Raw genomic sequence first — 56,998 nt, forward strand, 5'->3', positions numbered from 1 at the left:
AAGTTCTGGCTCTTCCACCGTGCCGAAATCGGCTGCCCCGTCTCCTATGCCGGAATCCGCCGTCCCGGATGGAACGGGTACGAACGGCAAAGCCGCTCCGGAGCCTGCCGGTCCAGGCGCAGCGGGAGCGGACAGCAAAAAAACGCCGACACCGGGCAAAGCCGACGAGCAGCCGGCGCCCTCCTTTTTTCCGGTAAATCCGGCGGATATTCAGTCTCTTCTGGACGACGAAGCCGACAGGCCCGGAAGAAAATCGCTCTATATTATCGACGCGGCCGGCAAGGTACTGTACCGAACAAAAGGAAGCGGAGAAAGCCGGTTCGATATCCCGCAGCTGATCGGCAGCGCCATGGATTCGGGAGGAACATTCCGGGAGAGTCGGGAAAACCGCGAGTTCACGTTCATGTACCCGATTACCCTGAACGGGGCCCAGTCGTATCTCGTAGCCAAGGCGATTCCGGAAGCTCAGATCTCTTATTACGAGCAGGATACCTCTCTTCCCCTGATCGCCGGGATCGCTACCTTCCTGGGACTCTTCTATTGGATCACCCGGCGAAAAATGCAGATTATCGAAGAAATGGCGCAGGGTCTTGTTCAAATGTCCCAAGGTAATCTCGCCCACCGGGTTCCCGAAAGAAGCCGTGACGAGCTCGGCGTGCTCGCCGGACATATGAATTCCATGGCTTTCGATCTTCAGCATTCTCTGGAAGAAGAGCGCAAATCCCAGCGGCTGAAAAACGAATTGATCACCAATGTTTCCCACGATCTCCGCACGCCGCTTACGCTCATCATCGGTTACCTCCGGCTTTTGAAGGACAAGGATTATAGAGACGAGGAGCAAGCGGCGAATTATATGCAAATCGCTTACGGGCGTGCGGAAAAACTTAAAATTCTCATTGACGAGCTGTTCGAATTCAGCCGGATGACGAACGAGGGCGTGCCGCTCGCCAAAAAATCGGTCTGCGTAAACGACCTGATCTATCAGCTTTCGGAGGAATATATCACGATCGCGGAACAGAACGGCCTCACCCTCCGCCTCGTTCTCCCGCCTTTGCGGCTGTTCGTCTCCATGGACCCGGATCAGATGATCCGCGTCTTCGAAAACCTGCTTACGAATGCGGTCAAATACAGCCCCAAACCAAGCACCATCGAGGTGATCGTCCAGGAAGAAGGCCACGACGTCAAAGTGACGGTGATCAACGAAAGTGATCTTACGGAAACAGCGGAGCTTGATCGCCTGTTTGACCGGTTTTACCGGATGGATGCCGCACGTTCCTCGGATACAGGCGGCTCCGGGCTAGGCCTTGCCATCGCCCGCAGCATCGTCGAAGCTCATGACGGCCGCATTTGGGCGGAGAGCCGCGGCAAATCGATCATGTTCCATGTGAAACTTCGCCGGTATTAAGTACCGCCTATTTCTAAAGGATCGACTTCATTGCCAGGCTCCACTGAAACACAAAGAAACCCGGAAGACCGTTGTAGACGGCTTCCGGGTTCCTTTGCTTTTATGAAAAAGGGAAATCTATGTTAGATACGATTAGTTCTGCATAATGAAATCTTTTTCAACGACCGAGTTCTCATCGTACACGCGGAGAATCTCATACTTCGTATTGCGCTGGGCAGGGATCTTGCCTGCGGCACGGATCATTTCCAGCGTGGAGGAAATGTTCACTTTATGGGTAGTCCCCGCAGCCGAAACGACATTCTCTTCGATCATGGTGCTTCCGAAGTCATTGCAGCCGTAATGCAGCGACTGGCGGCCGATTTCGGGGCCCATCGTTACCCAGGAAGACTGGAAGTTCGGAATATTGTCGAGCATGATGCGGGAAATGGCCAGCATCTTCAGATATTCTTCCGGCTTCGTTTTCTCTACGCGCAAATTCGTGTTGTCCGGCTGTACCGGCCACAGGATGAAGGCCAGGAAGCCCAGCGAATCGTAGCCGTTCTGGATGCACTTATCCTGCGCTTCTCTCACGCGGAGCAGGTGCATGGCGCGCTCTTCCATCGTCTCGCCGAAACCGTAAACCATCGTCGCCGATGTATTCATGCCCAGACGGTGAGCCGTTTCCATGGCATCCATCCAGTCGCGCCAGGAGCCTTTTTTCTTGGAAATTTTCATACGGATGCGGTCGTCCAAAATTTCCGCGCCTCCGCCAGGCAGAGAATCCAGTCCGGCGTCGCGCAGTTGACGGATCACTTCTTCCAGCGACAGGCCGTCCGACACATCTTTCATCTTCCAGATTTCCGCCGGAGAGAAAGAATGCATCGTAATATCGAAGCGCTGTTTGATCTCGCGCAGCAAATCCGTATAGTAGCTGAACGGCAAATCCGGATTCGTGCCGCCCTGCATCAGAATCTCGGTTCCGCCTACATCCAGCGTCTCCTGGATTTTGCGGAAAATATCTTCATTGGTAAGTACGTATCCTTCCGTAGAACCGGGAGCTCTATAGAATGCACAAAATCTGCAATAAACGTCACAAACGTTCGTGTAGTTGATGTTGCGGCCTACTACAAACGTGGTGATCGGTTCAGGATGGTGCTTCAGCATAATTTGGTTAGCGACATGACCCATTTTCTCGATCTGGTCGGATTCGAGCAGTGTGACACACTCCTCCAGATCAATTCGTCCGCCTGCAAGGGATTTATCCAAAATGCGGTCGATCGGATTCATGGCATTCACTCCTTTCTGACTTCCGCACACGAATTTAGGTATGAATTCGCGGCTCACGATATACTATGTGAAAAAAGTTACATGTATAAAAAAACATTATCACCATTGTAACATAACGCCCCAAATCCGGCTACGGGAAAAATAGGCCTTTCGGCTATCTTTCGTACTTGATTTCGGTAAAAAAGAAAAAGCAAGCGAAGCGGCACCCGTTTCATCCGAACGGAATATACCCACTTGCGCTTGCTTCTTTCGAGCCCTCAGACAGCCGCTTATCCCTGCAGATGAGATAAAGCCGCGTCCAGGTCCGCAATTATATCGTCGATGTCTTCCAGACCGACGGAATACCGCACGAGCCCGTCCGTAATTCCCCGCTCCAGCCGCACCTCGCGCGACATCGCGGCATGGGACATCATCGCCGGATAGGACAAGATGCTCTCGACCGCGCCCAGAGAAACGGCGACCAGCGGGATCTTGACCTCGCTTAGAAGCTTCCTGGCGCGCTCGCCCCCGTTCACGTCGAACGAGACGACGGCGCCGTAGCCGCTCGACTGCTTCTCGTGAATCTCGCGGCCCGGATGGTCCGGCAGCCCCGGATAGTACACGGCCCCGACCGCCGGATGACTGTCCAGCCATTCGGCCAGGCGGCGGGCGTTCTGCTCGGAGCCTTCCATGCGCACCTTGAGCGTCTTCATGCCGCGCATAAGCAGCCAGCTGTCCTGCGGGCCGAGCACGTTGCCTAGGCCGTTCTGGATCTGCTTCATGCGGCGGCCGAGACTCTCGTTAGCCACCACGGCCAGGCCGGCCAGCACGTCGCTGTGACCGCTCAGGAACTTCGTGGCGCTGTGCAGCACGATATCGACGCCTTGCTCGATCGGACGCTGATAGTACGGCGTCATAAAAGAGTTGTCGAGCATCGTAAGCAGCCCGTTTTCTTTCGCCCACGCGCAGATGACCGCGATATCCGTAATCTTCAGCGTCGGATTGGACGGCGTCTCCAAGAAGACCGCCTTCGTGTTCGGCTTCAGCGCCGCCTTGACCTTCTCCGGATCCGTCATATCGACGAACGTCGTCTCAATATTCATCCGGGTCAGAATCGCGGTAAGCAGCCTGTACGTTCCGCCGTACACATCCTCCGTACAAATTACATGGTCGCCGCTCGACAGCAGGAAGAAGGCCGATGAAATGGCCGCCATCCCGGAAGCGAACGCGAATCCCCGCGCTCCGCCTTCCAGCAGAGCGATATAGTCTTCCAGCGCCTGACGGGTCGGATTGCCCGAACGGGAATAATCGAACTCCGGCGGATTATCCAGCGAGAAATGGTGAAAGGTAGATGCCTGATAGATCGGAACGCTGGAAGCGCCCGTCGTTTTATCGATTTCTCCACCGAAGTGGATGATTTTCGTGCCTAGTTTTTTGTCGGTACTCACGCCTGTTTGTCTCCTTCCACCTCTGCCTGTGCCTGTTCGAGCGCCTGCGCCAGGTCGGTAATAAGATCGTCCACATGTTCGATGCCGACCGAAAAACGCAGCAGCCGGTCGTCGACGCCTACTTTTTCCCGGATTTCCAGAGGAATATCGGCGTGCGTCTGAACAGCCGGGTACGTCATAAGCGACTCCACTCCGCCCAGGCTTTCCGCGAACGCAATAAGTTTAACGTGCCTCAGAATCGGCTCCACTAAACGCGCATCCGTTACTTTAAAGGAGAAAATTCCCGTGTTGCCGGACGACTGCCTGTTCTGGATCGCATATCCCGGATGGGATTCGAGCGCCGGATAGTATACATCCGTTACAAGCGGATGCCACTGCAAATAACGGGCGATCGCCGTTGCGTTATGTTCATGCCGTTCCATGCGCAGAGCGAGCGTTTTCATCCCTCTCATGAGCAGCCAGCTGTCCTGCGGGCCGAGCACGGCGCCGATGGAATTGTGCAGGAACGCCATTTGTTCCGAAAGCTCCTGCCCCTTGGTCACGATCAGACCGGCCAGCACATCATTGTGGCCGCCCAAATATTTGCTCGCGCTGTGGATGACGATATCCGCGCCAAGCTCGATGGGACGCTGCAGATAAGGAGTGAGCAGCGTATTGTCCACGATGGAGAGAAGCTGTTTACTCTTGGCCCAGCCGCAGACGAGCTTCAAGTCCGTGACCATCATGAGCGGATTTGTCGGCGTTTCGATCAGAATCGCTTTCGTGTTCGGACGACAGGCTTCTTCCAGCGCTTCGACGTCATTGGTGTCCACATAGGAAGCGCTCACGCCGAAGCGGGACATGATCTGCTCCAGCAGGCGGTATGTACCGCCGTAAAGGTCCAGAGATACAATCAGATGGTCCCCCTGGCTGAACAGCGTGAAAATGGTCTGCAGCGCCGCCATGCCGGAGGAACAGGCAAAGCCGGCGTCTCCGGATTCCAGATCGGCAATCGCGTCCTCCAGCACACTGCGGGTCGGACTTTTCGTGCGGGCATAATCGAATCCGGTGCTTTCTCCAAGACGCGGATGGCGGAACGCCGTTGCCTGGTACACAGGGAAGCTCACCGCTCCGGTCACAGGTTCGGAAACCGAACCGATTTGGGCCAATCGACTTTCGATGTTCATGCGTGGAATCTCTCCTTTAGGTATCATTCGTTCTATACTATAGACAGGCACTAAGCGCGCTGAGTTCACGACCCGCATTAAGATCATACGGCGTTTCCTGGTAAACGTAATAGTTCAGCCAGTTGGAGAACAGGAGATTCGCATGCGCTCTCCACGTGATCATCGGCTTCTTGCTCGGATCATCGTTCGGATAATAATTTTTCGGGATCTCCACGTCCATGCCTTTATTGACGTCACGGTCGTACTCCCATTTCAGTGTCAACGGATCATACTCGGAATGTCCCGTTACGAAAATTTGCTTGCCGTCCTTCGTCGCCACGATATAGATGCCGGCTTCTTCCGATTCCGATAAAATCACGAGCCGTCCGTCCTTCTCGATGTCTTCACGGCGCACTTCCGTATGTCTCGACTGGGGAACGAAGAAAAACTCGTCGAACCCGCGGAGCAGCTTCACGTTCTCTTCCGCAATGATGTGCGGGAAAACACCGAACACTTTTTTGTCCACCGTGTACTTCGGCACGTCGAAATGATGATAAAGTCCGGCCTGGGAAGCCCAACATATATGAAGCGTCGAGGTTACGTTGTCTACGCTCCAGTCCATGATGTTCTTCAGCTCATCCCAGTAATGAACATTCTCGAAATCCATTTGCTCAACGGGTGCCCCGGTAATGATCATTCCGTCGAATCTTTCGTCTTTGATATCTTCAAACGTTTTATAAAACATCTCCAGGTGCTCGGGAGAAGTGTTTTTGGAAGTGTGGGTTTTAGGATGAAGCAGGACAAATTCGACCTGAAGAGCCGTATTGGACAGGAGGCGCAGCAACTGGGTTTCCGTCGTTTCCTTGGTCGGCATCAGATTCAGAATCGCAATCCGCAGAGGGCGGATATCTTGATGGTAGGCAACCGTCTCATCCATCGCAAAAATATTTTCTTGGTTCAGCACTTCTTTAGCCGGAAGATTATCAGGTATTTTAATCGGCATCGGTCATTCCTCCTCGAAAGAAATCAAAACAGGCCTCTCTCAAAAAGTTGAGAAAGGCCTGTTCATCCCTATGCAACATGCTCCTCTCTCATCTCCCAGAAGCCGCTATTCATACGGCTCCCGCAAGAATTAGCACCGTGCATTGCCCCTCGGGGGTTACAATGTCGGTTGCCGGGTATCATCGGGCCAGTCCCTCCACCTACTCTTGATAAGAAAGTTTATTCAGTTATCTCCTATCTTAATGGTTACCGGGCAAATGTCAAGTGCTTTTTGAAAAGTTGCACATAATAAACTTGCTAAGAGAGAAATGGATGTCTTTCACAACGTTCGCGGCTACTGGCGCATGTGTGGCGTCGCATGACGGTTGCCTCTTTGGCGCAGGCCGCATTCCGTATGAACCCTCCAAGCTGTTTGTCCGATCGTTCGCCCGCACCTCAAACCCTTCTCCCGCATAGGATAAAAAATCCCCAGACTACGGGGATTGACAGGAGAAAAGTACCAGAGTTTGATGCTTGAATCGTGGAAAATGTAGGTATATACTAGACAAGTATATTCGACACGGAATGATAAAGGGGGGAACATACGGATGGACGGGGACCGACCGAGAAGTAGACGCTTTACCCGGTACGATCAAAATCGAATAGCAGCGAACCGGGGCCGGCACTCCAGCGTCCGTAGTTTCCCTACGGACCGGAGTGCTGTGCGCCGTTTCGCATAAAGAGGTGAAACGGATGAAAACACGCCTGGTACACAAGGGCGCTTTTACGCTGGTTGAAGACATTCACGAAGCGCTGACACCACCCGAATCCGGTTTTTACTGGATCGATGCGGATGTGGACGATCTGGAGCAGCTGCAGCCGCTCTTCCATCTTCACGATCTGGCCGTAGAGGATTGTCTCAGCGAAGAAGAACAGCGGCCCAAAATCGAAATTTACGACACGCACTATTTTATTGTAATCAACAGTATCCGGTTTGATGATGAAGAAATCTTTCTTCGCGCACTCAATATTTTTCTGGGCAGGCATTTCATCATTACCGTTACGAGACAGAAAATCCAGGAGCTCCGTGCCATCAAGCCCTTTCTTTGGGATGAAGAGGTTAACAGCCCGGACCGCTTCCTGTATCATCTGGTTGACCTTGTCGTTGACAACTACGTCATTGTCGGGGACCGGATCGAAGATAAGATCGAGAAGCTTGAAGAAGATATCCTGATGCACACGAAAAAATCCCATTTGAACGAGATCGTCGGTCTCCGCGGGGAAATTTTGTGGCTGAAAAAAATGCTTGTGCCGCAGCGCGACGTTGTGGCGACACTAAACCGCAAAGAACTGAAGCTGATCGATAACCAGCTGCAAAAATATTTCGGCGACATTCACGAAAATGCCGTCAAAATCGTCGACACCTTCGATACGCTCCGCGATCTCATGGGCAACTTACGAGAAGCTTATCAGTCCAGCGTAGCGAACCGCGCGAATGAAATCATGCGTATTTTTACCGCACTGACCACGATCTTTATGCCACTGACCTTCATCACCGGTATTTTCGGAATGAACTTCACCGACATTCTCGGACTGCTGACTGTTCCTTATGCGGATTTATTCATTTTCGGATTTATGGGTGTACTCGGGCTGTGCATGTTCCTACTCTTCCGTAAAAAAGGGTGGATTTGACTATGCAGAATGACGACGTCGACCTAACAAAGCATCGGCTTCCATTGTTCTTGACCAAGAACGAAATGGAAGCCGATGCTATTTTTGTGCCGTTATTATTTTTTGGGTGTGCTGAGGCCGCCGATGTACTGGTCGTAGGCTTCGTAAATCTTGGCCGCGATCGGTGACGCCCCGTAACGGCCGTAACCGCCTTCCGGCACGACTACGGCAACAGCCAGCTTAGGATTTTGAGCGGGCGCGAAGGAAATGAACACCGCGTTATCGACAGTTCCGCCAGAAACCTGCTGCGTCGAAGTACCGGTTTTACGGGCTACCGGATATGGCAGTTTGTCGATGCCTTCCGCTCCGCTTTTCATCCCGTTAATGACCGTATCCCAGTAGGTTTTGGGAAGATCGACTTGATTCAGAATCTCCGGTTCGTAGCCTTTGACGACCTTGCCGTCGGAATCGAGAATTTCTTCCACGAACTGCGGTTTCATTCTTTTGCCGCGGCTGCCCAAGGTAGCGGCAAATTGAGTTAGCTGCAAAGTGGTGTACTTTTCGTTTTGTCCCCAGGAGGCATAAACCATGGCGGATTGATAACTACTCGTTTTGGCGGCGGCATCGATTTCTGAGAAACCTTCTATTTCTCTGGGTAACCCGCTGCCTGTCAGAACGCCCAGACCGAATTCCGCCATGTGTTTATCCCACAACTCACCCGATTTTTTTTGATACTTGTTATAGAAAGGAATTCCTATCATAGCGGACATGTAAGTATTTGAGGATACTTCAATCGCTCTTGTGGGACCCATGTATCCGTAGCTGTGGCCATCCGAGTTGCGTATCGTACTTTTATCTTTACCGAACGAAAACGATCCGGTGTCGTTATAAGTGCTTCCGGGACTTAGAAATCCTTCTTGAAGTCCTACTAACACACTAAGAGGCTTGATCGTCGATCCCAGATATACGAGGGAAGACGGATGTTTCTTCTGCTCTTTTTCCGGAAAATTGGCCGGTGAAGTCCGGATGGTTCCGTTATTGATAAAATATTCAAGCTGCTTATACGTCTCGGTAGACATTCCACCCGTCCACAAATTGGTGTCGTAGTCCGGCATGGAGGCCATAGCGACCACTTTGCCCGTATCGACTTCCATCGCTACCGCGTAACCGGAACGAGCGTATGGAGCGGCAAACTTCGCATACCCGGACGGCGGGCTGTGCAGCCATTTCAGCTGATCCATAATAGCCTGCTGGGCAGCGAGCTGCACGTTGGTATCTATAGTTAGCCGGAGATTCTTCCCTTTCTCCGGTTTTTCCAAAGTCCCGTTGCCGACAATTTTACCGGCCGCGTTTACCGGATAAATTTTCTTGCCCGGCTTTCCGCGAAGTTCATCCTGATACATCATCTCAAGCCCGTCAAAACCAACCGTTTCTCGCAGCAAATAGCCTTGGTCCTGCCTGGTCTTATAAAAATTAAGATTTGCGGTATCATCGTATTTTTTCAAGTAGCCTACGAGCTGGGCAGCTATTTTCCGCTGATCATACATGCGGATGCTTTCCTCGACAACCTCCACGCCGTGAAGCTCATCCCGGTGGGAAAGAAGGTAAGCAACCTCTTCCTTGTTTAAATTGGCTTTTATTCTTCTCGGCTCCGAATAAGGCGTTTTGGGTTTGATCTTCTGCTTGTTGATGTCAAAATCCAGATCCATCGCCTTCATAATATCTTCCATAGTCATCTTCGGCAGATTCTTGTCACCGAGATCACCCAGAATTTTCTCGAGTTTCTTGGCTGTCTCAATAATCGGATCTTGATTCTTGGTACCGCCTTCGACACGGAAATACAGCGATTCTGTTGAATTGGAAGAAGCAATCGGCACGCCGTCTTTGCTCAAGATATTGCCGCGTATAGGAGGAATAGCCGTATCTGTATTCATCCCATTCGTTTTTGCTATCTGAAGTTCAGGGCCCTTAACGAATTGAAGGTAGGAAAGTTTAACGATAAGCACACAAAACAGGGCAAAAGTAGCGAAGAAAAAAATATTGATCCGAAGTGTAAAATGAATGCGTTTGTCCGCTTCTCGTTTAGCGGGGTCCTGCTCGGTATAAGGCGATTTCATAAGCCAGCCCTCTCTCACAATCTATACGTTCAAGTGTAGCAAAACCGCCCTTTATTTACAATTGAACGGAGCCTCCAGACTGGTTACAAAAAGGTTAAGATTTAAGGAGAGGATCGGGGGCCGGCGAGTCGGAATCGCTCTCTTTCTGCTAATGCAGTGGGCTTTCTGAAACACGGGTCAAAGCCGCCTGTCTATCGTTGCCTCTTTACCGCATCACGGCTACCCGGCTTTTTGCCCACTGTCCCGTTCCTTCGCCGCTTCCTCCTTCTGCTTCCGTGTTTTGAATCTCAGCAGCCGCAGCCATTCATAGACGCCGTCGGCCGTCTGGGCATCGGGCAGCTGCTCCCCGTACAAGCCCTGGAGGATAGGTTTCAGGTAGCGGTCTCCCATCTCGGCGAACAGACGCTCCGCCTCGGCTAGCTGCTCGGACGGCACTTGGGCAAGCTCGTTCTCAATGCCCGCGAGTACATCGTAGCCATCCCGCTCCAGCTCTTCGAGCAAAGCAACCAGCTCCCGGGAAGTAAACGAGAGCTCGGTCCGGAGCTGCGCCAGACTCCCGCCGCTTGCCATCGTTTCCAAAAGTCTGCGCTTGCCCGACTGTCTCGCAGCCTCCTTCTGTACCCGGCGTTCCAGCTGCCGGTTCATCCAGGCTTCGAACTGCGAACGGTCTGTGGCGGCTGCAACCCAATCCAGCGGAAAATCCGTCTGACGCTGCTTGTCTCTCGTGATCCGCAGGACATCGCCTCCGTATTTGGAAGCCCGGTTTTGTCCGAAGCCTGGAATGTGAAGCAATTCTTCCAACGATTGCGGACAAAATGCGGCGATCATCTGCAGCATCCGGTTGGATGCCAGGATAAACGGCGAGCGGCCTTCTTTGAAAGATTGTTCGCGTCTCCACGCTCTCAGCTCTTCATAGAGGGTCTCATCGGCATGAACCTCACCGTAGTATTGAAGAAGCTGTGTCATCTCCGCCTTGGCAGATAAACCCGCCTGTTCTTCCCCGATTCCCCGGAGCAGAGGCTTAAAGCCTTCCGCCAGCTTTAGTTGAAGCCCTTTCTTAATGGCACCGACAAGTTCCTCCCAAGAAAACCCTTCATACCAGATATCCTGGATCGGCTTGCCGTTGTCGTTCACTTCATTCCACATGGCCTGCCAGACTCCCGTCTTCTCCCCCGCAAAAAATTGAGCCTGCTTAACCTTCCCTTCTTCCACTTGTTTCTCCAAAGTCGTTAAATAAATGACGTTCATACCTTTCCTCCTCTATTTTGATTGTGAATAAGGCCCGGAAACGCAAAAAGCACCTCTCCTTATGCGTAATAAAACGCAAGTGGAGAGGTGCTTCCTCTGTGCACTGAGCTATATCCCATATCCTACCATACATGAACTGATTTTACAAGAATCTCTCTTTCAACGAACAGTCTTGCTATCCGATCGGCTTTCTTTGGAAAAGGAGAGTAAAATCCCGGTCTTATCGTCCGAACGTTTGAAACGCTGCACGCTGCGGCATTCCGGATCGTCCTCCTCGAATGCCTCCAGCTCGTCCACATAAGCTTCCAGCCCCGCCCTGATTACCGCAAGGACCCATTCCTCCGGGCTCTTCCGATGCTCTTCCCGCCACGGATAAATCCCGTCCGTGACGAGCAGCAGGTGCGCCAGCCCCGAGCGGGCGATATTCCCGCTCTCCAGGTGCCGGGCCAGCGCGTCATCGCCGTTGATGACGCTGTAGCCGCCGGGCCGGTTGGCGCGCCTGCGGTTCGCCCGCAGCGCTTCCGTCACTTCCGGCGGCTGGACCCTGCGCTCCCACTCGCCGGGATATTCCCGGCGCCAGAGCGCCAGTGCGCGTTCGTCGTGGGGCTCCACGGAGTCCCGCGTCACCGCGCGCACCACGCCGTCTTCGTAGACGGCGTAAACCATGCAGTCGCCTGATTGCACCCAGGCGATGCGGTCCTCGTCCACGCGCACAACGGCGTGGACGGCGCCCCACCGGCTGCCGGTGTCTTCGGAGCGCCCCTGCAGGCGCTCCATTTCTCCGTGCAGCCGCGCGTTGGCCTCGAGCGTGGTGCGCTCGAGATCGGCCCCGCCGGCGTCCGCGAAGCGGGACGCCACAAGCGCCGACGCGATAAGGCCGGCGGTGCGGCCCAGCGCGTCCCGGTACGGCGTCAGGCCCGAGACGCCGTCGATCACGCCGAACAAGCCTTCTTCGGGCGCCAGAAGCAGCGCATCCTCGTTGCACACTCCCTGTCCCTGCCGGATAACACTTTCCACTTTGAATAAATGCGGCGACATACTGTTCCCTCTTTTCCAAACAACAAACTTTAGGATCGGTCCACTCCTCGAAGCCTGGACCTTTGTCGGGGTCTCGCCTCGTACCGGAGTCCGTTACGCCAGACCGTTGTCCGGTGTAGAATTGGTTTATAAACAAGATCGCTTTAGTGACTCATCCCCTTACACAAAAAAGGAGGCAGCCCGCCATGACCAAAGCCGCACAAGACCGCCGCGTTCAGAAAAGCGTACGTATCGTTCTTTCCATCCTTCTTCTGGGCTCCAAATCCGCCCATTTTCCCGAGAAATTATAGAGATACACCTGAGTTCTAGTTTTAAAACACTCTGCCATTCCTATCTAACAACGAAACTTCCCTGCACGGGTATATAGTGCGCCCCCGCTGTGTGATTTTGCGGCCAGCTCGAATCTGTCCCGCTTGTTCCATTCCGCTTTTCAAAAATATACCGCTCGCCCTTATCATACCGCAAAACGCTTGAACCCGGCAAAATTCTTTCCTTCAGACAACATTAAAAAACGATCTTTTTTCCCGTTTTCGTGACCGCTCTTGGACGCCGCGCCCCACTTCCGATATAATCGGGAGTATTAACCGGTAAATGGAGTGAACGTGATGTCCGAATTCGATTTTTTATATGACCATACCGAAGATACCTCGACCCGCTTTGTCTGCTTTGTAGGCTCGTCCCTGCACCGCTTCGATCTGGCGGTCACGAATACCAACCGTTTTTACGGCAAAAAAATGATCACCGACCTGCAATCCGGCAAAACCGCCATCATCGGTCCGGACGATTTGAATGAAGAAGGCTATCTCGAACACGTATATAAAATCTCCGAGGAAGAGGCCGAAGAGCTTCGCTCTTTCCTTTTCCAGATCGTGGGCACTGTCAATTTCACGGATATTTGAAGCCTCCGGGGGAGAAAATGGGAAAAGACCACCGGCAGCGCTTAATCAGGCCGCCTGATCAGGAGGATCCCCATGGGTGATGAATTTTTAAAAGAAGAAAGCCGGGGCGCCGACCTGTCTACCGTCGAGTCCCAGCGGAACGATACGATCCCCGAAGAATTTCCGGAGGGTCCTTACGGCTCGTCCGTTCTAAGCGAATCGCTCGGCAAAAGCACTCCGTGGCGGGATGACCAGCGTCCAACGAACCGGTTCCGCTACGAAAACCGCGAGCTTCATTACGGAATCGAGCGGGATTATCCCGGCGACGATCAATCGGAAGAGACACCCGGACCTTAAGACGCTCGCACCGTACGAGCTCACAGCACGCGGTGCGGCTTGACATGACGGTTGTCAATCGCACTCCGTTCAAAGCAAAAATCCCCGCACCGGGCCTCCAAGGCTTCCGGTTGACGGGGATTGTTTTTTTCAGCGGATGATCTTAAATAATCAGGCTGCTCATGGAAAACGCGACGCCTACATAGATCGCGAACAGCATGATGCCTACCGCCACATTGCCGTCCTTAAGCTGCTCGGACAACTTGACGCCCGGCGTCAGCAGGTCGAAAACGAAGTAGGTGAGAAGCAGGCAGACGTACCCGATCGCAAACCACATGGCCATATGAAAGATCGAGGAGTTCGTGTAAGCCGCAACGCCCAGAATAATGGCCGTTCCGAAAAATTGCCCGCCCAAGGCCAGACCTACCGCCTTATTGCCTTTGCGGAGTTCCTCCATGTCGTTAAACGGCGTAATCCAGTTAAAAATGACCATGCCGATAATCTGTAAAGCCACGATGACGATAAAGCTGACTAAAATATTCAAGGCGATCATTCCGCCCACCCCCTGAACTTGGACATGGCCAAATCATAATTCGAGAAATCGTGCACTTCTTCGAGGACGATTTTCACGCGTTTCTTGTCTTTAATCGCCGTATAGCGCTCATCGGAAATCGGCTGTTTCACCTTATGTCCCGATGGCATGGAGACGACGGCGAAGTCCCGGTGTTTATCCCCGTACTGCGTCTTGTAGACGCCGATGAGATCGACCTCGGTCTGAATTTCCGTTTTGAGCTGGCTCATGTCGGCCTTTGCTTCGCTTTCGGTTTTAAATGTTTTCAGAGGGGTCCATCCCGAAAGCTTGACATCGTTCTTCCCATCGGTTCCGGTCTTCATTTCGGCGGTCATAAAGCTCATGACCCAAACCGAGTCTCCCGTAGCGAAATTACCGTCGTTCGGAAGCATGTCGTTGTTCGGAAGCAGCGTCATGTCTCCCCCGATCAGATCTCCTACCTTGGCCTGCTCGACTTTATAATCCCACGGAACTACGCTGGATTCGGTTGTAGCCCCGCCGGATGCGGTGGTACCGCCCGCGCTTTTCTTGTCGGAGCACGCGCCGATTAACCCGAAAACCAGGAGAAGGACAAGCGCTGAGAAAATCCCGATCACGACCCGGCTTCGCTTCTTGCCTGATCCGTATCTGCTGTTCATCGCAGGTCTGCTCATTCCTGTTCAACTCCTATCGCCACAAAATGACTCGCATTGCCGGTAATCAAACCTCCGGCACGGCCCAGCAGGCCGCACGGCTGTCCGTTGATGACAAACATTCCGGTAAGCAGCCGGTATTCTCCACGGGTGAGTGAGATCTGAGGCAAATCCGCCCGGGCCTGATACACGTTGGTAAAAAGAGTGCTTGTATCGAAGCCGTCCTCATCCTGGATATCGATTTCGCCCGAAGCGCCGTACATCCGCACGGAGCCTCCTTCACGGCCAAACATCGATTTGGACACGTAGCTGCTTTCCAAAACCGGCTGATTGTAAGTCGGCAGCATATAACGCTCAATGATCCGGTGCTCTTCCGGCGTAAACAGAGGGGCCATCATCTCATGCAGGCCCCAAATGACGGCCTGCAGCCCCTTGGATTGCAGAATAATCGCGTGAAGGGGATTAAACAGTTGCAAATGCCCGTTCTCAATGGAGTACGCGAGAGCTTCCCCTCCGTCGTCCACACCCATCCACTCTTTCGGATAAAGGGCAAACATACTTCGGATTTCGCGGTTCTCCCCGTCTTTGAGAATGCCTTCGTCGACCCACAGATCCAGACAATCCACCGGCCGGACCTCCAGTCCGCTGTGACGGATCAGCATATCGATGGTGCCCGAATCTTCCAGATGTTTGCCGTAATCTATGCATGCGGCAGCCTCCGGCATCTCTTCCGACCAGGCGTGGCGGACGAGATCCGGCATTGCCGTATTGGGGCTGTGACCGCCGTACCGGCTGCACATCCACGGCGTGACCACGGATGCCTCCACGTATCCGGTCGGGGTATCGGCATTCAGCTCCAGAAGCTTGATATCCCCTTCCTGGGATATGCTGAAATCAAAGCGCGCATAGCGGCTGAGAAGCCCCTTCGGCCCAGGTTCCAGTACATCCAGGCCGTCCCAAAGCACCTCCGGGATGCTCAGCATGTCGTATAAATCCCGCCGGCCGATAACAAACCGGGCCCCTTTATCGAAAATGTCCCACAAGAGCCTCGACGCTTGGTTCAGCTCCTCGTAAACACCGCGGTCCATAAGCACAAGCTGGTCGATCCAGTATTGCTCCTGTTCCAGATCGGCCCATGTAAAACCCATCCGGTCCAGCTCGGCTATATAAGCCTTGCGTTCCTTATGCGGCTGCCCGAGTACCCTGAATGTCCGGCTGCCCATCAGCTTCCGCTGGAAGAGCTGCCCGACGAGCTGAATCCGCCCGACTTGCCGCCGATGCTGCCGGACGACGAGGACGAGGATTTGCTCGATGAACCGGAGGATACGGAGCCGGAAGAGCTTGAAGAGCTAGAAGATCCCGATTTCGTGCTTGTAGAGCCGCTGCCGGAAGATCCCGTGCTCGACGAGCTTTTGGTCGAAGAAGATCCTGTAGTGGACGAGCTCTTGCTTGAGTTGTTCCGGGAATTGATCGTCGATTTGCTGTTAAAAGCACCTGTTGTATTCGAAGTCTTCGGCTTAACCGTCGAGTTCGCCGTTTGTTTATTCTGAAACTTCGTCGAATCGTACGACGGCACCGAGTAAGGCTTCTTCGTGCGGTAATCGTAAGACGGACGCGAACTGGACCAGCCGCTCGAAGAGTAAGAGCCGCCGCTGTTGAAGATCAGATGATACAGCATCAGGTCGGTCCAGTTGAGGCCGTTGTTGTACACGACCGGAGCGGCTGTGCCGACTCCGGACCCCGTGCCGCCCGTACCTACGCCTGCGGAAGGGGTGGGAGTCGGGGTCGCTCCCGGTTTATCCAGCTGCTCCGGGAGCGGAATGCTCCAGTCCGCGCTCGGATCGAAATAGGTTTTGACATCCTCGTTGGACCATTCGATGATTTGCGGCTCGGCCGCTTTGCTCTCCGCGTAGACTGCCGGAACCAGCAGCAGGTTGGCCGCCAGCACGACGCCGAGCGACGTGTTCAGCACGCGAAGCGGTTTCGGGGTGCGCGTTCTGCGGGCGGCACGCGCTTCCGCCGCTTTAGCCTCCGCAGCCGCACGTGCGGCAAGCACCGCTTCGGGAGAGTCCGGTTCGGGCGCTCCGGCCGTATCCGCTGCAACCGCTTCCGCTGTGCATTCCCCCGCCGCCGCTTCAAGAGTTTCAGCCGCTTCCGTATCGTTAAGCTCGCCTGCGTTGTTGTTCAGATTGTCGTTCATTGCAAGTCCCTCCAATTCTGACTTCTCACTCGATTGCTTTATTAATGGGCAGTACCAGTACTTCCAGCTTCTGATTTTCTACGTCGAGCCTTCCTTCGATCATTTCGTACTCTTTTCCGCCCACTAACAGAAAATTGGCATGTTCCATCATTGCCAGCATCGTCGCATTCCATGTGCGCTCGTCAATCGTCTTCAATTCGCCGTTTTCCAATTTTTCGATGATCAATACGTTAGCTTCCATCGTTTTCATCCTTTCAAAATGCGGTTAGGAAATTATCATGCTATTTCTAACGTTTGAGCGGCGATTTTGTTTCATTTTATTCCGAAATGCTGTAAACAGCTCACTCCCTAACATACCAAAAACAAGAAATGGTGGGAACCCTTTTGTGACATTTTAATAAGAAGAAAGGGATGGAAAATAAAAAAGCGATCCGCCGGATGCCACCTGACGAATCGCTTTTCGCGTTTATTGAAGCACTGTTTCCAAAAAACTGCCCCGCTCCGCCGGTTTACAAGCGGCTTGCTTGCTGTTGGGTACGATAAAGACGGTAAGGCAGGCCGTAGCAGAGCATGACCCAGAATGATGCATAAAATAAGGAGTTCGTGATCGCATTCAACCGCAGGGCGGAATCTACGAAAGCGATAAGCAAGGCGGCGATGATGCGAATCTTCCGGGTCTGCGGAGTCGTTTTCGGATCGGTGATCATAAAAAACGTAAACAGCTGAAACGACGCGCCCAGCATGGGACCGAACGAGTAGTAAAAAGGTTCCCCGAAACCCCAGTGCCGGATGGATGCGAAGAGAAGATAGCCGGCGATAAAGGCGAGCACGGTATCCAGCCTTCTGGCCGCATAAGCGGCTACCATCCCCAGCACAAGAATGAAGAGCATGATGCCGAATCCGTTCGTCCACTGCTTGGGCGTGCTCACCGCGTATTGCGGAAGGAAGTACAGCAGCGTGACGATCGCGATATTGTTCGGGTTAAAAACGTGGCTGCCTCCGATCCGGATGACGAATTTGCAGACGATCGCAAGGAACGCCGCGAGCGCATACGGCCATACCAGATGCGAGCTCAGCAGCAGCCCGATGCCGATACCCGAAATGAGGGCGCTTAAAGGAAAGCGCCATTCCTTGAAAACCCATCTCGACAGAACCAGTTCCGTAAGCGTAGCGGTAAGAACGGATGCCGAGAAAGCGTCCCATTTTTGAAAAAAACCGAGAAAGAGCTGACCCGCTATCATAAAGCTGACGAGAAAAGTCAAGATGAGATAGCGCGGGTCCAGTTTATGAAGGTTCATCGGGTCATCCTTCTCCTTTCCAGAAGCAAAACGGGTCCACTCTTCCCAAATGCAGGGAAAGGCCCTCCACTGCCCGTACGGGTCCCGCTCCCGCATCCTGCGGTCCTCCCTGCACCGCGCGATAATCACGCAGCCGATGCCGGGCCTGTTCCGCGAGGCCGTATGAGTCCTGTCCCGCCGGCGCTTCGTTTCCGTAGGAGAATGCCTCCACTGCAGACAGTCTTCCGTTGTCAACGGACATGCAAGCCGCCTCCTTTAATTGGCCGGCTCCTCGATTTTGAGAATCTGGTCGCCCTGCACGTGACGCAGCTCCTGAACGCGTCCGCTCGGCCAGTGAATCGTCACCACATCGGCAAAGTCCTGCTTGCCCAGCCCCAGGTGAATGCGGGGATCGCTCTGGCCGCCGTGGCTGTTGCCCGCATCGCGTTCCACGACGGTTTTCACGCCGGCGACCTCGAAGGTCACTTTGGCCCCGACGGCATCGCGGCTGCTCGGCGCGCGTCCCACGAGCTGCAGCTTGAGCCAGTGGTTCCCGTTCGTAACACTGCTCTGGTACACCTTGGCCGGAGCCCCTTGGTTGGCGAACACCAGATCCAGCGCTCCGCGGTTAAACAGGTCGACAGCGGCTACGCCGCGCCCGTCATCGGTAAACGTAATCCCGACGTCTTGGGATACATCCTGAAATTTGCTGCCGTTGTTCCAGAACAGCGGCTTCCGCTCGTAGCCCGACATGCTCTTGTCGGCGAATTTCGGCCAGTTCTTCACATCTTCGACGATATAGCCCGGTGTGGTCGCCAAAGTCCCCATATCGAACCAGTAATCTTTCTTTTTGTTCGCGGAAATAAATCCGTTCGTAACCATCAGGCTCAAGTTGCCGCTGTTGTCCGCATCGAAGAAGCGGGCGCCCCAGGACCATCCGGACTGCTTAACGCCCATTTCCTCGGCCCGGTCGACATACACACCCTTGTCGTCTTCCTGCCAAAGCTGGTTGCCCTCAAGCAGATACTGCTCCTTGCTGATGTTGGAGACAAAATTGGCCAGTTTTCCGTTATGGAACACATCCCCGAAATCGACGTTCATGCCCTTGAATGTATCGTCGCCGATTCCCCTTGGCTGGACGACTTTCTTGAAGCCTTTGCCTTCCTGATTGATGAGCAGCATATCCGGTCCGAAATCGTTGGCGTTATAAATGTCCGGCCAGCCGTCCCCGTTCAGGTCCGCCGCACCGGAGGACAAGGTCCAGCCCACATCGTCTGTGCCCGTTTCTTTGGATACGTCGGTGAAGGTTCCGTCTCCGTTATTGCGAAGCAGAACGTTCCGGCCGCCGTTTCTGGCCCGTTCGAAATCGTTGTGCATGATTTTGGTCGAGGCGAGGTTCCATAAATCCGTTTTCTCATTAAAATAACAGGACAAATACAAATCCAGATTGCCGTCGCGGTTGTAGTCTATCGCCATGGAATCGCTCACGTAGCCGATATAGCCGACTCCCGATTGCTCGGTAATATCCGTGAAGGTGCCGTCCCCGTTGTTGCGGAAAAGCTGGCTTTTGCCCCAGGCCCCGACGAACAGGCTCTGATGTCCGCTGTTATCCATGTCGAACCAGAGCGCGGTCTCCGAAATGCCTTCCTTATTAATATCGCTGAGGCCCAGCTTCTCCCCCACTTCCTCAAATGTGCCGTCCCCGTTGTTGTGAAAGAGGGCATTCTTCCCTCCCCGTTTGGAATTCGTGAAGTAGACGTCCATAAAACCGTCTCCGTCGTAGTCCCCTACGGCAACACCCGCGCCTGTCGCGGTCAACCAAGGCATAATATTATCCGCTTTGGAGTCGAACGTGTCTTTCTCATGCACGTACTTGATACCGGATTTCTCCGTAATATCCGTGTAATGAAAGCCGTAATCCGCGGAGGGTTTGGGGGCGCAGCCGCTAATGAGCGCAAGTATGACGGCGGCACCTACACAAAGGTTAAGGGAACGCATTCAGTTCTCACCTTCCATAAGTTGATTTTGAAGCAGGTGACGGGTCCGGTCGATCCAGCGCACATAATGGGACTCCGGCTGCCCGGCGTCCGCATCCTTCCTCGCCTGATGAACCACCGCGACCCAGCTTTCGATCTTGAGCTGCATCGGGACCGTCAACCGGTCCAGCACCGCATGCCAGTGCTCCCGGTCCTGGAGCCGCCTGGTTTCCCAGCCGAACGCCATTCCTTGGGCAAAAGCGGCTTTACCGCCGTCCGGGACGAGCCGGTAAGCGTTAAGGATAACCGCCAGGTTATCGAACATGCTGTAGGCAACCGCCAGTCCGGTTCCACTGAGGGCATCCCCCCGGAAAGGTTCCGGCAGCCGGTCGATTTCAGCCAGAACCGGTCCGATTTCAAACCGGTTCTGGAACCATAGGCTGCGGCCGAAGCCCTGGTAGCAGACTCTTTGCTCATACTGGTTAAACACATTAAACTTATCGATACAATAGGGATTTTGTTTGTATTCAAACAATCCCGTTTTGAAGCCGACCCCATCGAATAGAATCGGAGCGTAGGACGCGTCAATCTTGCGGGCCCAAGTCTGGTAAGCGTTCGTCCGGAAGCCGTATCTGGCATGAAGCCACCAGCCCAGTCCGACGTAATATTGATAAATGTGACCGGGATCGAGCTCCTGCAAATAGCCCTCGAACTTCTTCCCCTTCCACGGGCCGAACAAGGAAGCTCTCGCGCCGAGCCCCATCCCGGCTCCCTCATAAGCAAATCCGCGGTAAAAGGGTTCAAAATTGCGGTCCAGGCGTCTCCTGATCCCCGAAATGCTCCTAAGAGGGTTGACGGCATAGTTGTTGCCGCTCAGAAAAGCGCGCAAAATTTCTTGGAAGCGGCGGTCAAAAAATTCTTGTTTCCACGGAAAAAGCGCGGTGATCCGGCCGATGTTCTGATGGCAGATTCGCACGTATATCAGCAGGGCAAGAACCGCAGCCGGCAAAAGAAGTCCGAAAACGGTCATAAACCGGGCTCCTTGGCCTGAGCCGCTTTTACGATATCCTCCAGCGTGCGGATGGACGCAAGCTCTTCTTCCGAAAGACGGACTCCGAATCCGCGCTCCACATGAACAGCCAACTCCAGCGCCATCAAAGAATCGACACCGAGCTCCTGAAGAGGTTCCGACAAAGCACGCTCATCCAATTCCTGTTCCGTCAATTGACCGACCCATTCAATCAATTTTTTCTGAAGTTCAACGATTTCCATGGTTTTCTTTCCTCCCCTTAGGTTATAGTAATCCACCGCTGACTCCGAACACCTCGCCGGTTACATAGGACGTACTGTCCGACAGCAGAAACAAGACGATCTCCGCCGTTTCCTCCGGAGTCCCGAATCTTCTGAGGGCAATCCCTTCCCGCAGCTTCTTTTGCTTGGCGGCCGGGAAATCTTTAATCATGTCCGTCTCGATATAGCCCGGAGCTACGCAATTCACCCGGATGCCCAGCGGACCGACCTCCTTCGAGAGAGCCTTGGTGAAGCCGACGATGCCCGCTTTGGCCGCCGAATAGTTGGCTTGCCCGGCTATGCCGGTCAGACCGGAAACCGAGCCGACGTTGACCATGCTGCCTCGGGTCAGGGCAAGCGGGCGGATCAAGGCTTGAGAAATGCCGAACAGGGCATTCAAGTTGACCTGGATCACATCCGCCCACTGCTTGCCGGTCATCAGGTACACGGGAACATCCGCGTTCATGCCCGCGTTGTTCACGACATGATGAAGCGGCTCCGACCGGAAGCGGGCCAATTCCTCCAGCAGCTTCTTCACCCCCGCCTCGGAGGAGAGATCGCCTTGCAGGGCGCTGACTTCGAGCTTTTCCGCCGAGCATTCTTCGAGAAGCGCTTCGGCAGCTTCTTTGCCCCGGGAGTAGGTGAAGACCACCTTCGCCCCGGCGCGCGCCAGCTTGCGGACAACGGCCCCTCCGATTCCGCCCGATCCTCCCGTGACCAGCGCCGTTTTCCCCTTGAAATCCCATAATGGTCCGCTCACTTAGCTTCCTCCCGGTCCACGTTTTCAAATACGGCCGCAGCCTGAAAGCCCCCATAGGCGGTAACGGTTTTGACGGCCAGGCCTACGCGTTTGTGCAGAGGCTCCCCGATGAGCGGCAGATCCGCTTTGGGGTCCGCCTGCTCATGCTCGAAGGCCCCCGGCACCAGACTGCGCTTCATGCCGTGCAGCATAAGGACGCTTTCCAGCAGACTGTTCGCGCCAAGCGTATGGCCGAAATAACCTTTCAGCGCCGTCATGGCGGGTACGGGCCCGCCCAGATTGGCGAACGCCAGCCGAATCTCTTTCGCTTCATAGGCGTCCCACAGTTTCATTCCCGCTCCGTGAGGGATGAGCAGATCCACCGCCGCGGGGTCCGGGCCGGCATAAGTACGGACCGCTTCCTCTATGACGCGGGAGTAAGTGTGTGCCGTCACATCCGGCAGCGCCATCTGCCAGCTGTCCTGACGGAAGCTCCCGCCCAGATAGCGTCCGAGCGGCGTCCGTCCGCAACGCGCGGCCTGCCTGCTCCCTTGCAGGACGACGGCCGCGGCCCCGTCTCCGAGAACGGAGCCGTCCCTGCGCAGGTCAAAGGGGCGCAGCCTTCCGGACTCGGAGCCGAATCCCTTGTGACCGAGCCACAGATGCTCGGTCACGTGCGCATAGTCGGCGCACACGACGAGGACGGTCTCCGCCCGGCCGCACCGGATCAGCTGACTGCCCAGCTCCAGCGCATACAATCCGGACGCGCAAGCATTGTTGACGGTGTAGGAAATTCCTTTCACGCCGAGCGCGTCCGCCAGGTAAAACAAATAAGGGAATGTCTGCACCCTGAAAAAATCGTCGCGCAGCTTATCGTAAGACGCCAGCGGAGAAGCATGCAGGAGCGCGCCATCCTCTCCCGCAGCATGACCGGGCTTCATAATCCGGTCGATCAAATGATTGAGGCCCAGATTCTCATGCCCGATCACAAGCGCGGTGGACGCCAGCGTATCCCTGTCCAGACCCGCGTCCTGTATCGCGAGCCGGGCAGCCGCCAGCAGATAGACGAAGTCCTGGTCTTCGTGGAGCCGGTCTTCGGTCAGCCTGCGGGCCGTATCGGACGCGGCCCAGTCCCGGAGATGCAGGTCCGGCATCGCGTAGACGGGGTACCTCAGCACCTCTCCGTCCGCGAGCGTATAGCTCCGCTCCGAAATCGTTCGCTTCCCGCCCAGCACGGCTTCCCAGACGGCTTCGTTGCCGATCCCGAGAGAACTGAGCATGCTCGATCCCGTTATATAGACAGGCTCCTTCATAAGACAGCTTCTTCCTTTCCCGGCAGATGCACGCAAGCATGAAGAACGCCTTCCGCTCCGAGGCCGGTGACCCACTTTCCTCCGGCAAGGCTTTGTGTACGCGCGATCAATTCCAGATCGAATTCATTCGCCGAAACGTTCGCGCTTCCCCCACTCCCTTGTTCCCGGCCGGATTCCGTTCGGATTTGGAGCCGTGCCAGCGGCACTCCCTCGCCGTCCGGCGGCTCGAGCACGAAGGCGCTTATCCATTCGCAGCCCGGGTCCGGTATGCCGATCCGGTCCCGGAACCTTTCCGGCGGGAACAAATTCGCCACACAGACAATCACCCGGTCATGCTCCCCCTGATCGAGCAGGGCGGAAGCATACAGAAACGCTTTGGGAGCGGTCGTGCCGCCGTTGGAAACCGTCACATTCGTTCCCCGGATGGAGAAATAGATCGACACGTAGCCTCCGATGGAATTCATGACCGTGTCGGGAAATATGCGCGGGTTCACGTTGCCTTCGCCGTATTTCACCGCATCGTCCTGCAAGGCTGCCACCGCGTGAAGGCTGGACACGGTGCTGCCGATCACCAGAGCCGTGCGCCGGCTCATGTCCGGACCCGAATCGCATCCCTCAGATTCGGCGGATGCGGAGGATTCGGCGGATTCCGCCCGTATCCCGAGCGCCTCTTCCACGGCCATACAGCATAGTTTGCCGAAGTCGGAAAAGCGGTTGAATCCTTTACGGCCGGACACGTGGATCAGACCGGACGGAAGGGGGCTTCCCTTATGACGGCTTCTGTCAAAGACCGCCTCGTGCTGCGGGTTTCGGCCGACAGACTGCAGCCCTTCGGGGGTCAGCAGGCTCATGCCCGTAATATGAATAGGTTTCATCTTCATGCCCTTCCTAACACAATCGTAGAATTGATTCCGCCGAACGCATATGCGTTTGACACCATATACTCTGTCCGGTATGGGAGCGGTTCGTTCGCGACAACTTCCACGCAGCAGAGCGGATCTTTCTCCCTCAGATTCAGGTTCGGCGGCAAAATGCCGGTCTCCAGCGCTTTGATGCAGGCAACGGCTTCGATGGCGCTGGCCGCCCCCAGTGTATGGCCGATATGCCCTTTGATGGAGCTGGTCCGGATTCCCGGCCCGAAAAATCTCGACAGGGCTTTGGCCTCCATGCGGTCATTGGCAAGCGTGCCTGTTCCGTGGGCGCTGACGTATCCGATCTGCTCCTTGTCCAGTCCGGCCATAGTCAAAGCCCGCTGCATGGCGTGTACGGCACCCTCGGCTTCGGGATCGGGCTGCGTGATATGATTGGCATCGCAGCCAAGCCCGTAACCGAGCAAAGAAGCCCGTACCACCGCGCCTCTGCGCACGGCATGCTCCTCGGTTTCCAGGATCACGACGCCGGCTCCTTCGCCGAGCAGAAGCCCTTTCCTCCCGGCGTCGAAGGGCCGGCAAACGTCCGGTGCCATGGCCCGCAGGGAGCTGAAGCCCGTAAACGCGGACCAGGACATGGCGTCGACGCCCCCGGCGATCATCATGTCCGCCCTGCCGGCGACCAGTTCCTCTACCGCACGGGCAATGGCGAAGTTTCCCGCCGCACAGGCGTTCGTCAACGTCCAGACCGGCCCGCTCAGCTGCAATTCTTCGGTGACATATTCTGCTATCATATTAGGTCCCGCCAAGCGTCCCCGGCTCGGCTTCTGTGTAGATTCTTCGAGCGCCTCCAGCTCCCCCATGGTCGTGCCGATGCATAGGCCGATCCTCCGGGAAGGGCCGGAATCGGCGCTGGAGCCCGTTTCAGGCGCGGAATTTTGTCCGTTTCCTTCGCTGCCTGTCCAGTCGATCTCTGATAATGAGAGTGACGGCAGACGGATACCCGCATCATGCAGCGCATCCTCTACAGTGGTGACAAACATCCGGGTCGCCCTGCCCCAGGCAGGATTCATTGCCCCCGAATAAGCATGAAGGTCCTCGATTTCACAGCCCAGCTTATAGGGATGGTTAACGACCGGAAAGGAACGGATCGGCTTGACTCCCTGCACGCCGCTCAGAAGATTGCTCCAGAACTGCTCCACATTGCAGCCCACCGATGTCATAACACCCATGCCGGTAACGACGATCCTCGTCATAGTTTCCTCACCTCACCCAGATTTTGCTGAGATCGGAGATACGGGCGTCCGGTCGCGTAAAACCGTCAATGCCGCGTTCTTTCTTCACGACTTCATAGGCCTGCTTCTCGTCCGCCCCCGCCCTCTGCTTGAGAGGCGCGTCTTTCGGGTATTTAACGCTTCCCTGTTTCCAGACACTCATTCCTTTCCTGGTATCTCCGTTCTTTACAAGGGCATCGCCCAGCGCTGCGTAGACCATCGGCCAGAGAACAAGATCTTTGTCCTGCTGTTCCAGCTTGTCCGCAACGGCCAGACAGTAGGACAAATCCTGGATAGCGTTCTCGCTTCTGCGCAAACCTTTCGGCCAGTATAAATTGTTCAATCCCCTGCTGTAATGAGCCAGCACGTTATGCGGGTTTTCCTCCAATATCCCGTCGAGAATCTGAATGGATCTCGCAGACTTTTGACCTAGTACGGCAGTCCCCAAATCTTTATCCTGCAAAAGATCCACATAAGCGAGCGCCTGCTGCAGCCGTGATTGTGCCGTAGGCTTGACCTCTTCCATAAAGCTGATGTAGTCGTTTGTCTTCGCTTCTTCAGCCATTTTCAGACGCAGCACGTTGCTGTACACAAGATTGTCGGGATCTTTTTTAACCGCTGTCATTAAGGATTCTATATTTCCTTCTGCAGTCCGAAGATCCGTGCTCCGTTCTTTGGTAAAATCAAGCCCATACTGAGCGATCGTGACATTGTCCGCAATCGCCGGAATCTCGTACGGTTTCGGCCAGACATATTCGGCGAGCACCGCTATCCCGGTCAGTACGGCAATGACGGCAAAGCCGCCTAATACTCTCTTTCTCATCCTATACTCCTCCTAAACGCTAATGGATTGCTGGACCTCGCTTTGCCTGTAGACGGATGGATTCACCCCCACCAAACGTTTGAACACTCGCGAAAAATGGGTTAAATCATTGTAGCCGACGGAATAACAGACCTCCGTAACCGGATGACCCTGCCGAAGATGCGCTTTGGCTCTTTCAATCCGTTTGTTCATGATATATTCCTTAAACCCTACCCCGACCTGCTTGTGAAACATTCTGGAATAATGGCATCTGCTTACATAAATATGCGAAGCGACTTTTTCCAGGGAAAGATCGCTCTCAAACATATTTTCATCCAGGTAAGCGAGCGATTGCTGGAACATGGAGTTGTCCATTTCCGGTTCCGGGTAGGTTCCTACCGAGTTAATGAGCATATTCAGCAAATGAAGATGAAGCCGGTTAAGTCCAGTGAAGATCATGGTCGGGTAATGGGTAGGGAACTGATGAACCGGCCAGGATGAGGGGAAAGAATCCTCAGCGGTCAGGATGGCGATCAGCCTGCTCTTGCTTTCTGCGGCTGCTTGGAGTGCGCTGGCGAAGCTCTCAGTCGTGAAGACTGTGGCTTTTTTAGAAATCTGCTCGACAAAATCGGTTTCGATCTTGTTCTTCCACTGGCGATACAAGACAACAAGTACACTCACGAATATCTCCCTCTCTTTCTTCGAGTCAGTTGACTTTCTGCTCACGTGCTGTTCTTGATTTACATATTATCACTGGCGTTTTTTTCATGTTCTGCATTAATTGCTTAATACCTATGGTTTTTTTGATGATATTAATCAAATTGGCATATTCTCATCTTTCTAGCTAATTTGGTATAATTATCATTCTATAGACACACCTTCTTCGAATTTTTTACGCTTATTCGTATGTTCCATTGATTTTATACGCTTATTCGTATAAAATCAATACATGAGTTAGGGGGGAATTGAAATGAAAGAGATTAACAAACGGATCAAGCAGTTGCGGAGCAAACACGGGCTGACGATGGCAAGGCTTGCCGAAATTTTGCAGGTCTCCGCCGGAAACATCAGCGACTGGGAAAGTGAAAAGAAGAAATCTACCCCCACGGCCAGAGCGCTGGTTGCGATTTCCGAGTATTTTAATGTATCGCTGGACTGGCTCATGACCGGCAAGGAAAGAAACCGTCCGTCCGGAGACGTCCCGGCAGAGGTTGAACCTCATCCCCTAGCCGCAAGGCTTCATTCCCTTTCTCCGCAGGACCTCCAGCTTATCGAGCTCCTGGCAGAGCGTCTTGCCGCAGCTCTTCCCGGTTCCCGGCAAGATAGCCCGGCGGGCAGATCTTCGCGTTCCAAGAAAAGGCTCCGGGACAGCACCGACCATACTATCCGGGAAACGGGACTTGCGACCGAATACTATACGAGACTTCCTGTAGTGGGCAGGGTTACGGCCGGACAGCCGATTACGGCGGTTGAAAATATCGAGGAATATTTCTCGCTGCCTCAGAATCACTTGAGCAGCGGAACTCATTTTATTCTGCGCGTATCCGGGGAAAGTATGGTCAATGTCGGCATCGATGACGGAGATCTGGTTGTCGTCAGACAGCAGGCCTCGGCGGATAACGGCGATATTGTCGTGGCTATGACACTGGATGACGAGGCGACGGTTAAAACGTTCTACAAGGAGGAAGACCGGATTCGTCTGCAGCCGGAGAATGACTGGATGCAGCCGATCATTCTGAACGATGTCAAAATATTGGGCAAGGTAGCCAGTGTGATTAAAGACTCGCGAATCCAGGAGTGAGTTCGCCGGTCAGACGGATAGAAGAGAGTATGGATCGTTAAAGAGCGCCCTTGGGCGCTCTTTGTTTGTATCCCGGGGCAATGAACAACAAACTCCATGGGCCGGTCAACAAAAGATGAGTGGTCCTCCCCGCCGGCATCGTATGCTAGAAGCAGCTCGCCGCTGCCCAGTGCAGCCAAAATACAAGCCGCAGGCAGGAGGAGAACCTTGACATGAGCTATGATCCGAAACCGTATTCGCTGCGCTGTCACGCCCGGGAGACGGAGCCCGATTCGACGGCCGTCGTCTCCGTATGCGGGCATGCAAAATGCCGCAGCCCCATTTATCAGGGGGAGAAGCGCTGGGTGTATGATGAAGAATGGTTTTGTACCGCCGTATGCCTGGCCAGTTATTTGGGCGCCGTGAAGAAAGTGGTGAAACCCGATTCAGACTCCTGAAAGCAGCGCCGCCTCCGAAAGCCGGGAACAACCAGCCTCGACAAGGTTAGGGTTGCGCCCGGCTTTTGGCCGATATGCCGGGAGTGGAAGAACTCCCCCGGATTCCGCACCGCATCAGGAAGAGCCGGACGCGGAATGAAGGGAAATGAACTCCCGGAGCTCCTCCGGCGTTCCGAGCGGGTGGCAGGTGCGGGCCAAATCCGTGACGATACGGGCTCCTCCGGCAAGCAGCCGGTTATACAGAGGCGCCACGTAATATTCCCCGCCGTCGCTGACGCCGCCGGCGATCGCATCCTCTGCCGCCTGCACGAAAGAGGCTGCGGCCGAGAAGTAATACAGGCCGGTCGAAGCCAAGTCCGATATCACTTCCTTCTCCTTCACGCGCACGACGAATCCCGCAGAATCCAGTTCCACGTAGCTGTATGCGGGATTCGAAGAGGGAAAGACGGAAATCAGCCCGTCGATTCCATCGTCCAAGGACCGGAGAGTCCTGCCAAGCGACGAAGTCATATACGTATCGCAGTTGTAGATCAGCAGGGGAGCCGCCGGATTTAGCGCTCCCTGTGCAAGCAGCACGGTTTCCGCCTGACCACGGGTCACGGAGGGAACCGCAACGATACGCGGGCGGATGCCGTAATCGCGGATCTTTTTTTCCAGATCCCAGACGTTCAGATGCTCCTCCAGGCAAACAAATACAGTGCGGTCCAGACAAATGTGCTCCCGCAGACTGTCCAGTGCCCAGTAAAGCATCGGCTTCCCCTGCACGTCGAGCAGCATCTTGGGCCGGGAGCAGCCGGTTTCCCGGAATCTGCGGCCCGCACCCGCCATCGGAATCACAAGATTCATGCCCGTGTTCATGCCCCTGCGCCTGCCTCAAGAGAGTTCACCCGCTGTGCAGCTTCCTCCCAGCTGCGGAAGGTACAGGCCAGGTCATCGATATAAAGATGACCGTAGGGCTTGCCGAACACGAGCTCGTCGTATACGATCCCGTGATGCTCCAGCCAATCCAGCGTCAACTTGCCAACATTCGCCACTACCTTTCCGACATTCCCTTCACAGGTCTTCATATTGCGGGCCGTATGAATAATAAGGATGTGCCCAGCTTGTTTCAGCGTTTTCAGAGCCTCCGCAGCCCCTGCGACGGGACTTACGTCCGCGTAAGACTGGCCCTCCCTTTTCAACTCGCAAATGGTTCCGTCCAGATCAATGACAATCCTCATCGTTCCGCGCCTCCCCGCTCGTGATCGAAGGCCTCGTACATCAGCCGGGTACCCAGCGCATACAGAGCCAGCTGCCGCTCCTCGCTCTCCCGGTGCAGAGGAAGCATGGAGAGGAATAACAAGGCTTCGATTTTCTTGATCACCGGCAACTCGTATCCCAGGCTTCGAATGAGCCCGTCCCACTGATCCCGTAACCGGCCCTGTTCCTCCGTCAAGCCGATGTGCAGGTCCAGCCCTTTCTCCGTAACCTTCAGCGAGTATCGGTTTCGAACCAGATGCTCGTACCCGCTCAGGCTGTGTCTGATTTTCGCCAGATCGTACCTCTGGTCCCCGTAGAGCCCCCGTTTTCCGAACCGCCCGCGCGGATCTACGAGCTTGATCGTCTCCGACTCCGGATCGTAAAGCATATTCGAGAAACACAAATCCCCGTGGATAATGCAAGCTTTCGGATCGTCCAGCAATTGCAGAAAGTCCGCCCTCTGCTCGTTAAAAATCTTGATGGGGCAAAGCGTCAACCGGCCGTTAAGCCAGTAATACCCCCGTTTAAAAAAGGTCCTCGCTTTTTCGTTCCGCGCCAGGAAGGCCGATACCCTCTGGAACGTTTTGCGGATGTACATGTCCGCCAGGCAAGGCCTCCTCAATTCCCCCGGAAACCGGGAAAAATCATCCAGCAGTCCGGTTATTCCCGCAAAAACACGATCCCACCGATCCGGGTTCAGCTTCTCCTCCACGAATAAGGAGGCCAGCGTCGGACTCGGAATATAGGCAAGCGAAACGTTCACCGGCTTCTGCAGCGAATACGAAAAGATATCCGGCACATAGTGCCTCAACTCTTCGGGCAGCTCCAGATACCACATCGTTTCTTCTCTTAGCTTCTGCTCGTGGCTGCTCGTTTTCGTAATGGCGTTTGCGTCCGGCTCGTACAACACCTGATTAAAACATCTCGCGTTCATTCGGGTTAAAGTCATCACGTTGTGCCTCCTGTCCACCAGCAAGCTTTACCGCCGCTCTTCGATGCTGCCGTTATGCCCTTATCGTATCAGACGGCCCGGAAATACAATCTGCCTCTGTTGCCCGGTTTTCAGAGCTTTTTGCGAATCTTCTCCGAACGCAAAAAAAGGACAGGTCCGGGGGACCTGTCCTTTTTTCAAAAACATGCGTATTCCATTAATTCCGGTTGCCGGAACCGAATCCGATAATGTACCCGTCGATATCTTTAACGGCGAACTCTTTCCAGCTTCCCCAGTCATGATCTTCCACAATCGGCTCAAGCGCAATGGTTGCGCCTTTGGCTTTCAATTCTTCATATAGAGCATCCAGTCCGGAAAAGTTCTCGACATAAGCGTACGTGTTCCAGGTTCCTTTGTTGGGTATCACGTCCTGCGGGTCTTTGGCCTGAATGAGCTTGAAGCCCAGTCCGAAGTCATCCCGGATGGCCCAGACATCATTGACTTCGCACCCCAGGACATCCCGGTAATACTGGTTCGATTTCTCCAGATCGGAAACCAGAAGCACCGTCAATGAATTCTCGATTTTAGCTTTTACTTGCTCGGTCACGTAAATTTCCTCCTAACAAATAGTAGTCTAAAGGTTGCCCCGTTTTCTATTCGACGCGTTAACAAATTTTCCTCTTTTTACTATAAACGAGCGGATAAACCGGGTCCTCCAGCTTGTCTCCGTAATTCATGCCGATAAAGTATTTCGTAAAAATGCCGGCGGCGTACTTATGGCCCATTTCCTCCTCGTTCATAATGCGGGCGTCCCCGTCCACATACATGATCCGGATAATTTTGCGTGTTTCGTTCGTCAGATTGTCCGGCGCGCTATGGAAGGTCCATCCCGCATGGAAAGTCGCGTCACCCGCTGAAACACCGCCGTAATTGTCGATCGGCATGTTTTCCCGGATGGCCGTATTAAGGTGGCGCAGGTCGCCTTTGGTGCGGTCACTCAGTCTGTGGGAGCCGCTGATGAAAGACAGCGCCCCTTCCCCGTCCCGCAGATCGGTCAAATGCAGCCACATGCTGATGATCCGGTCGGTGTTGATCGCGACATAGTTGCAATCCTGGTTCCAAGCCGTATTGCGGTCGCCGGGCTCTTTGAACATCGTGTGGTCCGCAAGGACGCGCACGGATTCCACGCCCATCAGGTCGGCGGCCATTTTAGCGAATTTGTGTGCTGTCGAGAAGCGGTGCATGACCTCGGATTTGTGCCTCATGTTCTCGACGAGGCGGACTTCCTTCCTACCGTCTTTCCGGAAATTTTTCATCCGGATATTATCCTCGTAGCTTTCGCGCTCCACCAAATCGAGAATATACGGCTCGATGTACGCCATCTCATCCGGTCGTACCAGACCACGGAACATGACATGCCCCTTCTCCTGAAAAGCCAGCCGCTGCTTCTCCGGAATCTCTTCTTCCTCCCGTAATCTGCGCAAAGGATCGTTTTCCAAACTCATGTTGCGGAAGCCTCCTTCCATTTTGCTGGGTAGTATTGTTATGGCACTAATGATAGCAGAGACCGCCCACCCGGAATCGGCATTCCTTGAGCGATTTCGCCCAGGCAAATCCGTTTAGATAAGCCGAGTTAGCCGGAAAGCCCGCATGTAAAAATGAAGGGAAACCTACCCTTGGAAAGAAGGTATGCGTATGAAAGACGGTTACTATCTGGCTGCCTACCTGCACATCGACCCGTTCTGTCATCTTCTGAATATTGTGCAGCGGCACGATCAGAACATGGCTTTGTTTCTGAAAACCGGCGGCGAAATCAAGCTGGTCCGCTACTGGGAGCTGGAGAGAGTAACTGGAATGAAGCAGCATGATTTGTCGTTCTACGACCGGGCCCAGGCGATGAGCCTGATCTCTCAGCTGCTTCAGCCTCTCGGGCTGAGCCCGGACGATCTTGTCGAGATCTGGGGCACGCCGGGCCTGGATACACATTCGGATTATCACTCGGCTGACCGCTACCCCCAGATGGCCTACCATAATATCTGCCATCTCTTCTCTTCCCTGCTATCCGACACGGACACGTTCTACAGCTCGGATATTCTGTCCCTGGCGGTAGATACGGCGCCGGATAACGTCGTCACGCCGATCTGGAAGGAAAATACATACTACTATTCGGCCGCTTACAGCCGCAAAGGAAGTATTGAAGTAGTTCCCGTCGAATCACCCGGCATCTGGTGGGGACTGGCCTCCGGCCATTTTCAGAAGCGAGAAGGGACGCTGATGGCTCTGGCCGAGGCGAGCGGTAGCCGGCTGCTGAAGCCGTTCCGCTTGACCCGGGATTTCTCCACTCTGGAGAGAAGATCGTACGGCAAATTCGTAAAGCAGAACATCATGCAGGAGCTGGATGCCCATATCGACAAGTGTGTGGCTGAAGGAGAAGGCATCGGCTTCACCGGCTGGGATCCCTTGTTTTCGGAGCGGGATAACCGGACAAGCATGGCGATGAAAGAAATTCAAGCCATTACGATCGAGATCATGCAGTCCGCCATCGACAAGCTTATCGAGCAGTTCGGGATCGTTCCCGAAGAGACGTACTTGTCCTTGTCAGGCGGCTACACGCTGAACTGCCCGACCAACAGCCGGCTGATGAAGCATTACAAGTTCAAGGGCTTTATCGCCCCTCCTTGCGTGAACGATTCGGGCATTTCGCTGGGAATGGGCTTGTTTGCATTCTATAAAAAATCCGGGGAAACACGCCTCCGTTTCAAGCTCGGCCATGCTTTCTACGGAACTTCCGGGGACAATCCCTCTCTTCGTCCGGCGGACGTTACGAGGTACGATCCGTTCATAGAAGAACTCTCGGACTATACTCCGGAGCAGGTTGTCCAAGATATCGTCGAGGAGCCTGTCGCGTGGTTTCAGGGCGCTTCGGAGATAGGACCGCGTGCGCTCGGACACCGTTCCATCCTCGGCGATCCGCGCCAAAGCCGGACGAAGGATAAAATCAATGAGTGGAAGCAGAGAGAGTGGTGGCGTCCCGTAGCTCCAATCGTGCTGGAAGAACAGGTCGGTGACTGGTTCGAGGACGCTTTCGCAACGCCGTACATGCTGCATACCTTCCGGGCCAAACCGGACCGGCAGTCCCGCATACAAGCAGCCCTCCATCTCGATAAGACGGCCCGCGTCCAGACGATCGGTCCGGCGCATGAGCGGTTGTATCCGGTTCTCCGGTCCTTCTACGAACAGACGGGAATTCCTGTGATCTGCAACAGCTCTCTGAACGGCAAGGGCGAGCCCATCGTGGACCGTTTGGAAGAAGCGCTGAATTTCTGCCTGCGCAAAGGCATCCGGGTTCTTTACTACAACGATAGCCGGATCGTCCTGAAGAACCATCCTCTTTACATGGCCGCAGAACCCGAGAAGCGTGTGTTTGACGCCGATCCGTTCAGCCCCGAAGAGAAGAAGAACCTGCTCGCTGCGCTCAACCCCCATGGCGTGCCTGTCGAGGTTCTGCTGTTCTGGAAATACAACCTGGAGTACGAATCCGAGGTCGTTTACGATATTACCCGGCCGGAGGATGCCCAGCGTCTCACGAAAGCAGGAAAAATTTTCGGGAGTCTTTCCAGTTATAAGGACCTGATGACGGATTTCATGAATTTGCAGCAGGCCCATACTTAATCCTTCTGCCCCGAAGAAGGACTGCACACTTACCATTTCGTCTAAAGAGGGTGAATGAATTGGATACAACCGCGGAACCGATCAAGCTCGTCATATGGGATATGGATCAAACCTTCTGGAAAGGCGTAATTTCGGAGGAGCCTGTCCTCCTCGTTGAAGAGCACATACAGGTGTTGAAGGAACTTGCGCACCGGGGAATCATGAACTCCATATGCTCGCTGAATAGCTTTAAGCAGGTCAAAGATATGCTGGAGGATCACGGCTTGTGGCATTATTTCGTGTTTCCGGAAATCAACTGGAATCCGAAAGGCAAGCTGATCAAGAAAATCATAGCGGGCTGCAAGCTCCGTCCGCAAAGCGTCCTGTTTATCGACGACGAGCCTTCGCATCTGCACGAAGCGCGTTTTGAAAATCCCGGCATCCGGACCTGTACGCCGGACCAAATCCGCACACTGCCGGATCTGCCCGAACTGCAAGGATCGCCCGATCCGGAGCTCAAGCAGCTGGAGAAGTTTAAGATTTTGGAGAAGTCGGCCAAAAGCCTTGGAACATCCGGCTCTTCTAATGTACAGTTTCTTAAAGACAGCCGCATCTGCGTGGACATTGTGAAGGATTGCCTTCCCCATCAGGAGCGCATCTTCGAAATGATGTACAAAACGGCCCAGCTCAATTTCACGAAAAACCGGATCAGCCGGGACGACCTGCTCCTCCTCATCGAAGACGCCTCCGTGGACACCGGCTGCATCCATGTGCGCGACCGGTTCGGAGATTACGGGATTACCGGGTTTTATGCCCTTAAGGACAATCGGCTCCTCCATTATTTCTTCTCCTGCCGAATTATGAATTTCGGGGTGGAGCAGTGGCTCTACCACCACCTCGGCACGCCGGAAATCCAAATTGCAGGGGGAGTCGCGTCTACTCTCAAAAGCCCCGCGCCCCCTACCTGGATCACGCATGTTTCCTTGTCCGACCCTGAGCCTGCCCAAAGCGGCGGGATCCGCTGTCTGATCAAGGGCGGGTGCGATCTGGAGCAGGTCCAGCACTACCTGAACTTCTACCGGTCGTTCGACTGGGAAACGGAGTACTGGTATCTCAATGAGAACTCCGATCAGCTTCGCAACGACCATACCGACTACATCGTTCAAGCACCGGTGTATACGGAGGAACAATTGGACTGGCTCACACGGACGTTTCCTTTCTTCGATGGGGGAATGCTGCGGACTTCCATGTTCGAAGACCGCTACGATGTGGTCATTTACAGCGTGCTGCTCGACTACAAAGCCGCCGTTTACCGCCCCAAACGGTATCCGGAGATTACGCTTGCTTTCGGCAGCCACTACCTGCCTCTTACGGACGAAAGCAACTTCGACCTCGTCATTGAGCGGACGTTCATCGAGCTCGATCATTCTACGCTCCGGACGGCCAAGGAGGAGCTTGAATTCACGGGGCCGCTGAGCGCCGGGAAGCTTGTCGAGAACCTCGCCTGGATCCGCAGCAAGCTGCCGGAGAAAACCGTGCTCATCCTTGTGAACGGAAGCGAGGTGCCGATTTGGGACCGGGCCGAGACGGACATGCACGTCCACCACGCGGCCATGAACGCTGCGCTGAGGAGTTTTACGGAAAAGCAGGCGAATACGTATCTGGTCGATGTGGGCCGGATTCTCACAAGTCCGCAGGACCATACGGATAGTCTTACGCACTACACGCGGAAAGCGTACAAGCAAATTGCCGAGGCCATTGTCGACATTATTGAAGAGAAATTCGGCATGGATGCCAGCCTCGACAGCAAGGATAAGCGGGAAATGAAGCTGATGGAGATGATGATGTCGGAATATGTACCTTCCCAGTACTTCTGACAGATCTTGACGGCAGGGCCAAAGGTTAACGGACTTGCCCCCGGCACCTCATGCGGTGCCGGGGGCAAGTTCGTTTTTACGCCCGGATGCGGCGTACGCTGCCGCAGGCGGCCCAGCGGCCCACCATGGGCGCCCGGGCTAGGCCACGGTAAGGCGCCGCAAACGGCTCTGCGCGCTGCCGTCCGGCTCGCGTGACACCCCGGATCACGGGACACTCCGGCACGAAAACAGGTTGAGGAAATTGTCCTCAACCTGTTTTCGTTTCAGGAGTGCAGCAGCGGGAAATGTACGCCCTGCATATAGTCCCCGGGCCGCATGTCCGGAAAATGCGCGGAACCGATGACGGTTTCCCGGAGTTCCTTGTTCTCGCCGGGGTCCAGCATTTGTACGCCGTCTTCCACGTACGTGACGCTGTATACTTCGCGCACCCGGTCCGTTTCGTTCGGATTTGCGTTGTGCAGCACCCAGCCGGAGTGAAAGGTCACATCGCCCTGCATCATGGCCCCGTAATGGGCGTACTCCATGTTCTTGCGATGGGCTTCTCTCATATGACGGGAGTCTCCTTTGGTTCGGTCAGTCAGCGTCTGCGATCCCGAAAGGAAGCCCATGGAGCCCATTTCTTCCGGCAGATCGATCAGCGGAATCCAGATGGTCGTCGTGTGATCCGTCCCGATCAGCGTGTGATTATGATCCTGGTGCCAGCCTGTCGCCTTATCGCCAGGCTCCTTGAACACCGCATAATCGACGTAGAGACGTACCGCCTCCACGCCCATCAGCTTGGCGGCTGTTTTGGCAAAACGCCGGGAGAAAGCGAGATGAGTCAGAAACTGGCTCCGTTTCCAGAGATGCGACACGAGCATGCCCTGCTTTTTGTCCCCTTCCCTGATCGAGAGGTGAGAGTCCTCCTGATACATTTTGCCGGCCAGATTGACGATGGTTTCCCTGAAATGCCGGATTACCTCCGCTCCAATCATGCCCCGGATCATCAGATGGCCATTGGCTTGATAAGAATCGATCTCTTCCCGGGTAAGCTTGTATTCTTCCTGGAGCAAGGCAAGCGTTTGATAGGCATGTTCCATTTATTTTCCTCCTGACTTTAGTCGAGCTGCTTCGCATACATGGCTTTGAATCGTCTGATTTCTTTGGTGATCGCCTTGACATGGACGGCGTCGGTAAGATCATAGGTCCGGTCCGGGTTGCGCTCCACGATCAGCTTGTAGTATTTCAGCAGGTCCGCCGGAATTCCGTGAGGATTGATGAGCTTCCAGGCGGCTTCTTTTTCGCTCCCGTTCAATACATTCATCCGCACGCGCCGGGTCAAAGGTTCCGTCTCCCCGTAATCGGAATGATTCCGGAATTCAACTCGGATTCCGTTAAAATAAGCGACACGGATTCCTTTGCGCAAAGCGAAATTCACGGATTCCTCCAGCGTATCGATGATCGGTTCCCCTTTGTCGTTCAAGGACGTATTGCACAGCATCGGAACCCCGGTATGCTCGTAAAAACTGCGGAGCACTTCATGCAGGGCGGGGTTCACTCCCGCTTCTACCGTCTGAACCCGGGCGGTTCCGTCCAGGTGGGCGATGGCCGGCACCCGTTCCCGCTTGTCGCCGCGCAGCGTAAAGGTATGCAGCATGAAAGGGCTCGGATACGCGTCCTCGAACCACTCCCCGAGTTCCGATTCCAGCATGACGGGAGCGACGGGACGCCACCACTCCCGCTGTTTAATCTCATTGAGCGCGTCCTTCGTCCCCGCGTCTCTCGGATCTCCTAGAATCGAACGGTGGCCGAGCGCCCGCGGTCCCATCTCGGCTGCGGCATCGAACCAGAGAACCGGCTGCCGGATCAGATCCTTTACGATTTGGCCGGAGTCCATCTTTTTCACCGAATGAACAAAAGGGCTGTACGAACGGAGCAGGGGCTCCAGTTCTTCATCGGTCGTCCCGGCGTAGGCGCTTTCCAGTTTAAAGCGGAAGGAGGCAGGGTTCATTTTCTTATAAAACGCATACAGCCCCATTCCGAGGGAAATCCCCCCATCGTTGACGCAGGGCGGCGCCATAAACCCGGCAAATCCGTATTTCCGCATCAGATGGCTGTTCGTGGGACAGTTCAGGACGTACCCGCCCGCAAGCGCAAGCACCGTTTCCGAGGCGTCCAGCCCGCAGCGTTCTAGAATTTCCTCCACGTTCCGCTCCATGATGGAAATCGACATCGCCTGAATGTGCTTCATGACCATGCTGATTTTGTTCTCTCTCTCCGTGAAGCGGGGATCAAACCCGTTAAACCGCGTTCCCGCATCGGCAGGGGTCAGCCCGTCAATAAACTCAAGCGCTCGGAAAAAAGCCTCCACGTCTCCGTCGTAACGGTCGGACAGCACGCTGAGCGTTCCGAACGGCTCCATGTAAGCTTCGCTCTTACTGGCGGCCGAAAGCGCCATCAGTGTCCCCGGCTGGAGGGAGTACCTCCGCATGGCCCAGTACCACAGCGGTCCCGGAGACGAGACCGGGAACATCTCGATTTCCCCGTGGCGGACCACACAGCCGGAATAATAAGGCTTCGTCCGGGCATGCGGGTCCAGCAGCGTATCCGGACTGTCGTCGACGGCAAGCCCCAGGATTTGACCGTTGAAGAAAGGCTCCGTATCCAGCATGACGGCGGAAAACAAGTGCGCCATACTGTGATAGGTCAGCTGCGATAGATCCGGGATGTAGTCCTCGCAAGTTTGCAGCTGCGGCGTGCCCCACACTTCCGCCATATCCTCCAGACTTAAGCCGCAAGTCCCCAGAAGACGCCCGATCAGCTGCTCCGCATGGCTCTTGTCGTAAAAGGAAAACGCGTGCTGCTTCATTCCCGTCAGCCTCTCCACTTCCCAATACCGGACCAGCCGGACCTCGCTGCCGCTTTTATGAAACAGGGCCAGGTTCTGATCGTGCCTGCCCATGTTCATATCCAGCAAATGATCCAACGGATCGATGTGCAGGTAGGCCGACAAATAATATCCGTCCTTCACGGCTTCTCCTCCCCGTCCCGGTCCACGTCGTAAACAAGCGGAAAGTCTTCTCCGGCCGCCAAGTCCCCCCGGCTGTATCCGTTCATGGCATGAACCCGGTGCTTGGACTGCTCGAAACCCGGAAGTTCCTCCGGATCGATAAACCTTGCCCCGTCTTCGAAGTACATGATCGTCAGCACCTCGCGTGTTGTGCCGGACCGGTTCTCCCCGGCCATATGCAGAGTATTGCCGGCGTGAAACGTGACATCGCCCGGATTCATGGGCCCGGTGGAATACATCGGCAGCTTCAGGCGGGTGGCCGTCCGAAGATTGGCGGCGTCCCCCTTCGCGCGGTCGGTCAGACGCTGGGAGCCGGAGATAAAGGTCATCGTGCCCATAGCCTCCGTTACTTCCGTCAAGGGCATCCACATGGTGACGGTCCGGTCCGTATCGATCACGATATGGTTGTTGTCCTGATGCCACCGCGTGTGCTTGTCGCCCGCCTGCTTGAAGACGGCAAAGTCGCCCAGCACCCTGACCCGGGACACTCCCATCAGCTCCGCCGCCGCTTTCGCAAAACGCCGTGCGGTAACGAACCCGTATACGTCCCGGCTGAAATTGCGGAGATCCATGACCGTCAGCGATTCTTTGCGGCCCCGGTCGTCCCTCTCCGGCCAGATTTCCCCCCGGCTGACACGCTGCTCTACCGCACCCGCGATGACTTGCCGGAAGCGGGCAATCGTGTCCGGAGGAAGAATCCGGCGGAGTCCGACATGTCCGTTCGCCCGGTAATTCTCGACGTCTTCCCGTTTCAGCTCGTAAGAAATGTCGAGCTTTTCCCCATTCATCTAGCTTCACCTCTCTTAACGCTGGTCTCTGAACTTCATAGTAGCACTCCCCGAAAAGGCATGATCTGCCTGTTTTGCTCATTGCTTGCGTTATCTTGCTCTCTTCGCCCTGCCTGCGGTTTCAGCCGCATCCTCTCCGTGACTCGGCTTTTACCGAGGAAAAATTCAGCGAGCGATGCCGAGCCTGCTGGCCGGCTGGCCGTTAAGATACAGGGAGAAGGAAAGGAGTGACGTGCATGTCCGAACATTTTATGCCGCTTGACTTGAAACCTTATTTCAACCGGAAGGGGGCCACGGGAGAAGGAAACTACGGATCGGGCGGAATCACGCTGCGCGGGCTTTCATACCCGGAAGAGGAAATGCCCTTCGGGCAGCCGTTTACCGTCTCGTCCGTTCCGTTTCGCCTGGAACGCACGGAAGCGTTCGATCACCTGGAGACGACGGGGCAAACCTGCCGCTTTCCCCCCTTCAAAACCGGAGCCGTTCATATTCTCGGTGTAGGAAGCGACGGAGACATGACGACCACCCTCGCGCTCATGAAAGGGGGGGAAATCGTGACGGAGAAGAGCTTCGGGCTGACTCTTCATATGGCCCATGAAGCTTCATTCGACAATGTTTGCGCGGTCGCGTGCTCCAAATCCAACATGCCGTCCGGGCCTTTTCCCCATATTCAGCTCCGCTTGTGGGCCGCCTCCGTGCTTCTTGAAGAAGCGGCAGATATCGACGGCATCCGGTTCGAAGACCACCCGTGCATCCGCATCTTTGCCATTACGCTGGAAGGAGCTGAACGTTCATGACGTTTACGATTCACCGGGATCCCCGCCACAACTGCCATTTCGTCAATCTGGCCGCCATGCTGAAGAGAGAAGACATCGAAATCAGCCGTGTTTACACTCAGACGGGCTTGTTTTACAAAGACGACAGCCGGACGACCGGGAATTCCACCTTTTTCATCCTCTCCCCTTACTTCCGCGAGCTGTATGCGCATATCCGTTCCCGGTTCGGCATCATCTGGACAGAGAAAAATATCGCGGACACCCCTGCATACGTAGAGGAGATCCGCCGGATTTTGGGGCAGGGAAGCAAGAGCGTCGGCGTAACGGGAGATGTTTTCGAGCTGCCTTACTGCCCTTATTATCAAAACAGCAACTCTTTGCACGAGTTTGAAGTGATCGGATACGAGAACGGTGAATTCGAGGTCTGCGACCATTACTACCAGTATCACGGCTTTATAAAAGAGGCGGACCTGCAAGGCATTTTCGCCCGCTCTCTCCCATCCCTTTCCCTTGAGTCTCTCCGCCTGTATGCCATCAGGACGGCCGCGGACTATATCCCCTTGTCCCCCAGCCAGGAATGGAAACGGATCGTAGCGGAAAATTGCAGCGCTATGGACGGAAGGCTTCCGTATGAGTTCTCGCAGCCGGTCTCGGGCGGAACTTGCGGTCTGTCAGCCTTTCCCGATTTAAGGCGCAAATTGAATGAAATCTTCACCCTGTCTCCACAGGAAGCCGATCCGGTGCTGGAACATCTGTACCAGCAGGTCCGCGAGGTGGGCAATTCGCGTTATCATTTCGGCACGTATTTGAAGCGGCGCGGTGAACAGGAAGCCATCCGGCGCGTCTTCGAGGCCGAACAGAGCTGGATGATCGCCGCCAACCTGCTCATCCGGGCTTCGCTGACTTTCGATTTTGCCCAGCTTGGCCCCCGCATTATGGCCCGCATCGATCAGGCGGAGCAGGCCGAAGCGGAGTCGCTCGCTTTTTTCAAGAACCTGCTTGAACAACTGGATTAAAGGAACCGCATGCGGAAAAGTCCGCCGAAAAAACCTCCACCCGTCAGGAAAGGAGGTTTTTTCGGCGGACACTTTTACCTGTTCAGGCCGGCTTCAACCAGCGATACGATGCTGTCGATCGTGAAGAAATTGGACGTCAGTAGCTGCTCCTCCGGAAAAGCGATACCGAAATGAATTTCCAGATCGACAATGAGCTGCATAATATTCATGGAATCATACCCGTATTCAATCAGATTGCGGTCGGGTTCGACGGGTTTGTCCAGCCGTTTGATCCCGCCGAGAATATCCCGCACGGCTGCCGCCACCTGTTCACTGCCCATCACATTGGCCTCCTTCCTCCTGCGCGGCCAGCGCGCGTTTATCCAGTTTGCCGCTGGGCATCACCGGCATGCGCCCGATCCGCTTGAATTCGGCCGGGATAAACGGCCTGGGAAGCTTTGCGGCAAGCATATCCACCAGAGCCCCGGCCGGCAAACTGTCCTCCGCTACATAGTAAGCGGTCAGCGAACAGCCGCCCCCGGGCGTCTCCCGGGCGGTTACGGCTGCCGCCTGCACAAGCCCGGATTGTAAAATCACGTGCTCGATCTCGCCAAGATGCACGGTGTTTCCGTTGATCTTGACCATATCGTCGAGCCGGCCGAGCGCTTCCAGCCGGTAATCCCGGTTCCAGCGGGCGAGGTCTCCGGTTTTGTACATGCGCGCTCCCGGAACGAGCGGGTCTTCCCGGAACTTCTCGTCCTGAAGCGCTGGACGGTTTATATACCCTCGCGCCACGCCGTCCCCGGCTATGCACAATTCCCCGGTGCTTTCCGGCGGCAGAAGCTTCCCTTCATCATCCAAGATGTACACGCGCGTATTCGCGATGGGGGTCCCGATGGTGACGGACTCCCCGCCGGTGACCTCCTGGAGGGTGGACCACACCGTTGTCTCCGTCGGCCCGTACATGTTGTACAAGCGGGCCGCCGTGACGCTTCTGAGCCGCTCCACCAGATCACCTTGCAGCGCCTCGCCTCCCAGCAGAATCGTCCGGAGGCCCGCCAGGCCGTCCAGCGCGGCGCCGGACTGCAGAGCCTGGCGCATCCGGGTCGGGGTGATCTGCAGCGTATCCACGCCGTGACGCAGCAGCGTCTCATTGAACACACGGTGGCTCAGATGAGCGGCTTCTCCGGCTATGGCGATCTTCATCCCTTTTACAAGCGGAAGCAGGCTCTCCAGCACAAAAATGTCAAACGACATGGTCGTCTGCGCAATCATAGTCCTGTCCTGCGAGAAATCAATGCGGGCGGATACTCCCTCGATGAGGTTCACGACCGAGCGGTGCTCGATCATGACTCCCTTGGGCACTCCCGTCGATCCCGACGTATAGATGACGTAGGCCAGATGCTGAGGCCCCGATTGAGGAGGAAGGTTGGTTCTATCCGCCTGTCCGGCGTTGTCCGCTTCATCTCCGGCTGCCTGGCGAAGGTCCACATACGGTCCGTCGAACAAGGACGGGTCGTACAGCCCGGGGTCTCCCGCCAGAACGGCAGCTCCGCTGTCCTTCAGCATGAACGCGATGCGCTCCCGGGGAAACAGCGGATCAACGGGCAGATAGGCTCCACCCGCCTTCAAGATGCCCAGCATACCGATAAAAAGACTCGGAGATCTGCGAACGAGCAGCCCTACGATCGTATCCGGGCCGACGCCCTCCCGTTTTAACCGCCTGGCCAGAAGATTGGCGCGGGCGTTCAGCTCCCCGTATGAAATCTCGCCGCTTTCGCCGCACAAAGCGATCCGGTTCGGACAGCGCTTTGCCCGCTTTTCGAACAGCTCCTGTACCGTCACTTTCGGAATAGGCAGCTTCGTGCGCACCCATTCTTGACAATGTTTAAAAAAGGGCACTCTTTCCCCTCCGTTTCTGAAAACACGCTTTACACCCACCGGCTCCGAACCGGTACGATCCCCAGCTTGTCTTTGGCGATCAGCTCGGCCGCGATATCGGGCTGGGGCGCGTGGAACTGGCCCGCTTTTACATCCGTGTACAAGGATGACAACGTATGTCCCGACGACAGACTCGACACGCCCGCTATTTTCATCGCCAGGTTCACGACCGATTCACTCGCTTTCAGCACATACTGCATGGTCACGAGGCTGCAAACGTTCGTTTCCCGGTCCCGGGCGGCAGCGTCAGCCGGCTTTTGCATACAGCCGTCCATAAACGTGCAGAGCCTGGCAATCTGGGAAAGGCTGGTTTCGACCAGCACGACCATTTCCGCGAGCGTGAACTGGACCCCCGGGAAAAAAGCCAGAGACCGGCCCGTGTGGGGCACCTTTTGACTGCGGCACGCGGTTTCGGCCTGCTCCATCGCCAATCTGGCCATTCCCAGATAGACGGACGCTTTGCTGAGCCGGTACCAGTAAGCGAGCAGCGCCGTCTCTGAAAAAGCTCCGGCCCCCTCGTAAATGACGCGTTCCTGCGGGATATAAGCATCCCCGAACGAGAGGCTGTTGCTGAACGTTCCTCCCATCGCGATGCTGTCCCAGTCTTCGGCCCGGATGACGCTGTCCCGGTTCTTGTCGATCAGCAGGATGACGATCCGCTTCTGTCCGCCCTTCTCCTCCGCTAACGCATAAAGGGGAAGATAGCTGACGAAGGGTTCGAGCGATACGAACTTCTTCGTTCCGCTCAGCCGGTAGCCTCCGCTTCCGTCCTCCGCAGGCCGAGCCCTCAGGGGAAAGGACCCGAAGTCCAGCCCCGACGGCCGGATAAAATACAGATTGGGGTCGTTCAGGGCGCCCAGCAGAGCGCCTTCCCCCTCTATCCGGGCACGCAGAAAGGCCTGCTGAGATTCCGAAAGAACCGGCCACAAGCCTCTTACCGTATACGCATGCATGGAAAATCCAAGGGCGGTGTGGGGGCACCGGCTGGCGAGGCCGCTCATAAACTCCGCGTAATCTCCCGGACCGAGGGCAGCCCCGAGAGAGCCGGAATCGTGAAACCACGTATGGCAGCCTTCCGAAACCAGCCAGTTTACATTGCAGGCGATATCCTCCGCGGTCTTGGCGTATGGCCTGAGCTCATGCAGCCGGGCAAGCAGGCCTTGTACACGGCGATCCGTCATTGCAAACCTCCGGGCAAACCGTAAGCCCCGTGCGCCTTGTGCATCTCGCATGCCTCGTCCGCCTTGTGCGTCTCGCATGCCTCGTGCGCCTCCGCTTGCGCGCCAAGCTCGTAAAGACGCTGGGCCAGCTCTTCCTCCGCATCGGCAAGCCGCAAAATCCGGCTTCCTACTTTTTCGAGAGAGGCGGCCCGGTTTTTCATGTAATAAGATTTCAATATCAAATGTTCCGCGGTCTGCCAGAGGTCCCCGCATTCGTACAAGCGGCCGGACAGCTCTTTAAGCTCTTCCACCCCGCTTGTACGGTGCAGGCAGGCCAGCGTTTCCGAAAACTTGTACCGGTTGACGGCTATCGTATGCAGCTGCAGAAAGAGGGGCGACGTCTGGAGCCACGGGTATTTTTCAAGCTCCGCCTGAACGTCCAGCCCCTCGGCCACCTCCCCCGCAAATCTGCGCATGGCGTCGAACGCGTTTTCGCCGGAGGCCCTGTCCAGCATGCACGATGCCGCATCGCGGACGATCTCGCTCCAGTGAGGCGGGATGAACGGGTCCAGCCGGTCAAAGGTGTAACAGATGACAGACGCCTGCTCCAAGTGAAAGAAATCGATGCTTTCCGTACGATCCGAAAACAAAGAGTCGATACAATCGAACCTCCCGCCCGACTCGTCGTAAGCCGTGATCAGAAAATTGTGCGGAAGGCTCTGCTTCCGGTACACGGGATGAAACGGGCACCAGAGCGAATCCATTTCTACGCCGGTCGGCTGGTTTCTTCCGAGCTCCTTGCGCACGAGGTCCGCCAGTTCACCCATGTTCCGGGGTCTATGCGTGTTCAAGCGGATGCCGAAATACCGTTCGATGTGGTAGGCAAGATCCCGGTCCGGATAGCTTCCGTTGTACAGCCGCTCTCCGACGGATTTGCCGCCTTCCTCTTCCCGGGACTTGAATTCAAAGCCCCAGGAACAGGCGAAGTGAAGCGGCTCGTCCCGGTCCCACATCGATGCCGCGGAGACGATCATATGCTCAAAACAGTTCAGCAGCTTATTCCCGTAAGGAACCCGCTTCAGTTGCATAACCATCCTCCTTTATCGGTGGAGCGGTACGACCGGATCACAGGCCGTGAGGCGTTATATCCAGCGGCCGGTGTTTGTAAAGGCGCTGGAACAGCCGGACGTCCTTGATCAGCATCCTGGCGTCCGACTCGTCGGTCAAGTCGTACAGATGATCGGGGTTCCGCTCCGTCACAAACTTGTAATGGCGTAAAATCTCTTCCGGGATGCCGTGGGGGTTCAGTTCGCGCATGACCTGCTCCCGCTCCTCCGCGCTCAGCACATCCATGGAAACCGGTCTTGCGGCCGGACCCTGCTCCGGAAATTCGAAGTGGTTCGCAAACTCCACCCGGATTCCGTTAAAATAGCCGACACGGATTCCCCTTCGCAGGGCAAAAATAACCGCTTCCTCCAGCGAGTTGACGATGGGCTCGCCCTTGTCGTTGAGCGAGGTGTTGCACACAATGGGAATCCCCGTCTCCTTGTAAAACTGCCGGAGAAGGTCCGCAATCGGCGAGGTGTCTTCTTCCGATACGGTCTGAACGCGCGCGGTCCCGTCCAGATGAGCGACAGCCGGTATCCGGTCTCGCTTCTCGGGACGGACGGGAAACGCATGAAGCATAAACGGCGAGGGATACGCGTCCTCGAACCAGTCGTGCAGATGCTCCTCCAGCACGATGGGCGCCACCGGCCTCCACCATTCTCTTCGCTTGATGCGGTTCAGCGCGTTTTTGCTCGCCTCGCTGCGGGGATCTCCGAGAAGGGAGCGGTGGCCGAGCGCCCTAGGTCCCATTTCCGCGCGGCCCTGGAACCAGACCACCGGTTCCTGCTCCAAGTCCCGGACCGCCTGCCGGGCCGAATAGGCCCCGACCGATTTTACGAACGGCCGATACCGGTCCTGCTCCAGAATATCGCGGATATCCCCTTCATCCGGCGATCCGTAGTAAGCGTGCTCCAGCTTGAACTCTAGCGGTTCCGGCGACATTTTCCGGTAAAATCCGTACAGGCCGATGCCCAGCGACATCCCGCTGTCGTTCACGCAAGGAGGCGCGAGAAATCCGGCGAAGTTGAACTTGCGCATCAGGCAGCTGTTCGTCGGGCAGTTCAGCACGTATCCCCCGGCCATGGCGAGGTACGTCTTCTCCCGGTCCAATCCGAACCAGGATACGATTTTCTCCAGCTCGCCTTCCATCATGCGCACGGACATCCGCTGCACCTGTTTCATGGCCATGCTGACTTTGTTTTCTTCCGGCGAAAAACGGGGATCGAATCCGTTGAACTTCACGCCCGCGTCGGCTTCGGTGTACCGGTCGATCTCACCCAGCTTTTCGAAAAACAGGTCCGTGTCCCGGTCATAGCTGTCGCTGTAGATGGACAACACCGGTCCCGGGTCCAGGTAAGCTTCGCTTGTGCTGGCCGTTGCCAGAGCCATCAGCGTTCCCGGCTGGCGCCGGTACGTATGCGTCGCCCAGTGCCAGAGCAGACCCGGCGAAGTGACCGGGAAAATTTCAAGCTGACCTTTGCGGGATACGCATCCGCTGAAATAGGATTTGCTGCGCGCATGCTTGTCCAGGACAGCGTCGGGAGCTCCGTCCACCGCCAGGCCGATGATCGTTTCGTTGTAAAATTTGGACGAGTCCGTCAGAAGCGCGGAGAACAGATGGGCGATGCTGTGAGTCGCCAGCTTCGGATAATCGTCCATCGCGTGGTAATCGTCCGCGGTTTCCAGCAGCGGCGTGCCCCAAATCTCCTCCATGTCGTCGAGGGTAAGCTGAAGAGGGGCCAGAAGGCTGTTCAGCGCATTGCGGGCATGCTCCGCGCTCAAAAACGAAACGGCATGCTGCTTGATGCCCGTGAACCGCTCCAGCTCCCAGTAGCGGACCAGCTCCAGACGCCTGCCGATTTTGCGGAAGAGCGCCGCGTTCTGATCATGCCGGGAGACCGAAGCCAGAAGATGATCGAGCGGATCGATATGCAGATAGGCCGAGAGATAGTAGCCGTCCTTCATCGCTTCACCCCTTAAGCACTTCGTAAGAGTTAAACGTCCTTATGCGCGCATGCCTTTTGTTGAGTTTCAATTGGGCGTTGTTCCCGTATTTGTCCATCAGATCGTTATTGAACATGAAAATTTTCTCGGCGCCGGCCGCAACGAAATGAATGCCGAACGCGTGCCTGAACTTGTCGGCGGAACGGTTCGCCCAGGACCCGTGAATAACGTCGCCGGTGTGCACGACGACATCCCCCGGCTCGGTGTGCACGTTTACGATCTCGAACGTGTCGGGCACTTCGGCGTCCGGACCCGCCTCGCCGCGGATAATTTCCGGCAGGTGCTCGCACAAGTCCGTCTTGGGCAGATTCGTCTGAAGCAGACCGTAGCGGTGAGTCTTCGGGATATACATCAGGCCTCCGTTCTCCGGAGCGGCTTCATCCAGGCTGACCCAGTAGGCGCAGGAAGTCCCAGGCGTTACCCCGATGTCGTAGTTATCCTGGTGAAACACAAGCATATTGGAGCCCGGGCTCTTGTAATAGAACGTGCTGCCGACAGCCAAAGCCTCTTCCCCGATTAAATTTTCGACAATCTCAAAATTACGGGGATCGATGTAGTAGTTCATAATGGCTTCATTCAGACGGTAGGTCTCATGCATCTCATCGAACAGGCTTACGAGAGGCTTCTCCGGGTCCTGGACAATCTTCCCTTCCTGAACGCGCTGCGTCCAGATGTTATGGTGCAGCCGCTTGAGCTCTTCCATCTCGCCGGAGGTGAATACGCCTCTGATAACGGCGAAACCGTTCTCCTCATAGCTCCGTTTATGAGCTTCCGTAACCAATTCCTTCATAATTTCCCTCCTGCCGAATTAGGCGCGGTTTTCAAAGCTTCCAAAGCCGCCAGGACTTCCTCCGCGTGCCCTTTCACATCGACCTCGGGAAATACACGGGCAATAACTCCGTCCGGACCGATGATAAACGTGGTGCGGAGTACGGCTTCGAATGTTTTTCCCCGGTAAGAGTCTTCTCCGTAAACTCCGTAGGTGTCGGCGACCCGGTGATTCTCGTCGGCCAGGAGCGGGAAGGACAGCCTGAATTTGGCGGAAAATCCCTCGTGGGACTCCAGGCTGTCCGGGCTGATGCCGAGCAGCACAGTCGTTCCGTCCGCCGCCAGCTCGCCGTAGGCGTCCCGGAACGAGCAGGCTTCCTTCGTACAGTGAGGCGTATGGTCCTGCGGGTAGAAAAACAGGACGACATACTTGCCCCTGTAATCCGAGAGCGAAAGAAGCGGCTTGCCGCCGGTAGCGGAAAGCGTGAAATCAGGGGCGGCGGAGCCGGCCGGCAGCGGCGCGCTTACGGGGCTTCCGAACTTGGAGTTCTGATGCTTCCAGTCCGTGAGATCGTAATAACTCGCTTCCTTAAAGGAGAAAATGGATCCCTGGTTCTCGGATACTTTCGGCCGCGTATTCAAACGCCGGCGGACCCGGTTGCCCTTCTTATCCCGCAAGTTGTTGAAATTCAGGGCGATCCGCTCCAGGCTCTTCGGCGCAAAGTGGCAAAGCAGCGCCCGCCGGTACTCGCGCCGGGTCAGGTTATCGGAGGAACCGTGGATCATGTTCCCGTTAAACAGCACGATATCTCCGCTGCGGGTCGTCGCGTATTCCAGCTGGCCGGAATCCGGAATCTCCACTTCCTGGCCTTTGTCCGAGAAAGTAAACGCGAGACTGTCCGAAATAACCTTGGGCGAGAGCAGGTCAAGCGTGTGCGAACCCGGCACAAAACACAGCCCGCCGTTCTCCCGACTCGTATCGTCCAGGGAGATCCACACGGACAGGGAAGTCTGCGGATAGGCGCCGAGCGCGGAATTGTCCTGGTGGACCGGCATTCCCCTCATCCCCGGGCCTTTGTAGTAATAGCTGGTCGAGACCAGCAGGCCTTCCTCTCCGAGCGCGCTTTCCACGATTTCGATTACGCGGGGATCCAGCACATAGCGCAGAATCGTTTCATTCTGCAGGTGATGATCCCGTACGCGGGGAAACAAGCTTTCATAGGGCCGCTTCGCCTTCTGCCGGATTTTCCCCTGACCCAGCAGCGTCAGCCAGTGCTTCTCATACTCCCTGCAAATGTCGTTCACTTCATGGGGAAGGAAGACTTGTTCAACCACCGTGTACCCGGTCCGGGCCAATTTCCGTTGATGCTCCTGCAGCTGTGCAGCCGACGTCATCCTGTCACCGCCTCTCAATTCTTATCGTGGTTCGTGGTCCCGGTATCATCTCCAAGACCCGAAGTAGTTGCCTTCTTTTGCCGAAAAAATGGAATTCTGATTCTTCACCAGGTTCGGATTCGTATTCAGCCGCTTGCGCACCCGCTCCCCTTTGCGGTTAAGCAGATTGTTGAAATTGGGGAGTAGTTTTTCGGTGCCGACGCCCGCAAATTGAACGAGCAGAGCCCGTCTGAAGCGGTCAGTCGATACGTTGTCGAGCGAAGCATGAATCGAATAGCCGTCGAAAATGATCGTGTCTCCCGGCCGTGTCGGAACCACGACGCTCTCATGACCATCCGGCACGCGGATCTGCCGGCCGTCGTCGGAGAATACGGCAAGCGTCTCGCTTACGTCCCGGTCCGGCTCCACAAGTTTCAGCTTATGGGATTTCGGGACGAATACCATGCAGCCGTTCTCTTCGTCAGCCGGGTCGAGACTGATCCAGGCCGAATAAACGGTTCCCGGCTCTATGCCGAAAACGAGATCGTCCTGGTGCATGGGAAGCCCCTTCATGCCGGGGCCTTTGAAGTAATAGCTGGTGGCAATCAGAAGCACTTCTTCTCCCGCCAGCGCCTCCACCGCATCGAACAGTTTGGGAGCCAGGACTAGCTCCAGCACCTTGTCATTGTCCCGGTCGTAGTTGTACATGCGGGGAAAAAGGCTTGCAAGCGGCTTGTCCGGGTCCTGGGCAATAGAGCCCGCGTGGATCAGTTCCACCCAGCGGCGTTCGTACTCCTCGATGAACGCTCCCGCCTCTTCCCGGCTGTAGAGAGCAGGGACGACGACGTACCCTTCGTCTTCATACAGCTTTTTCTCCGTTGGACCGATGCGCGCATCTGTCATGTTCTCACCTCTGCTTCTTCTTTAGCTCTACCATAACCCGGCTGCGCCCCGTCTCACGCGGGGACGATTGCGGGATATTCGTGGAATGTTGCCTTTATGAAAGAGCCGCCCGATAAGATTACGTTTCTCCGTCCCTCTTAGCCGGCCCCTATTTTATACAGCCGGCCTTCGATCGACAGATAATCCAGCCGGAGCTCCAGCGCCGCCCGGAACGCCTCCAGCGGTGTTTCCGCCATCGGCCGCCCGTGGACATTCAAGGATGTCAGGAGCAGCGCGCCGGTTCCCGCCGTATGCTCGAACTCGCCCAGCAGCCTGTACAGACCGGGCTGGAGACTTCTCTCCACCGTCAGCAGAGCGCAGCTTCCATCCGCATGCGCGACGACAGGCAGAGCTTCGGCCGCCCATTCCGTCAGGATATGGATCTTCTCCATATAAGGCGCAGGGCCGCCCCTGCGGGCATAGTGACCGAGCTTGTCCCCCTGGACCGCCGCGCCGTAGGGCAAAAACGCCGGCCGCCGCTTGCTTGCGTCCAGCCGGGTTCTAACGTCCCGGCATCTCGGATCGGCCAGGATGCAGCGGCTGCCGTTCGGCCCCGGCCCCAGGGGCGACCGCCCCTGGAACCGGCCGATCAGGCAGCCGGCCGCCAGCAGATCCGCCACGGTCCGCTCATGGTCCGCGGCGGGCACCGGCTCTAACCGGCCGCCGTCCAGCTTGGCGGCGGCTTCGTCGATGTCGGCAGGGGAATACTGCCGGCCGAGGCACGGATCGAAGGGGATGCTCTCCGCGTTCCCCTTCTTTATCCTCAGCGGGGCATGCCGCCGACGGTCCGGCGGACCGCCCGCTCCGGCCGGATGGAAATACTCCGCCAGCGCGCTGCCGACGGCATTTCCCGTATCCCCCGCGGCGGGGAATACGTAAATGTCCCGGAAGGGAGTGTTCGCTTCCAGGAAAGCGACCAGGCGGCGGTTAAAGGCCGTGCCGCCCGCCAGGCACAACCTGCCGCTGCCCGTCCGGCGGTGGAGCCGCAGGCAGATTGCGGCCATGATTCGCTGCAGATGTTCCTGCGCGGCTCTGGCGATGTCCGCCTTCGCCTGGAAGGCGTCCCCCTCCTCCCGGAGCTTATCCGCGATAAACGCGCGCATGGCCGCGATCTCCGCCTTCGACTGGGAGAACCGCCCTTCCCCGTCGAGCCGGTAAAAGCTTTCGAACGGCTCAACCCAGCGGCCTGTCCCGAAGGCCGACAAAGCTTCCGTTTTGCCGTCCTCCAGAAAGGCAAAGCCGAGACCCAGCGTGACCCATTTGTACATGCCGCCGAGGGAGTTGTACAAAGCCAGCGGATCGCTCAGTTCGTGCCTGACCCCCGTGGCCGGATCGATGAAGCTTCCGCGGATGCCGTCCAGCGCTTCCAGCCCCTTGCTGTCCGCCCGGAAGGACGTGACCGTCTCGTACTCGCCCGTCGCTTCGTCGGCGCTTCCGATTCCGTCCGCGACCAGAACGGCCGCTTCCTCAAAAGGCGAGGTATAGAACGCGCTGCACGCATGGGCAAAATGATGCGTCGTATACCGGATGGACGAGACGTATTTCGCATAGTAGAGCGGATTGTTCAGATCGTCCGTCACGATCCGGTCCACGTCGGAGGCCGTCAAACCGGCCTCCTTGAGGCAGTACGCCGCGGCACGGCAGCGGGCCAGCTCCATTCCTCCGTCCGGGAAATAGGAATGCCTGCGCCCGTTCAGACGCTCCTCCTCCACGGCGCTCACGATCCGGCCGTCCTTCATTACACAGGCCGAGTAGCTGTGTGCGGAGCCTCCCAGGGCAAGAATCTTCATACTTTCCCCTCCTTCGGGTTTCCTTGCGCGCAAGGGCATACGGTCACTCTTCGCTCCATACTCTTCGTCCGTCATGACCGGAGCAAAAGCACGACCGCCGTATGACCGCCCGATCGGCTGCCCGGGAGACTGTCGTCATTCGACGCGGGGCCGTCCGCGTGTCCGGTTCCAAATCGCGGCGGCCCGCCTCCTCATGCTTCACGGGTCTACAGCCTGACCATGTGATAATAAGGCCCTTTGAGGCCCATCAACTCCTGATGGGTGCCTTTCTCCACGATGCGCCCGTCATGCAGCATCACGATCAGATCCGCATCCCGGACGGCGGATAGCTTATGCGCGATCATAAGCGTTGTCCGTCCCCGGGTCACGGACGTCCAGGCCTGCCGCAGCTCCTTCTCCGTTTCGGCATCCATACTCGCCGTCGGTTCGTCCAGCACAAGAATCGCCGGCTGTCTGGCCCACGCCCGGGCGAAGGCGATCAACTGCTTCTGCCCGCCGGAAAAATTTCCGCCCCGCCACATCATTTCCGTATCCAGCCGAGCGGGCAGCTTGTCAACGAAATCCATCGCGCCCACTTCCCGCAGTGCCTGCTCCACGGCGGCGTCGTCCGCCTGCGTGCTTTCCGGGGCTACGTTAGAGCGGATGTCGCCTCCGAACAGAAACGGCTCCTGCAGCACCACGCCCATATGCTTGCGCAGCGCCGCGCCCGGGATGTTCCTCAGATCGACGCCGTCGAGGGTAATCCTGCCTTCCTGAGGCTCTTGAAAGCCGAGCAGTAGATTCGCCAGCGTACTTTTCCCCGCACCCGTGGCTCCGACGAGGGCGACGGTACGCCCCGCCGGGATTTCGAACGAAATGCCGCTGACGGCCGGACGGCCTGTATCGTAAGCGAACGTTACGTTTTCGAAAGAGATATGCCCGCGGGGCTTGTTGATGGCGCCGCCTTTTTCCCGGGTCATCGGTTCCTCATCCATCAGAGAGAAGACTCTGTCCGCGGATACCGTAGCGAGCTGGGCTCCCGACAGACCGCTCAGCATGTTCACGACGGGCTTGATCAAATCGACCGAATATTCAACGAAGATATACAGCATGCCCAGCGAGACGGCACCCGTTCCGACCTTCCGGCCGAGAAACCAGACGATGGCAAGCAAAAAAACGGATTGAATCAGCCCCGAGATATTCCAGGACGACAGCTTCTCGATCCTCATCTGCCGCATATTCGCGTTAAGCCAGTCCTTGTTCTTGCTCCGGAATTGGTCGGCTACCGCTTCTTCCCTCCCGAACATCTGGACGACCGGCAGCGCTGCCACCGTTTCCAGCAGAAGGGCGTTCATTTCGCCGAAGCGGGTGCGGATCTGCTCGAACAGCGGTTTGACCAGCTTCAAATGGATGCCCATGATCAAAGCGAAAACCGCAAGCAGAAGCAAAGACGCCAGCGCAAGCTTCACATTCAGCAGGAACATGGCGATAAAAATGCCGACCAGCATGGCGCCGTTCATCACGAATACGGAGCAGAACTGGATAAACAGCGTTTTGATCCCTTCCGTATCCTGGGCCAGCTTGGTAACAAGCTCTCCCGTCATGGTCCGGTCGTAGACCTTTAACGGCAGTCTGTGAAGATGGCGCATCACATCCATGCGGATCGTCTTGGCAATCCGGAACGAGATGCTGTAAAACAGCCGCGAATGCGCATATTTTCCGGCCAGGCCCAGGACGATAAGCACCGCGTAGAGGCTTACCCAGCCTGCGACCGGCTTCATTTCCCCTTTATAAAGCGCTTTGACATCATCGGCGGAAAGCCGCTCCCTACCTTGATCTCCGCGGTCCAGCACATAACCTTCGCCGTCCTGGAGAAAACGGACCGTGCGGCCTTCCCCGCCCGTCTGCCCGTCCTTCAGCTGGACATAACAGCTGCCTTTGAGTTCTGCCGATCGGGACTCGCCGGGAGGGCAGCTTCCGGTTCTCTCCAGCCACGGTCTCTGGAACACGTATTGGATGTGATCATCCACCACGATTTTCAGAATATATGGTCCGCTGAGCTGGATCGCCGTCGCCAAGGCCAGCAGGAGCAGAGCCAGCGAATAGGCCCGTTTCTCCGCCCATGCGTAGGCGAGCAATCTGCGGACTGCGCTTGTGCCCGCACGGCCACCGGCTTTATGCTCGTTCGTCATGAAAGTCCACCCTCTTCCCGCCGGTCCGTACCAGACACGGCCGAACCGGACGACAACTCGCGCTGAGACCGCTCATAGTCGTACTGCCGCTTGTACCAGCCGTCCGCCGCCATCAGCTCCTCATGCGTGCCCGCATCGATCAGACGGCCCTCGCCAAGCACCGCGATAAGATCGGCGCCGCTTGCCTGGAGCAGCCTGTGCGTGGCGAACACGGTCGTTTTGCCCCGGCGCACCGTCCTGATTTTGCGCCAGAGCGCGGAAGCCGTCCGTGCATCGACGGCGGACATGGCATCGTCGATGACGAGCAGGTCCGCATCGACAAGCAGCGCTCGCGCGATAGCCACGCGCTGCCGCTGTCCGCCGGACAGCTGGCCTCCGCCTTCGCCGGCCTCCGCTTCGAGGCCTCCCTCCAGCCGGCGGAGATCCCCGTCCAGGCAGGCTGCCCGTACCGCCGTTTGCAACCGGGAATCCCCGGATTCGGGCATGCCGAACAGGATATTGCTCCGGATGCTGCCGGAGAACAGCATGGGGTCCTGCGGAACATACGCCATCCAGCTCCGCTTGATCTTGTCCGGCACCTCGCCGGCATCCTTTCCGTTGTAAAGGATGGTCCCGGAATCGGCGGGATAAAAGCCGAGCAGAAGCTTGAGCAGCGTGCTTTTGCCGCTCCCGGTCGGCCCCACCACAGCAAGCGTTCCTCCTTGCGGCAGCCGAAGCGAGAGGCCGGCGATCTGAACGCCGGAAGATTCCGGATACGCGAAGGACAGATCCGCCGCCTCAACCGTCTCCAGCCGCACCGCTTCCTCTTGCTGCCAAACATGCCCGGAACGGGACGCCTCGGCTGCGGCCTCTTCACCGGAAACTCCCTCCAGCCGTTCCGCCGACGCTTCCGCCTGCTGCAGCAGTGTAAAGAGGGTGCCGAGCGCAAACATTGGGAAAGTCATGCTCCACAAATACATCGTAAAGGTCGCCAGTTGCCCGACCGACATTCGGCTCTGCATGATCAGATAAGCGCCGAAGCCGATCGCGACAGCGAAACTGACATTCATAATAAACGTAATAAGGGCCCAGAAAAGCGCGTCGTTCCTGCCCATCACACTGTTCTTCTCCATGACTTCCCCGGAGACGGCTTCAAATCGCCGCAGAGCCCTGGCTTCCTGTCCGTAAGCGCGGATTGTGCGTATGCCGGATACGGTTTCCTCGGCCTGCTCCACCATTTTGCCGAATGCTCCCTGCCACTCAAACGCGGATTGCCGGAACCGCTTCCCGAGTAAAAACATGACAACCGCAATCAGCGGGACCGGTAGAAGCGAGGCAAGGGTCAGCGGAACGTTGACGAAGGCCATCATCGCCGCCACGTAAATGGGAAGCATGATCAGGATGTTGCAGAGTCCCAGTACGAGCATACTGCCGAGTTTTCCGACAGCCTGGGTGTCGTTGGTCAGATACGTCATCAGCTGGCCGGACGAGTGGCGATGAAAAAAAATCGGGCTTCGTGCGAGCCAGCCCCGAAACAACCGATCTTTCAGCTTGCTTTCCAGAATCGTGCCGCTGTTCATCAGCCACGTTTCTTTCCAGTAATTCAGCGCATAGTGCAGCAGAGCCAGCCCCCCCCAAAAAGCGATGGCGCGGGCTACCGAAGCATCCGTCCAATCGTCCGTTCCGAATCCGTCCATCAAAGCCCCGATCTGCTTCGGAATGAGAATATTGAGGGCATTCGTCAGGATAAACAGCACGATGAC

At 56.1% G+C, this 56,998-nt stretch carries 52 protein-coding genes and 1 riboswitch (2 of these 53 running past the window's edge); of the genes, 10 read left to right on the forward strand and 42 right to left on the reverse strand.

Features of this window, described 5'->3' with window-relative positions:
* A protein-coding gene (locus AC2TF6_RS23095; RefSeq protein WP_491308674.1) for a sensor histidine kinase crosses the window boundary here: on the forward strand, positions 1–1,405 show its 3' portion. 443 nt of this gene lie to the left of the window's left edge; the window shows 1,405 of its 1,848 coding nt (coding positions 444–1,848); its start codon lies off the left edge, out of view; its stop codon occupies positions 1,403–1,405.
* Between the two features lie 132 nt (positions 1,406–1,537).
* On the opposite strand, the gene mqnC is transcribed toward AC2TF6_RS23095, so the two are convergent.
* The 4 genes from mqnC to metA all read right to left on the reverse strand — a co-directional run bounded on the left by mqnC (position 1,538) and on the right by metA (position 6,246).
* Complete coding sequence (mqnC, locus tag AC2TF6_RS23100; protein WP_009676122.1) at positions 1,538–2,671, reverse strand: cyclic dehypoxanthinyl futalosine synthase; 1,134 nt, start codon at positions 2,669–2,671, stop codon at positions 1,538–1,540.
* Between the two features lie 269 nt (positions 2,672–2,940).
* Positions 2,941–4,098 (reverse strand): trans-sulfuration enzyme family protein, encoded by a 1,158-nt coding sequence (locus tag AC2TF6_RS23105; RefSeq protein WP_009676217.1) that lies wholly within the window; start codon positions 4,096–4,098, stop codon positions 2,941–2,943.
* Positions 4,095–5,264: a PLP-dependent transferase gene (locus AC2TF6_RS23110; RefSeq protein WP_491308675.1), complete on the reverse strand. Its 1,170-nt coding sequence runs from the start codon at positions 5,262–5,264 to the stop codon at positions 4,095–4,097. The genes AC2TF6_RS23105 and AC2TF6_RS23110 overlap by 4 nt, the downstream gene beginning before the upstream one ends.
* A gap of 37 nt (positions 5,265–5,301) precedes the next feature.
* The gene (metA, locus tag AC2TF6_RS23115) at positions 5,302–6,246 is read right to left on the reverse strand and encodes a homoserine O-acetyltransferase MetA (RefSeq protein WP_491308676.1); all 945 of its coding nucleotides are present in this window, start codon (positions 6,244–6,246) and stop codon (positions 5,302–5,304) included.
* Between the two features lie 85 nt (positions 6,247–6,331).
* Positions 6,332–6,461: riboswitch (SAM riboswitch) on the reverse strand.
* 516 nt (positions 6,462–6,977) lie between these two features.
* On the opposite strand from metA, the gene corA reads away from it, so the two are divergent.
* Positions 6,978–7,916 (forward strand): magnesium/cobalt transporter CorA, encoded by a 939-nt coding sequence (gene corA, locus AC2TF6_RS23120; RefSeq protein ID WP_016423862.1) that lies wholly within the window; start codon positions 6,978–6,980, stop codon positions 7,914–7,916.
* A 95-nt stretch (positions 7,917–8,011) separates the two neighbouring features.
* On the opposite strand, the gene AC2TF6_RS23125 is transcribed toward corA, so the two are convergent.
* From AC2TF6_RS23125 to AC2TF6_RS23135, 3 genes are all read right to left on the reverse strand, one after another.
* Positions 8,012–10,012, reverse strand: a complete 2,001-nt coding sequence (locus tag AC2TF6_RS23125; RefSeq protein WP_491308677.1) for a peptidoglycan D,D-transpeptidase FtsI family protein — start codon at positions 10,010–10,012, stop codon at positions 8,012–8,014.
* Between the two features lie 219 nt (positions 10,013–10,231).
* The gene (locus AC2TF6_RS23130; protein WP_491308678.1) at positions 10,232–11,260 is read right to left on the reverse strand and encodes an HRDC domain-containing protein; all 1,029 of its coding nucleotides are present in this window, start codon (positions 11,258–11,260) and stop codon (positions 10,232–10,234) included.
* 159 nt (positions 11,261–11,419) lie between these two features.
* Entirely contained in the window at positions 11,420–12,298 is an 879-nt protein-coding gene (locus tag AC2TF6_RS23135; RefSeq protein ID WP_491308679.1) for a protein phosphatase 2C domain-containing protein, read from the reverse strand.
* A gap of 605 nt (positions 12,299–12,903) precedes the next feature.
* Between AC2TF6_RS23135 and AC2TF6_RS23140 the strand changes: the two genes are divergently transcribed.
* Together AC2TF6_RS23140 and AC2TF6_RS23145 are read left to right on the forward strand one after the other, a co-directional pair.
* Complete coding sequence (locus AC2TF6_RS23140; RefSeq protein ID WP_042229373.1) at positions 12,904–13,197, forward strand: DUF3055 domain-containing protein; 294 nt, start codon at positions 12,904–12,906, stop codon at positions 13,195–13,197.
* Between the two features lie 72 nt (positions 13,198–13,269).
* Positions 13,270–13,533: a hypothetical protein gene (locus AC2TF6_RS23145; RefSeq protein ID WP_042229375.1), complete on the forward strand. Its 264-nt coding sequence runs from the start codon at positions 13,270–13,272 to the stop codon at positions 13,531–13,533.
* 142 nt (positions 13,534–13,675) lie between these two features.
* On the opposite strand, the gene AC2TF6_RS23150 is transcribed toward AC2TF6_RS23145, so the two are convergent.
* The 16 genes from AC2TF6_RS23150 to AC2TF6_RS23225 all read right to left on the reverse strand — a co-directional run bounded on the left by AC2TF6_RS23150 (position 13,676) and on the right by AC2TF6_RS23225 (position 27,136).
* On the reverse strand, positions 13,676–14,065 hold the full coding sequence (locus AC2TF6_RS23150) for a DUF350 domain-containing protein (RefSeq protein WP_491308680.1): 390 nt from the start codon (positions 14,063–14,065) through the stop codon (positions 13,676–13,678).
* Positions 14,062–14,736 (reverse strand): signal peptide protein, encoded by a 675-nt coding sequence (locus AC2TF6_RS23155; protein ID WP_491308681.1) that lies wholly within the window; start codon positions 14,734–14,736, stop codon positions 14,062–14,064. The genes AC2TF6_RS23150 and AC2TF6_RS23155 overlap by 4 nt, the downstream gene beginning before the upstream one ends.
* Complete coding sequence (locus AC2TF6_RS23160) at positions 14,733–15,938, reverse strand: glutathionylspermidine synthase family protein (RefSeq protein ID WP_491308682.1); 1,206 nt, start codon at positions 15,936–15,938, stop codon at positions 14,733–14,735. Before AC2TF6_RS23160 ends, AC2TF6_RS23155 begins: the two co-directional genes overlap by 4 nt.
* Positions 15,938–16,915 carry a hypothetical protein gene (locus AC2TF6_RS23165; RefSeq protein ID WP_491308683.1) on the reverse strand — a complete coding sequence of 326 codons (978 nt, stop codon included), beginning with the start codon at positions 16,913–16,915 and terminating at the stop codon, positions 15,938–15,940. Before AC2TF6_RS23165 ends, AC2TF6_RS23160 begins: the two co-directional genes overlap by 1 nt.
* Positions 16,916–16,940: 25 nt before the next feature.
* Positions 16,941–17,156 (reverse strand): hypothetical protein, encoded by a 216-nt coding sequence (locus tag AC2TF6_RS23170; RefSeq protein WP_326055396.1) that lies wholly within the window; start codon positions 17,154–17,156, stop codon positions 16,941–16,943.
* A 268-nt stretch (positions 17,157–17,424) separates the two neighbouring features.
* On the reverse strand, positions 17,425–18,213 hold the full coding sequence (locus tag AC2TF6_RS23175) for an RnfABCDGE type electron transport complex subunit D (RefSeq protein ID WP_491308684.1): 789 nt from the start codon (positions 18,211–18,213) through the stop codon (positions 17,425–17,427).
* Between the two features lie 4 nt (positions 18,214–18,217).
* Positions 18,218–18,454 carry a hypothetical protein gene (locus AC2TF6_RS23180; RefSeq protein ID WP_491308685.1) on the reverse strand — a complete coding sequence of 79 codons (237 nt, stop codon included), beginning with the start codon at positions 18,452–18,454 and terminating at the stop codon, positions 18,218–18,220.
* A 14-nt stretch (positions 18,455–18,468) separates the two neighbouring features.
* Positions 18,469–20,190 carry a CRTAC1 family protein gene (locus AC2TF6_RS23185; protein WP_491308686.1) on the reverse strand — a complete coding sequence of 574 codons (1,722 nt, stop codon included), beginning with the start codon at positions 20,188–20,190 and terminating at the stop codon, positions 18,469–18,471.
* Positions 20,191–21,198 carry a DUF1702 family protein gene (locus tag AC2TF6_RS23190; RefSeq protein ID WP_491308687.1) on the reverse strand — a complete coding sequence of 336 codons (1,008 nt, stop codon included), beginning with the start codon at positions 21,196–21,198 and terminating at the stop codon, positions 20,191–20,193.
* Positions 21,195–21,440 (reverse strand): acyl carrier protein, encoded by a 246-nt coding sequence (locus tag AC2TF6_RS23195; RefSeq protein WP_491308688.1) that lies wholly within the window; start codon positions 21,438–21,440, stop codon positions 21,195–21,197. The genes AC2TF6_RS23190 and AC2TF6_RS23195 overlap by 4 nt, the downstream gene beginning before the upstream one ends.
* Before the next feature lie 22 nt (positions 21,441–21,462).
* Entirely contained in the window at positions 21,463–22,218 is a 756-nt protein-coding gene (locus tag AC2TF6_RS23200) for an SDR family oxidoreductase (RefSeq protein ID WP_491308689.1), read from the reverse strand.
* On the reverse strand, positions 22,215–23,510 hold the full coding sequence (locus tag AC2TF6_RS23205; protein WP_491308690.1) for a beta-ketoacyl synthase N-terminal-like domain-containing protein: 1,296 nt from the start codon (positions 23,508–23,510) through the stop codon (positions 22,215–22,217). The genes AC2TF6_RS23200 and AC2TF6_RS23205 overlap by 4 nt, the downstream gene beginning before the upstream one ends.
* Complete coding sequence (locus tag AC2TF6_RS23210; protein WP_491308691.1) at positions 23,507–24,385, reverse strand: beta-ketoacyl synthase N-terminal-like domain-containing protein; 879 nt, start codon at positions 24,383–24,385, stop codon at positions 23,507–23,509. Before AC2TF6_RS23210 ends, AC2TF6_RS23205 begins: the two co-directional genes overlap by 4 nt.
* Positions 24,386–24,387: 2 nt before the next feature.
* The gene (locus tag AC2TF6_RS23215) at positions 24,388–25,635 is read right to left on the reverse strand and encodes a beta-ketoacyl-[acyl-carrier-protein] synthase family protein (protein ID WP_491308692.1); all 1,248 of its coding nucleotides are present in this window, start codon (positions 25,633–25,635) and stop codon (positions 24,388–24,390) included.
* A 7-nt stretch (positions 25,636–25,642) separates the two neighbouring features.
* The gene (locus AC2TF6_RS23220) at positions 25,643–26,476 is read right to left on the reverse strand and encodes a tetratricopeptide repeat protein (protein ID WP_491308693.1); all 834 of its coding nucleotides are present in this window, start codon (positions 26,474–26,476) and stop codon (positions 25,643–25,645) included.
* Positions 26,477–26,488: 12 nt separating this feature from the next.
* On the reverse strand, positions 26,489–27,136 hold the full coding sequence (locus AC2TF6_RS23225; RefSeq protein ID WP_326055415.1) for a helix-turn-helix transcriptional regulator: 648 nt from the start codon (positions 27,134–27,136) through the stop codon (positions 26,489–26,491).
* A gap of 289 nt (positions 27,137–27,425) precedes the next feature.
* On the opposite strand from AC2TF6_RS23225, the gene lexA reads away from it, so the two are divergent.
* Both lexA and AC2TF6_RS23235 read left to right on the forward strand, forming a co-directional pair.
* On the forward strand, positions 27,426–28,256 hold the full coding sequence (gene lexA / locus AC2TF6_RS23230; protein ID WP_491308694.1) for a transcriptional repressor LexA: 831 nt from the start codon (positions 27,426–27,428) through the stop codon (positions 28,254–28,256).
* A gap of 212 nt (positions 28,257–28,468) precedes the next feature.
* The gene (locus AC2TF6_RS23235; protein WP_491308695.1) at positions 28,469–28,693 is read left to right on the forward strand and encodes a hypothetical protein; all 225 of its coding nucleotides are present in this window, start codon (positions 28,469–28,471) and stop codon (positions 28,691–28,693) included.
* Between the two features lie 114 nt (positions 28,694–28,807).
* On the opposite strand, the gene AC2TF6_RS23240 is transcribed toward AC2TF6_RS23235, so the two are convergent.
* The 5 genes from AC2TF6_RS23240 to AC2TF6_RS23260 all read right to left on the reverse strand — a co-directional run bounded on the left by AC2TF6_RS23240 (position 28,808) and on the right by AC2TF6_RS23260 (position 32,368).
* Positions 28,808–29,551 (reverse strand): glycosyltransferase family 2 protein, encoded by a 744-nt coding sequence (locus tag AC2TF6_RS23240; protein WP_491308696.1) that lies wholly within the window; start codon positions 29,549–29,551, stop codon positions 28,808–28,810.
* Positions 29,548–29,913, reverse strand: a complete 366-nt coding sequence (locus AC2TF6_RS23245) for an HAD hydrolase family protein (RefSeq protein WP_491308697.1) — start codon at positions 29,911–29,913, stop codon at positions 29,548–29,550. Before AC2TF6_RS23245 ends, AC2TF6_RS23240 begins: the two co-directional genes overlap by 4 nt.
* Positions 29,910–30,881, reverse strand: coding sequence for a hypothetical protein (locus tag AC2TF6_RS23250; RefSeq protein WP_491308698.1), 972 nt, complete (start codon positions 30,879–30,881; stop codon positions 29,910–29,912). Before AC2TF6_RS23250 ends, AC2TF6_RS23245 begins: the two co-directional genes overlap by 4 nt.
* Before the next feature lie 199 nt (positions 30,882–31,080).
* Complete coding sequence (locus tag AC2TF6_RS23255) at positions 31,081–31,470, reverse strand: VOC family protein (RefSeq protein ID WP_491308699.1); 390 nt, start codon at positions 31,468–31,470, stop codon at positions 31,081–31,083.
* Positions 31,471–31,528: 58 nt separating this feature from the next.
* Positions 31,529–32,368 (reverse strand): phytanoyl-CoA dioxygenase family protein, encoded by an 840-nt coding sequence (locus AC2TF6_RS23260; protein WP_491308700.1) that lies wholly within the window; start codon positions 32,366–32,368, stop codon positions 31,529–31,531.
* A 190-nt stretch (positions 32,369–32,558) separates the two neighbouring features.
* Between AC2TF6_RS23260 and AC2TF6_RS23265 the strand changes: the two genes are divergently transcribed.
* Both AC2TF6_RS23265 and AC2TF6_RS23270 read left to right on the forward strand, forming a co-directional pair.
* Positions 32,559–34,535 carry a carbamoyltransferase C-terminal domain-containing protein gene (locus AC2TF6_RS23265; protein WP_491308701.1) on the forward strand — a complete coding sequence of 659 codons (1,977 nt, stop codon included), beginning with the start codon at positions 32,559–32,561 and terminating at the stop codon, positions 34,533–34,535.
* Between the two features lie 59 nt (positions 34,536–34,594).
* Complete coding sequence (locus AC2TF6_RS23270) at positions 34,595–36,391, forward strand: HAD-IIIC family phosphatase (RefSeq protein ID WP_491308702.1); 1,797 nt, start codon at positions 34,595–34,597, stop codon at positions 36,389–36,391.
* Positions 36,392–36,654: 263 nt separating this feature from the next.
* Here AC2TF6_RS23270 and AC2TF6_RS23275 read toward each other — a convergent pair whose 3' ends face one another.
* Genes AC2TF6_RS23275 through AC2TF6_RS23285 form a run of 3 tightly spaced genes read right to left on the reverse strand, consistent with a single transcriptional unit; the run spans position 36,655 to position 40,228 of the window.
* Positions 36,655–37,470: a phytanoyl-CoA dioxygenase family protein gene (locus AC2TF6_RS23275; protein WP_491308703.1), complete on the reverse strand. Its 816-nt coding sequence runs from the start codon at positions 37,468–37,470 to the stop codon at positions 36,655–36,657.
* A gap of 17 nt (positions 37,471–37,487) precedes the next feature.
* Positions 37,488–39,401: a carbamoyltransferase C-terminal domain-containing protein gene (locus AC2TF6_RS23280; RefSeq protein ID WP_491308704.1), complete on the reverse strand. Its 1,914-nt coding sequence runs from the start codon at positions 39,399–39,401 to the stop codon at positions 37,488–37,490.
* Complete coding sequence (locus tag AC2TF6_RS23285) at positions 39,398–40,228, reverse strand: phytanoyl-CoA dioxygenase family protein (protein ID WP_491308705.1); 831 nt, start codon at positions 40,226–40,228, stop codon at positions 39,398–39,400. Before AC2TF6_RS23285 ends, AC2TF6_RS23280 begins: the two co-directional genes overlap by 4 nt.
* A 236-nt stretch (positions 40,229–40,464) precedes the next feature.
* Between AC2TF6_RS23285 and AC2TF6_RS23290 the strand changes: the two genes are divergently transcribed.
* Both AC2TF6_RS23290 and AC2TF6_RS23295 read left to right on the forward strand, forming a co-directional pair.
* On the forward strand, positions 40,465–41,025 hold the full coding sequence (locus AC2TF6_RS23290; protein WP_491308706.1) for a beta-sandwich domain-containing protein: 561 nt from the start codon (positions 40,465–40,467) through the stop codon (positions 41,023–41,025).
* A complete protein-coding gene (locus AC2TF6_RS23295; RefSeq protein WP_491308707.1) occupies positions 41,022–42,020 on the forward strand; it encodes a BtrH N-terminal domain-containing protein in 999 nt (332 codons plus the stop codon). Before AC2TF6_RS23290 ends, AC2TF6_RS23295 begins: the two co-directional genes overlap by 4 nt.
* A gap of 74 nt (positions 42,021–42,094) precedes the next feature.
* Here the strand turns inward: AC2TF6_RS23295 and AC2TF6_RS23300 are convergent, their stop codons facing one another.
* The 11 genes from AC2TF6_RS23300 to AC2TF6_RS23350 form a co-directional block, all read right to left on the reverse strand.
* Positions 42,095–42,340 (reverse strand): phosphopantetheine-binding protein, encoded by a 246-nt coding sequence (locus AC2TF6_RS23300; protein WP_491308708.1) that lies wholly within the window; start codon positions 42,338–42,340, stop codon positions 42,095–42,097.
* Positions 42,330–43,901, reverse strand: coding sequence for an amino acid adenylation domain-containing protein (locus AC2TF6_RS23305; RefSeq protein ID WP_491308709.1), 1,572 nt, complete (start codon positions 43,899–43,901; stop codon positions 42,330–42,332). Before AC2TF6_RS23305 ends, AC2TF6_RS23300 begins: the two co-directional genes overlap by 11 nt.
* 29 nt (positions 43,902–43,930) lie before the next feature.
* Complete coding sequence (locus tag AC2TF6_RS23310) at positions 43,931–45,121, reverse strand: acyl-CoA dehydrogenase family protein (RefSeq protein ID WP_491308710.1); 1,191 nt, start codon at positions 45,119–45,121, stop codon at positions 43,931–43,933.
* Complete coding sequence (locus tag AC2TF6_RS23315; protein ID WP_491308711.1) at positions 45,118–46,188, reverse strand: BtrH N-terminal domain-containing protein; 1,071 nt, start codon at positions 46,186–46,188, stop codon at positions 45,118–45,120. Before AC2TF6_RS23315 ends, AC2TF6_RS23310 begins: the two co-directional genes overlap by 4 nt.
* 37 nt (positions 46,189–46,225) lie before the next feature.
* Entirely contained in the window at positions 46,226–48,172 is a 1,947-nt protein-coding gene (locus tag AC2TF6_RS23320) for a carbamoyltransferase C-terminal domain-containing protein (RefSeq protein ID WP_491308712.1), read from the reverse strand.
* A 4-nt stretch (positions 48,173–48,176) separates the two neighbouring features.
* Positions 48,177–49,001, reverse strand: a complete 825-nt coding sequence (locus tag AC2TF6_RS23325; RefSeq protein ID WP_491308713.1) for a phytanoyl-CoA dioxygenase family protein — start codon at positions 48,999–49,001, stop codon at positions 48,177–48,179.
* Complete coding sequence (locus AC2TF6_RS23330) at positions 48,998–50,374, reverse strand: redoxin domain-containing protein (protein ID WP_491308714.1); 1,377 nt, start codon at positions 50,372–50,374, stop codon at positions 48,998–49,000. The genes AC2TF6_RS23325 and AC2TF6_RS23330 overlap by 4 nt, the downstream gene beginning before the upstream one ends.
* Positions 50,375–50,419: 45 nt before the next feature.
* Positions 50,420–51,256, reverse strand: a complete 837-nt coding sequence (locus tag AC2TF6_RS23335) for a phytanoyl-CoA dioxygenase family protein (RefSeq protein WP_491308715.1) — start codon at positions 51,254–51,256, stop codon at positions 50,420–50,422.
* A gap of 137 nt (positions 51,257–51,393) precedes the next feature.
* Positions 51,394–53,085: a carbamoyltransferase C-terminal domain-containing protein gene (locus tag AC2TF6_RS23340; RefSeq protein ID WP_491308716.1), complete on the reverse strand. Its 1,692-nt coding sequence runs from the start codon at positions 53,083–53,085 to the stop codon at positions 51,394–51,396.
* A gap of 206 nt (positions 53,086–53,291) precedes the next feature.
* Positions 53,292–55,256 (reverse strand): ABC transporter ATP-binding protein, encoded by a 1,965-nt coding sequence (locus AC2TF6_RS23345; protein WP_491308717.1) that lies wholly within the window; start codon positions 55,254–55,256, stop codon positions 53,292–53,294.
* Positions 55,253–56,998: the 3' portion of an ABC transporter ATP-binding protein gene (locus AC2TF6_RS23350; protein ID WP_491308718.1), read on the reverse strand. The gene runs 60 nt beyond the window's last position; the window shows 1,746 of its 1,806 coding nt (coding positions 61–1,806); the start codon falls outside the window, past its right edge; the stop codon is at positions 55,253–55,255. The genes AC2TF6_RS23345 and AC2TF6_RS23350 overlap by 4 nt, the downstream gene beginning before the upstream one ends.

It is taken from the genome of Paenibacillus sp. JNUCC 35, assembly GCF_058269095.1.

Excerpts from the sequence above, each read along its gene's own strand:
- mqnC (WP_009676122.1), bottom strand. The coding sequence starts at position 2,671 with ATGAATCCGATCGACCGCATTTTGGATAAATCCCTTGCAGGCGGACGA.
- AC2TF6_RS23110 (WP_491308675.1), bottom strand. The coding sequence starts at position 5,264 with ATGAACATCGAAAGTCGATTGGCCCAAATCGGTTCGGTTTCCGAACCT.
- metA (WP_491308676.1), bottom strand. The coding sequence starts at position 6,246 with ATGCCGATTAAAATACCTGATAATCTTCCGGCTAAAGAAGTGCTGAAC.
- corA (WP_016423862.1), top strand. The coding sequence starts at position 6,978 with ATGAAAACACGCCTGGTACACAAGGGCGCTTTTACGCTGGTTGAAGAC.
- AC2TF6_RS23125 (WP_491308677.1), bottom strand. The coding sequence starts at position 10,012 with ATGAAATCGCCTTATACCGAGCAGGACCCCGCTAAACGAGAAGCGGAC.
- AC2TF6_RS23130 (WP_491308678.1), bottom strand. The coding sequence starts at position 11,260 with ATGAACGTCATTTATTTAACGACTTTGGAGAAACAAGTGGAAGAAGGG.
- AC2TF6_RS23135 (WP_491308679.1), bottom strand. The coding sequence starts at position 12,298 with ATGTCGCCGCATTTATTCAAAGTGGAAAGTGTTATCCGGCAGGGACAG.
- AC2TF6_RS23140 (WP_042229373.1), top strand. The coding sequence starts at position 12,904 with ATGTCCGAATTCGATTTTTTATATGACCATACCGAAGATACCTCGACC.
- AC2TF6_RS23145 (WP_042229375.1), top strand. The coding sequence starts at position 13,270 with ATGGGTGATGAATTTTTAAAAGAAGAAAGCCGGGGCGCCGACCTGTCT.
- AC2TF6_RS23150 (WP_491308680.1), bottom strand. The coding sequence starts at position 14,065 with ATGATCGCCTTGAATATTTTAGTCAGCTTTATCGTCATCGTGGCTTTA.
- AC2TF6_RS23155 (WP_491308681.1), bottom strand. The coding sequence starts at position 14,736 with ATGAGCAGACCTGCGATGAACAGCAGATACGGATCAGGCAAGAAGCGA.
- AC2TF6_RS23160 (WP_491308682.1), bottom strand. The coding sequence starts at position 15,938 with ATGGGCAGCCGGACATTCAGGGTACTCGGGCAGCCGCATAAGGAACGC.
- AC2TF6_RS23165 (WP_491308683.1), bottom strand. The coding sequence starts at position 16,915 with ATGAACGACAATCTGAACAACAACGCAGGCGAGCTTAACGATACGGAA.
- AC2TF6_RS23170 (WP_326055396.1), bottom strand. The coding sequence starts at position 17,156 with ATGGAAGCTAACGTATTGATCATCGAAAAATTGGAAAACGGCGAATTG.
- AC2TF6_RS23175 (WP_491308684.1), bottom strand. The coding sequence starts at position 18,213 with ATGAACCTTCATAAACTGGACCCGCGCTATCTCATCTTGACTTTTCTC.
- AC2TF6_RS23180 (WP_491308685.1), bottom strand. The coding sequence starts at position 18,454 with ATGTCCGTTGACAACGGAAGACTGTCTGCAGTGGAGGCATTCTCCTAC.
- AC2TF6_RS23185 (WP_491308686.1), bottom strand. The coding sequence starts at position 20,190 with ATGCGTTCCCTTAACCTTTGTGTAGGTGCCGCCGTCATACTTGCGCTC.
- AC2TF6_RS23190 (WP_491308687.1), bottom strand. The coding sequence starts at position 21,198 with ATGACCGTTTTCGGACTTCTTTTGCCGGCTGCGGTTCTTGCCCTGCTG.
- AC2TF6_RS23195 (WP_491308688.1), bottom strand. The coding sequence starts at position 21,440 with ATGGAAATCGTTGAACTTCAGAAAAAATTGATTGAATGGGTCGGTCAA.
- AC2TF6_RS23205 (WP_491308690.1), bottom strand. The coding sequence starts at position 23,510 with ATGAAGGAGCCTGTCTATATAACGGGATCGAGCATGCTCAGTTCTCTC.
- AC2TF6_RS23210 (WP_491308691.1), bottom strand. The coding sequence starts at position 24,385 with ATGAAACCTATTCATATTACGGGCATGAGCCTGCTGACCCCCGAAGGG.
- AC2TF6_RS23215 (WP_491308692.1), bottom strand. The coding sequence starts at position 25,635 with ATGACGAGGATCGTCGTTACCGGCATGGGTGTTATGACATCGGTGGGC.
- AC2TF6_RS23220 (WP_491308693.1), bottom strand. The coding sequence starts at position 26,476 with ATGAGAAAGAGAGTATTAGGCGGCTTTGCCGTCATTGCCGTACTGACC.
- lexA (WP_491308694.1), top strand. The coding sequence starts at position 27,426 with ATGAAAGAGATTAACAAACGGATCAAGCAGTTGCGGAGCAAACACGGG.
- AC2TF6_RS23235 (WP_491308695.1), top strand. The coding sequence starts at position 28,469 with ATGAGCTATGATCCGAAACCGTATTCGCTGCGCTGTCACGCCCGGGAG.
- AC2TF6_RS23240 (WP_491308696.1), bottom strand. The coding sequence starts at position 29,551 with ATGAACACGGGCATGAATCTTGTGATTCCGATGGCGGGTGCGGGCCGC.
- AC2TF6_RS23245 (WP_491308697.1), bottom strand. The coding sequence starts at position 29,913 with ATGAGGATTGTCATTGATCTGGACGGAACCATTTGCGAGTTGAAAAGG.
- AC2TF6_RS23250 (WP_491308698.1), bottom strand. The coding sequence starts at position 30,881 with ATGACTTTAACCCGAATGAACGCGAGATGTTTTAATCAGGTGTTGTAC.
- AC2TF6_RS23260 (WP_491308700.1), bottom strand. The coding sequence starts at position 32,368 with ATGAGTTTGGAAAACGATCCTTTGCGCAGATTACGGGAGGAAGAAGAG.
- AC2TF6_RS23265 (WP_491308701.1), top strand. The coding sequence starts at position 32,559 with ATGAAAGACGGTTACTATCTGGCTGCCTACCTGCACATCGACCCGTTC.
- AC2TF6_RS23275 (WP_491308703.1), bottom strand. The coding sequence starts at position 37,470 with ATGGAACATGCCTATCAAACGCTTGCCTTGCTCCAGGAAGAATACAAG.
- AC2TF6_RS23285 (WP_491308705.1), bottom strand. The coding sequence starts at position 40,228 with ATGAATGGGGAAAAGCTCGACATTTCTTACGAGCTGAAACGGGAAGAC.
- AC2TF6_RS23290 (WP_491308706.1), top strand. The coding sequence starts at position 40,465 with ATGTCCGAACATTTTATGCCGCTTGACTTGAAACCTTATTTCAACCGG.
- AC2TF6_RS23295 (WP_491308707.1), top strand. The coding sequence starts at position 41,022 with ATGACGTTTACGATTCACCGGGATCCCCGCCACAACTGCCATTTCGTC.
- AC2TF6_RS23300 (WP_491308708.1), bottom strand. The coding sequence starts at position 42,340 with ATGGGCAGTGAACAGGTGGCGGCAGCCGTGCGGGATATTCTCGGCGGG.
- AC2TF6_RS23310 (WP_491308710.1), bottom strand. The coding sequence starts at position 45,121 with ATGACGGATCGCCGTGTACAAGGCCTGCTTGCCCGGCTGCATGAGCTC.
- AC2TF6_RS23315 (WP_491308711.1), bottom strand. The coding sequence starts at position 46,188 with ATGCAACTGAAGCGGGTTCCTTACGGGAATAAGCTGCTGAACTGTTTT.
- AC2TF6_RS23320 (WP_491308712.1), bottom strand. The coding sequence starts at position 48,172 with ATGAAGGACGGCTACTATCTCTCGGCCTATCTGCATATCGATCCGCTC.
- AC2TF6_RS23325 (WP_491308713.1), bottom strand. The coding sequence starts at position 49,001 with ATGAAGGAATTGGTTACGGAAGCTCATAAACGGAGCTATGAGGAGAAC.
- AC2TF6_RS23330 (WP_491308714.1), bottom strand. The coding sequence starts at position 50,374 with ATGACGTCGGCTGCACAGCTGCAGGAGCATCAACGGAAATTGGCCCGG.
- AC2TF6_RS23335 (WP_491308715.1), bottom strand. The coding sequence starts at position 51,256 with ATGACAGATGCGCGCATCGGTCCAACGGAGAAAAAGCTGTATGAAGAC.
- AC2TF6_RS23340 (WP_491308716.1), bottom strand. The coding sequence starts at position 53,085 with ATGAAGATTCTTGCCCTGGGAGGCTCCGCACACAGCTACTCGGCCTGT.
- AC2TF6_RS23345 (WP_491308717.1), bottom strand. The coding sequence starts at position 55,256 with ATGACGAACGAGCATAAAGCCGGTGGCCGTGCGGGCACAAGCGCAGTC.